The sequence below is a fragment of the Streptomyces sp. NPDC004134 genome, assembly GCF_042874195.1.
In the GTDB taxonomy this organism is placed as follows: Bacteria; Actinomycetota; Actinomycetes; order Streptomycetales; family Streptomycetaceae; genus Streptomyces.
In genome coordinates this window covers 53761-107738 of sequence record NZ_JBIAMS010000008.1, presented here as the reverse complement: position 1 = coordinate 107738, position 53978 = coordinate 53761, and the positions used below count along the sequence as shown (strand labels likewise).

At 74.3% G+C, this 53978-nt stretch carries 52 protein-coding genes, 3 tRNA genes, 1 pseudogene and 1 riboswitch (2 of these 57 only partly in view); of the genes and pseudogenes, 37 read left to right on the top strand and 19 right to left on the bottom strand.

Features of this window, described 5'->3' with window-relative positions; translation table 11 throughout:
* The 4 genes from ACFYVJ_RS13540 to ACFYVJ_RS13525 all read left to right on the top strand — a co-directional run.
* On the top strand, nt 1–1107 hold the 3' portion of the coding sequence (locus ACFYVJ_RS13540; RefSeq protein ID WP_388890435.1) for an extracellular solute-binding protein. It extends 66 nt beyond the left edge of the window; only the last 1107 of its 1173 coding nucleotides appear in the window; its start codon lies beyond the left edge, outside the window; its stop codon occupies nt 1105–1107.
* 10 nt (nt 1108–1117) lie between these two features.
* Nucleotides 1118–2113, top strand: a complete 996-nt coding sequence (locus ACFYVJ_RS13535) for a carbohydrate ABC transporter permease (RefSeq protein ID WP_388890157.1) — start codon at nt 1118–1120, stop codon at nt 2111–2113.
* Between the two features lie 10 nt (nt 2114–2123).
* Nucleotides 2124–3026, top strand: coding sequence for a carbohydrate ABC transporter permease (locus tag ACFYVJ_RS13530; protein WP_388890154.1), 903 nt, complete (start codon nt 2124–2126; stop codon nt 3024–3026).
* A 120-nt stretch (nt 3027–3146) separates the two neighbouring features.
* Nucleotides 3147–4565, top strand: a complete 1419-nt coding sequence (locus ACFYVJ_RS13525; protein ID WP_388890152.1) for a GH1 family beta-glucosidase — start codon at nt 3147–3149, stop codon at nt 4563–4565.
* 231 nt (nt 4566–4796) lie between these two features.
* Here the strand turns inward: ACFYVJ_RS13525 and ACFYVJ_RS13520 are convergent, their stop codons facing one another.
* Both ACFYVJ_RS13520 and ACFYVJ_RS13515 read right to left on the bottom strand, forming a co-directional pair.
* Nucleotides 4797–6443 (bottom strand): ATP-binding protein, encoded by a 1647-nt coding sequence (locus ACFYVJ_RS13520; protein WP_388890150.1) that lies wholly within the window; start codon nt 6441–6443, stop codon nt 4797–4799.
* Nucleotides 6440–7144 carry a response regulator transcription factor gene (locus ACFYVJ_RS13515; RefSeq protein WP_388890148.1) on the bottom strand — a complete coding sequence of 235 codons (705 nt, stop codon included), beginning with the start codon at nt 7142–7144 and terminating at the stop codon, nt 6440–6442. Before ACFYVJ_RS13515 ends, ACFYVJ_RS13520 begins: the two co-directional genes overlap by 4 nt.
* Nucleotides 7145–7270: 126 nt before the next feature.
* On the opposite strand from ACFYVJ_RS13515, the gene ACFYVJ_RS13510 reads away from it, so the two are divergent.
* Nucleotides 7271–7870, top strand: coding sequence for a hypothetical protein (locus tag ACFYVJ_RS13510; RefSeq protein ID WP_388890145.1), 600 nt, complete (start codon nt 7271–7273; stop codon nt 7868–7870).
* A gap of 21 nt (nt 7871–7891) precedes the next feature.
* Here ACFYVJ_RS13510 and ACFYVJ_RS13505 read toward each other — a convergent pair whose 3' ends face one another.
* Both ACFYVJ_RS13505 and ACFYVJ_RS13500 read right to left on the bottom strand, forming a co-directional pair.
* Nucleotides 7892–8749 (bottom strand): spermidine synthase, encoded by an 858-nt coding sequence (locus tag ACFYVJ_RS13505; protein ID WP_388890143.1) that lies wholly within the window; start codon nt 8747–8749, stop codon nt 7892–7894.
* A gap of 66 nt (nt 8750–8815) precedes the next feature.
* A complete protein-coding gene (locus ACFYVJ_RS13500; protein WP_388890140.1) occupies nt 8816–9190 on the bottom strand; it encodes a hypothetical protein in 375 nt (124 codons plus the stop codon).
* 303 nt (nt 9191–9493) lie between these two features.
* Here ACFYVJ_RS13500 and ACFYVJ_RS13495 point away from each other — a divergent pair, with 303 nt between their 5' ends.
* From ACFYVJ_RS13495 to ACFYVJ_RS13460, 8 genes are all read left to right on the top strand, one after another.
* The gene (locus tag ACFYVJ_RS13495) at nt 9494–10792 is read left to right on the top strand and encodes a tetratricopeptide repeat protein (RefSeq protein ID WP_388890433.1); all 1299 of its coding nucleotides are present in this window, start codon (nt 9494–9496) and stop codon (nt 10790–10792) included.
* A 191-nt stretch (nt 10793–10983) separates the two neighbouring features.
* Nucleotides 10984–12030, top strand: a complete 1047-nt coding sequence (locus ACFYVJ_RS13490; RefSeq protein ID WP_388890137.1) for a phosphatase PAP2 family protein — start codon at nt 10984–10986, stop codon at nt 12028–12030.
* A gap of 241 nt (nt 12031–12271) precedes the next feature.
* On the top strand, nt 12272–13495 hold the full coding sequence (locus ACFYVJ_RS13485) for a hypothetical protein (RefSeq protein WP_388890431.1): 1224 nt from the start codon (nt 12272–12274) through the stop codon (nt 13493–13495).
* Nucleotides 13492–15033, top strand: coding sequence for a hypothetical protein (locus ACFYVJ_RS13480; RefSeq protein WP_388890135.1), 1542 nt, complete (start codon nt 13492–13494; stop codon nt 15031–15033). The genes ACFYVJ_RS13485 and ACFYVJ_RS13480 overlap by 4 nt, the downstream gene beginning before the upstream one ends.
* Nucleotides 15034–15053: 20 nt before the next feature.
* Nucleotides 15054–16583, top strand: coding sequence for an AAA domain-containing protein (locus ACFYVJ_RS13475; RefSeq protein WP_388890428.1), 1530 nt, complete (start codon nt 15054–15056; stop codon nt 16581–16583).
* A gap of 109 nt (nt 16584–16692) precedes the next feature.
* The gene (locus ACFYVJ_RS13470; RefSeq protein WP_388890132.1) at nt 16693–17073 is read left to right on the top strand and encodes a hypothetical protein; all 381 of its coding nucleotides are present in this window, start codon (nt 16693–16695) and stop codon (nt 17071–17073) included.
* A gap of 123 nt (nt 17074–17196) precedes the next feature.
* Nucleotides 17197–17784 (top strand): bifunctional DNA primase/polymerase, encoded by a 588-nt coding sequence (locus ACFYVJ_RS13465; protein ID WP_388890129.1) that lies wholly within the window; start codon nt 17197–17199, stop codon nt 17782–17784.
* Nucleotides 17762–17835 (top strand) — tRNA-Lys (locus ACFYVJ_RS13460). The genes ACFYVJ_RS13465 and ACFYVJ_RS13460 overlap by 23 nt, the downstream gene beginning before the upstream one ends.
* Nucleotides 17836–17985: 150 nt before the next feature.
* Here ACFYVJ_RS13460 and ACFYVJ_RS13455 read toward each other — a convergent pair.
* On the bottom strand, nt 17986–19428 hold the full coding sequence (locus ACFYVJ_RS13455; protein WP_388890126.1) for a M6 family metalloprotease domain-containing protein: 1443 nt from the start codon (nt 19426–19428) through the stop codon (nt 17986–17988).
* Between the two features lie 446 nt (nt 19429–19874).
* Here ACFYVJ_RS13455 and ACFYVJ_RS13450 point away from each other — a divergent pair, with 446 nt between their 5' ends.
* On the top strand, nt 19875–21644 hold the full coding sequence (locus ACFYVJ_RS13450) for a putative bifunctional diguanylate cyclase/phosphodiesterase (RefSeq protein WP_388890425.1): 1770 nt from the start codon (nt 19875–19877) through the stop codon (nt 21642–21644).
* A 92-nt stretch (nt 21645–21736) separates the two neighbouring features.
* On the opposite strand, the gene ACFYVJ_RS13445 is transcribed toward ACFYVJ_RS13450, so the two are convergent.
* Together ACFYVJ_RS13445 and ACFYVJ_RS13440 are read right to left on the bottom strand one after the other, a co-directional pair.
* Complete coding sequence (locus ACFYVJ_RS13445; protein ID WP_388890123.1) at nt 21737–22477, bottom strand: decarboxylase; 741 nt, start codon at nt 22475–22477, stop codon at nt 21737–21739.
* 100 nt (nt 22478–22577) lie between these two features.
* Nucleotides 22578–23558 carry an aspartate/glutamate racemase family protein gene (locus ACFYVJ_RS13440; protein ID WP_388890121.1) on the bottom strand — a complete coding sequence of 327 codons (981 nt, stop codon included), beginning with the start codon at nt 23556–23558 and terminating at the stop codon, nt 22578–22580.
* A gap of 248 nt (nt 23559–23806) precedes the next feature.
* Here ACFYVJ_RS13440 and ACFYVJ_RS13435 point away from each other — a divergent pair, with 248 nt between their 5' ends.
* Entirely contained in the window at nt 23807–24748 is a 942-nt protein-coding gene (locus tag ACFYVJ_RS13435) for a D-2-hydroxyacid dehydrogenase (protein ID WP_388890118.1), read from the top strand.
* A 43-nt stretch (nt 24749–24791) separates the two neighbouring features.
* A complete protein-coding gene (locus tag ACFYVJ_RS13430) occupies nt 24792–26237 on the top strand; it encodes an amidase (RefSeq protein ID WP_388890115.1) in 1446 nt (481 codons plus the stop codon).
* A gap of 52 nt (nt 26238–26289) precedes the next feature.
* Here ACFYVJ_RS13430 and ACFYVJ_RS13425 read toward each other — a convergent pair whose 3' ends face one another.
* Nucleotides 26290–26790, bottom strand: coding sequence for a DUF3830 family protein (locus tag ACFYVJ_RS13425; RefSeq protein WP_388890112.1), 501 nt, complete (start codon nt 26788–26790; stop codon nt 26290–26292).
* A 97-nt stretch (nt 26791–26887) separates the two neighbouring features.
* On the opposite strand from ACFYVJ_RS13425, the gene ehuB reads away from it, so the two are divergent.
* The 5 genes from ehuB (at nt 26888) to ACFYVJ_RS13400 (ending at nt 30972) form a co-directional block, all read left to right on the top strand.
* Nucleotides 26888–27805: an ectoine/hydroxyectoine ABC transporter substrate-binding protein EhuB gene (ehuB, locus tag ACFYVJ_RS13420; protein ID WP_388890109.1), complete on the top strand. Its 918-nt coding sequence runs from the start codon at nt 26888–26890 to the stop codon at nt 27803–27805.
* Nucleotides 27805–28551: an ectoine/hydroxyectoine ABC transporter permease subunit EhuC gene (ehuC, locus tag ACFYVJ_RS13415; RefSeq protein WP_388890107.1), complete on the top strand. Its 747-nt coding sequence runs from the start codon at nt 27805–27807 to the stop codon at nt 28549–28551. Before ehuB ends, ehuC begins: the two co-directional genes overlap by 1 nt.
* A complete protein-coding gene (ehuD, locus tag ACFYVJ_RS13410; RefSeq protein WP_388890105.1) occupies nt 28548–29201 on the top strand; it encodes an ectoine/hydroxyectoine ABC transporter permease subunit EhuD in 654 nt (217 codons plus the stop codon). The genes ehuC and ehuD overlap by 4 nt, the downstream gene beginning before the upstream one ends.
* 22 nt (nt 29202–29223) lie before the next feature.
* Complete coding sequence (gene ehuA / locus ACFYVJ_RS13405) at nt 29224–29994, top strand: ectoine/hydroxyectoine ABC transporter ATP-binding protein EhuA (protein ID WP_101424364.1); 771 nt, start codon at nt 29224–29226, stop codon at nt 29992–29994.
* Between the two features lie 177 nt (nt 29995–30171).
* Nucleotides 30172–30972 carry an IclR family transcriptional regulator gene (locus tag ACFYVJ_RS13400; RefSeq protein ID WP_388890422.1) on the top strand — a complete coding sequence of 267 codons (801 nt, stop codon included), beginning with the start codon at nt 30172–30174 and terminating at the stop codon, nt 30970–30972.
* 252 nt (nt 30973–31224) lie between these two features.
* Here ACFYVJ_RS13400 and ACFYVJ_RS13395 read toward each other — a convergent pair.
* Nucleotides 31225–31309, bottom strand: a tRNA-Leu gene (locus tag ACFYVJ_RS13395).
* Nucleotides 31310–31385: 76 nt separating this feature from the next.
* Here ACFYVJ_RS13395 and ACFYVJ_RS13390 point away from each other — a divergent pair.
* Nucleotides 31386–32588, top strand: coding sequence for a nucleoside/nucleotide kinase family protein (locus ACFYVJ_RS13390; RefSeq protein WP_388890102.1), 1203 nt, complete (start codon nt 31386–31388; stop codon nt 32586–32588).
* A gap of 56 nt (nt 32589–32644) precedes the next feature.
* Here the strand turns inward: ACFYVJ_RS13390 and ACFYVJ_RS13385 are convergent.
* Nucleotides 32645–32718 (bottom strand) — tRNA-Lys (locus ACFYVJ_RS13385).
* Nucleotides 32719–32766: 48 nt separating this feature from the next.
* Entirely contained in the window at nt 32767–33864 is a 1098-nt protein-coding gene (locus ACFYVJ_RS13380) for a Gfo/Idh/MocA family oxidoreductase (protein WP_388890100.1), read from the bottom strand.
* A 173-nt stretch (nt 33865–34037) separates the two neighbouring features.
* Between ACFYVJ_RS13380 and ACFYVJ_RS13375 the strand changes: the two genes are divergently transcribed.
* The 4 genes from ACFYVJ_RS13375 to ACFYVJ_RS13360 all read left to right on the top strand — a co-directional run bounded on the left by ACFYVJ_RS13375 (nt 34038) and on the right by ACFYVJ_RS13360 (nt 37684).
* A complete protein-coding gene (locus ACFYVJ_RS13375; protein ID WP_388890097.1) occupies nt 34038–35318 on the top strand; it encodes a hypothetical protein in 1281 nt (426 codons plus the stop codon).
* A 213-nt stretch (nt 35319–35531) separates the two neighbouring features.
* Nucleotides 35532–36311, top strand: a complete 780-nt coding sequence (locus tag ACFYVJ_RS13370; RefSeq protein WP_101424360.1) for an HAD-IIA family hydrolase — start codon at nt 35532–35534, stop codon at nt 36309–36311.
* Nucleotides 36312–36450: 139 nt separating this feature from the next.
* Entirely contained in the window at nt 36451–37050 is a 600-nt protein-coding gene (locus ACFYVJ_RS13365) for a hypothetical protein (RefSeq protein WP_388890094.1), read from the top strand.
* The gene (locus ACFYVJ_RS13360; protein ID WP_388890092.1) at nt 37040–37684 is read left to right on the top strand and encodes a class F sortase; all 645 of its coding nucleotides are present in this window, start codon (nt 37040–37042) and stop codon (nt 37682–37684) included. The genes ACFYVJ_RS13365 and ACFYVJ_RS13360 overlap by 11 nt, the downstream gene beginning before the upstream one ends.
* Here the strand turns inward: ACFYVJ_RS13360 and bcp are convergent.
* Nucleotides 37668–38147, bottom strand: a complete 480-nt coding sequence (gene bcp, locus ACFYVJ_RS13355; protein WP_388890090.1) for a thioredoxin-dependent thiol peroxidase — start codon at nt 38145–38147, stop codon at nt 37668–37670. The two genes, ACFYVJ_RS13360 and bcp, sit on opposite strands and share 17 nt — an antisense overlap.
* A 102-nt stretch (nt 38148–38249) precedes the next feature.
* Here bcp and ACFYVJ_RS13350 point away from each other — a divergent pair, with 102 nt between their 5' ends.
* The 3 genes from ACFYVJ_RS13350 (at nt 38250) to ACFYVJ_RS13340 (ending at nt 39466) form a co-directional block, all read left to right on the top strand.
* On the top strand, nt 38250–38594 hold the full coding sequence (locus ACFYVJ_RS13350; RefSeq protein ID WP_388890087.1) for a DUF3618 domain-containing protein: 345 nt from the start codon (nt 38250–38252) through the stop codon (nt 38592–38594).
* A gap of 55 nt (nt 38595–38649) precedes the next feature.
* Nucleotides 38650–38952, top strand: coding sequence for a co-chaperone GroES (locus tag ACFYVJ_RS13345; protein WP_101426562.1), 303 nt, complete (start codon nt 38650–38652; stop codon nt 38950–38952).
* 98 nt (nt 38953–39050) lie between these two features.
* Nucleotides 39051–39115, top strand: a riboswitch (guanidine-III (ykkC-III) riboswitch).
* A gap of 30 nt (nt 39116–39145) precedes the next feature.
* A complete protein-coding gene (locus ACFYVJ_RS13340; RefSeq protein WP_388890084.1) occupies nt 39146–39466 on the top strand; it encodes a DMT family transporter in 321 nt (106 codons plus the stop codon).
* A 42-nt stretch (nt 39467–39508) separates the two neighbouring features.
* Here the strand turns inward: ACFYVJ_RS13340 and ACFYVJ_RS13335 are convergent, their stop codons facing one another.
* Nucleotides 39509–41710 carry a transglycosylase domain-containing protein gene (locus ACFYVJ_RS13335; protein ID WP_388890082.1) on the bottom strand — a complete coding sequence of 734 codons (2202 nt, stop codon included), beginning with the start codon at nt 41708–41710 and terminating at the stop codon, nt 39509–39511.
* A 184-nt stretch (nt 41711–41894) separates the two neighbouring features.
* On the opposite strand from ACFYVJ_RS13335, the gene ACFYVJ_RS13330 reads away from it, so the two are divergent.
* The 4 genes and pseudogenes from ACFYVJ_RS13330 to ACFYVJ_RS13315 all read left to right on the top strand — a co-directional run.
* The gene (locus ACFYVJ_RS13330) at nt 41895–42740 is read left to right on the top strand and encodes an ABC transporter permease (protein WP_388890080.1); all 846 of its coding nucleotides are present in this window, start codon (nt 41895–41897) and stop codon (nt 42738–42740) included.
* On the top strand, nt 42733–43548 hold the full coding sequence (locus ACFYVJ_RS13325; RefSeq protein ID WP_388890078.1) for an ABC transporter permease: 816 nt from the start codon (nt 42733–42735) through the stop codon (nt 43546–43548). The genes ACFYVJ_RS13330 and ACFYVJ_RS13325 overlap by 8 nt, the downstream gene beginning before the upstream one ends.
* Before the next feature lie 32 nt (nt 43549–43580).
* Nucleotides 43581–44519, top strand: a complete 939-nt coding sequence (locus ACFYVJ_RS13320; RefSeq protein WP_388890075.1) for an ATP-binding cassette domain-containing protein — start codon at nt 43581–43583, stop codon at nt 44517–44519.
* A 10-nt stretch (nt 44520–44529) separates the two neighbouring features.
* Nucleotides 44530–44655: pseudogene (locus tag ACFYVJ_RS13315) on the top strand (DUF1707 domain-containing protein); the annotation flags it as partial.
* A gap of 641 nt (nt 44656–45296) precedes the next feature.
* Here the strand turns inward: ACFYVJ_RS13315 and ACFYVJ_RS13310 are convergent.
* The 3 genes from ACFYVJ_RS13310 to ACFYVJ_RS13300 form a co-directional block, all read right to left on the bottom strand.
* Nucleotides 45297–46607, bottom strand: a complete 1311-nt coding sequence (locus ACFYVJ_RS13310) for an SGNH/GDSL hydrolase family protein (RefSeq protein ID WP_388890072.1) — start codon at nt 46605–46607, stop codon at nt 45297–45299.
* Nucleotides 46608–46663: 56 nt separating this feature from the next.
* Nucleotides 46664–48247 (bottom strand): MFS transporter, encoded by a 1584-nt coding sequence (locus ACFYVJ_RS13305; protein ID WP_388890070.1) that lies wholly within the window; start codon nt 48245–48247, stop codon nt 46664–46666.
* Between the two features lie 72 nt (nt 48248–48319).
* The gene (locus ACFYVJ_RS13300; protein WP_388890068.1) at nt 48320–48862 is read right to left on the bottom strand and encodes a TetR/AcrR family transcriptional regulator; all 543 of its coding nucleotides are present in this window, start codon (nt 48860–48862) and stop codon (nt 48320–48322) included.
* Nucleotides 48863–49018: 156 nt separating this feature from the next.
* On the opposite strand from ACFYVJ_RS13300, the gene ACFYVJ_RS13295 reads away from it, so the two are divergent.
* From ACFYVJ_RS13295 to ACFYVJ_RS13280, 4 genes are all read left to right on the top strand, one after another.
* Entirely contained in the window at nt 49019–50311 is a 1293-nt protein-coding gene (locus ACFYVJ_RS13295; protein ID WP_388890065.1) for a DUF445 domain-containing protein, read from the top strand.
* Between the two features lie 108 nt (nt 50312–50419).
* Nucleotides 50420–50743, top strand: a complete 324-nt coding sequence (locus ACFYVJ_RS13290) for a DUF6412 domain-containing protein (RefSeq protein ID WP_388890063.1) — start codon at nt 50420–50422, stop codon at nt 50741–50743.
* A gap of 141 nt (nt 50744–50884) precedes the next feature.
* Nucleotides 50885–51721, top strand: coding sequence for a YidC/Oxa1 family membrane protein insertase (locus tag ACFYVJ_RS13285; protein WP_388890061.1), 837 nt, complete (start codon nt 50885–50887; stop codon nt 51719–51721).
* 48 nt (nt 51722–51769) lie between these two features.
* Nucleotides 51770–52627, top strand: coding sequence for a fumarylacetoacetate hydrolase family protein (locus ACFYVJ_RS13280; protein ID WP_388890059.1), 858 nt, complete (start codon nt 51770–51772; stop codon nt 52625–52627).
* Between the two features lie 103 nt (nt 52628–52730).
* Here ACFYVJ_RS13280 and rdgB read toward each other — a convergent pair whose 3' ends face one another.
* The 3 genes in view from rdgB to rph are tightly spaced (each overlapping or abutting the next) and all read right to left on the bottom strand, a layout consistent with a single transcriptional unit that may run on beyond the window.
* On the bottom strand, nt 52731–53342 hold the full coding sequence (rdgB, locus tag ACFYVJ_RS13275) for an RdgB/HAM1 family non-canonical purine NTP pyrophosphatase (RefSeq protein ID WP_388890056.1): 612 nt from the start codon (nt 53340–53342) through the stop codon (nt 52731–52733).
* A complete protein-coding gene (locus ACFYVJ_RS13270) occupies nt 53339–53725 on the bottom strand; it encodes a hypothetical protein (RefSeq protein WP_388890054.1) in 387 nt (128 codons plus the stop codon). The genes rdgB and ACFYVJ_RS13270 overlap by 4 nt, the downstream gene beginning before the upstream one ends.
* On the bottom strand, nt 53725–53978 hold the 3' end of the coding sequence (gene rph, locus ACFYVJ_RS13265) for a ribonuclease PH (RefSeq protein ID WP_388890051.1). Its footprint extends 505 nt past the window's final position; 254 of the gene's 759 nt are visible here — the last part of the coding sequence; the start codon falls outside the window, past its right edge; it ends in the stop codon at nt 53725–53727. The genes ACFYVJ_RS13270 and rph overlap by 1 nt, the downstream gene beginning before the upstream one ends.

Genomic DNA, 53978 nt, shown 5'->3' with positions numbered 1-53978 from the left:
CCGGACATCACCATCAAGCAGGACGTCATCGAGCGGAACGAGAACTACTACCCCGCCCTCCTCAACCACCTGACCAGCAACAGCGGTCTGGCCGACGTCCAGGCCATCGAGGTCGCCAACATCGCCGAGGTCGTCGACACCCAGGCCGACCGCTTCATGGACCTCGGCAAGGCCGAAGGGGTCTCCGAGGACGCCTTCCTGGACTGGAAGTGGCAGCAGGCCACCGCCGACGACGGCAAGACCATCGGTCTCGGCACCGACGTCGGCCCCATGGCCGTCTGCTACCGCAAGGACCACTTCGAGGCCGCAGGACTGCCCACCGACCGCGAAGAGGTCGCGAAGCTCTGGGAGGGCGACTGGGAGAAGTTCCTCGACGCCGGCCGGGACTTCAAGAAGAACGGCCCCGAGGGCGTCGCCTGGGTGGACTCCGCCGACGCCGTGTACGACGGCGCCATCGCGTCCAGCGAGGGCAAGTACTACGACGAGTCCGGCGAGGTCATCTACAAGGACAGCCCGGACGTCGAGGCCGCCTGGGGCATCGCCTCCACCGCCGCCGAGGAGAAGCTCACCGGCAACCTGGAGCAGTTCACCAAGCAGTGGGACCAGGCGATGAGCAACGGCGACTTCGCCACCATCTCCTGCCCGGCGTGGATGCTCGGCTACATCCAGGAGAAGGGCGGCACCAAGGCCGAGGGCAAGTGGGACGTGGCCATGTCGCCCAGGCCCGGCAACTGGGGCGGCTCGTTCCTCGGTGTGCCCGAGTCCGGCGAGCACAAGGAGGAGGCCGCCAAGCTCGTGGCCTGGCTGACCGCGCCCGAGCAGCAGGCCAAGCTCTTCGCCGAGCGCGGCAACTTCCCCAGCGCCCCGCCCGCGTACGACATGGAGGCGGTCAAGACCGCCACCAACCCGTACTTCGGCGACGCCCCGATCGGTGAGCTGTTCTCGGCCGCCGCCGAGGAGATCCCGGTGCAGACGATCGGCCCGAAGGACCAGGTCATCGACGACAACATCGGCAACGGCCTGCAGTTGATCGAGCAGGGCAAGCAGGACCCCGACGGCGCCTGGGACGAAGCCGTCAAGGCCGTGGACAACGCCCTGGACCAGTGAGCGCCCGGCCATGACGCAGACTGGTACGGCCGTGGACGCGCCCCCCTCCGCCGAGGGGGGCGCGGCCCCGAAACGGCCCGCGACCGAGGACCGGCGGCAGAAGTGGCGCAGCCGCCGCTACCGGTGGGACGCCAAGCTCAGCCCGTACGCCTTCATCTCGCCGTTCTTCCTCTTCTTCGCCGCCTTCGGCCTCTTCCCGCTGCTCTACACCGCGTGGGCCTCGCTGCACCGGGTGGAGCTGACCGCGCCCACCGACATGGAGTGGGCCGGACTGCACAACTACACCCGGCTGTTCGAGGACCACTTCTTCTGGAACTCGCTGTGGGTCACCTTCACCCTCGCGGTGCTCTCCACGGTCCCGCAGTTGCTCATGGCGATGGGCCTCGCGCACCTGCTCAACTACAAGATGCGCGCCGCCTCCTTCTTCCGGGTGGCGATGCTCGCGCCGTACGCCACCAGCGTGGCGGCGGCGACGCTGGTGTTCGCGATGCTCTACGGCCGCGACTACGGGCTCATCAACTGGTTCTTCGGCCTGTTCGGCGTGGACGAGATCGACTGGAAGAGCGGCGACTGGACCTCGAAGATCGCCATCTCCACCATCGTGATCTGGCGCTGGACCGGCTACAACACCCTGATCTACCTGGCCGCCATGCAGGCCGTGCCGCACGACCTCTACGAGTCCGCGGCGCTGGACGGCGCGTCCCGCTGGAAGCAGTTCCGCTACGTCACCATCCCCTCCCTGCGGCCCACGATCCTCTTCACGGTCGTCGTCTCCACGATCGGTTCGGTCCAGCTCTTCGGCGAGCCGCTGCTCTTCGAGGAGGGCGCGGGCGCGTCCGGCGGCCCCGACCACCAGTTCCAGACCCTGGGCCTCTACCTGTACGAGCAGGGCTGGCGCAACCTGCACCTCGGCCGGGCCGCGGCCATCGCCTGGGTGATGTTCCTGATCCTCGTGGTGATCGGCATCGTCTTCGGCCTGATCTCGCGCCGGCTGCGGAAGAGCTGAAGGGAAGCTCATGGCAACGCTGACAGAGACCGCCCCCGAGACCGCGGCCCCGGCCCGCCGCCGGCGGCGCGCGCCGAAGGCCGGGGAGGCCGGCGGCCAGCAGCGGGCGGGCAAACTGACGTACGCCGTCCTGCTGCTCTTCACCGCGATCTCGCTCTTCCCGCTGATCTGGACCGCGATCGCCGCCTCCCGCACCAACGAGCGGCTGGCGGAGACCCCGCCGCCGCTGTGGTTCGGCGGCAACCTCTTCGCGAACATGGAGACCGCCTGGTCCGACGCGAACATGGGCCTGGCGCTCTTCAACACCACCCTCGTGGCCGGGGCGATCGCCGCGGGCACCGTGCTCTTCGGCACGCTGGCCGGCTTCGCCTTCGCCAAGCTGCGGTTCCGCTTCAAGAACCTGCTGATGCTGCTGGTGATCGGCACGATGATGGTGCCGCCGCAGCTCAGCGTCGTACCGCTGTACATGGCGATCGCGAAGCTGGAGTGGATCGACCAACTGCAGTCGGTGATCCTGCCGTTCATCGTGAGCGCCTTCGGGGTGTTCTTCATGCGGCAGTACCTGATCCAGGCGCTGCCCACCGAGCTGATCGAAGCCGCCCGGGTGGACGGCGCGAGCAGCGTGCGGGTCATCTGGCACGTGGTCTTCCCCGCGGCCAGGCCCGCGATGGCCGTGCTGGGGATGCTGACGTTCGTGATGGCCTGGAACGAGTTCTTCTGGCCGATCATCGCGCTCACCCAGGAGAACCCGACCGTGCAGGTGGCACTCACCAGCCTGGGCCGCGGCTATATCCCCGACCAGTCGGTGATCATGGCGGGCGCGCTGCTGGGCACGCTGCCGCTGCTGCTGCTCCTGCTGCTGTTCGGCAGGCAGATCGTCGGCGGGATCATGCACGGCGCGGTCAAGGGCTGACCGGCCGTGGCCCGTTCGCCCCGCGGCGGTACGACCCGCGCTCCGCCCGGGGGTCGTCGAGCTACGACCGGCCCCGTTGTCCACGACGTTCGTCACCGCCGAGATTGGGAGCGCTCCCAGATGTCCGACACCACCGCCACCTTCCCCGAGGACTTCCTGTGGGGCACGGCCACCGCCGCGTACCAGATCGAAGGCGCCGCGCGGGAGCACGGCCGCACCCCCTCCATCTGGGACACCTTCTCGCACACCCCGGGGAAGACCGCGGGCGGCGACACCGGGGACGTCGCCGTCGACCACTACCACCGGCGCACCGAGGACGTCGGGCTGATGGCCGGGCTCGGCGTCGGGGCGTACCGCTTCTCCGTGTCCTGGCCGCGCGTCCAGCCCACCGGACGCGGGCCCGCCGTGCAGCGCGGGCTCGACTTCTACCGGCAGCTCGCCGACGAGCTGCTGGCGGCCGGCATCAAGCCGGTGCTCACGCTCTACCACTGGGACCTGCCGCAGGAGCTGGAGACCGCGGGCGGCTGGCCGGAGCGCGACACGGCACACCGGTTCGCCGACTACGCCCGCCTCGTCGGCGACGCCCTCGGCGACCGCGTCGAGCTGTGGACCACGCTCAACGAGCCCTGGTGCAGCGCGTTCCTCGGCTACGCCGCCGGGGTGCACGCCCCCGGCCGCACCGACCCGGTCGCCGCCCTGCGCGCCGCGCACCACCTCAACCTCGCGCACGGGCTCGCCACCGACGCGCTGCGCACCGCGCTGCCGGCCCGCGCCCAGATCTCCGTCAGCCTCAACCCCGCGGTCGTACGGCCGCGTACGGACTCCGAGGCGGACCGCGACGCCGCCCGCCAGATCGACGCGCTGGCCACCCGCATCTTCACCGGGCCGATGCTCGACGGCGCGTACCCGCCCGACCTGCTGGACGACACCGCGCGGCTGACGGACTGGTCCTTCGTACGGGACGGCGACCTGCCGCTCATCAGCCGGCCGCTGGACTCGATCGGCCTCAACTACTACACGCCCACCGTGGTCTCCGCCGTCTCCGGCGACGCGAGGCCCGAGCGCGCCGACGGCCACGGCGGCGGCGCGCAGTCCCCCTGGCCGGCCGCGGACCACATCGCCTTCCACCAGCCGCCGGGCGAGCGCACCGCGATGGGGTGGACCGTCGATCCGACGGGGCTGACGGAGCTGCTGCTGCGGTTCACCGCCGACGCGCCGGACCTGCCGCTGTACATCACCGAGAACGGCGCGGCGTACGACGACAAGCCGGAGCCGGACGGCTCGGTCCACGACCCGGACCGCATCGCGTACCTGCACGGGCACATCGGCGCCGTGCACCGCGCGATGGCGGAAGGCGCGGACGTGCGGGGCTACTTCCTGTGGTCGCTGCTGGACAACTTCGAGTGGGCGTACGGCTACGCCAAGCGGTTCGGCGCGGTGCACGTGGACTACACGACGCAGCAGCGCACCCCGAAGTCCAGCGCCCACTGGTACGCGGACGTGATCCGCGCCGGGGCGCTGCCGCCGCCCGGCGTCTGACGGACGGCGCGACGCCGCCCGGCGGGCCGGGGCACAGCGGAGCCGCGCACAGCAGACCGGCGCCCGGCCACGGGCGGAGAGACGGGCGTCCGCCGGACCGGCAACCGGCGGGCGCCACATGGGGAGGGCGAGGGCCGTCGCGGCCCGGGCGCAGGCCGCCGCGTGACGGGCGGGGGCCCGCGGCCGGCGCGGCGGGCCGGCGCCTTTCAGGGGCGGGGGCCGCCGCCCGCGCTACGCGCGCCGCGCACCCGCGCCCGCGCCCGCGGCGGCCCCCGGCCCCGCACCCGCGGCTCCGCTGCCCGCACCGCCGCCCCGGCCCGTACCGGCACCCCGGCCCGTACCACCGCCCTTGCCGCCACCGCCCCCTTTGCCCGTACGGCTTCCGCCGCCCTTTCCCGTCCCCCTGCCTGCGCCCGTGGCCGCCGTCCCGTCCCCGTCCCCCGCGCCGTTTCCCGAGCCGTTTCCCGCCGGGCGCTCCGCAGCCCGGCCGCGCCGCCGCCGTACGACCCGGTGCCGCTGCCGGCCCCGCTCGCCGTCCGCCGCGGCGGGGCCGGTGCGAAGCGCCAGCCAGAGCCGTATCTCCGCGCCGCCCAGCACCGACCGGCCGATCCGCACGTCCCCGCCCGTCGACTCCGCGACCCGCCGCACGATGTCCAGACCCAGCCCCGTCGACCCGGGACCGCCCTGCCCCTGGCCGCGGGCGAGCGCCGCCTCCGGGTCGCGGATGCCCGGCCCCGCGTCCGAGGCGAGCACGATCACGGCGTCGCCGGCGTGGTGCACGTCGACGGAGAAGTCCGTGCCCTCCGGGGTGTGCCGGAAGACGTTGCCTATGAGCGCGTCGATCGCGGCGACCAACTCGGCGCGCGCCACCGGCACCTGCGCCGGCCTGTCGACCCCCGCCAGCCGCGCGGACCTGCGCTCGTCCTCCGCCAGCGCCGACCAGAACTCCATCCGCTCCCTGATCACCGCCGAGACGTCGCAGCCGACCACCGCCGCCGCCTGCTGCCCCGCGGGCCGGCCGCGCTGCTCGCGCACAGTGGCGATGATCTGGTCGATCTCGCGCTCCAGTTGGGCCACCGCCTGCCGGGTCTGCTCGGCGGCGCCGCTCTCGCCCAGGGAGGCGGCGTTGAGCCGGAGCACGGTCAGCGGGGTGCGCAGCCGGTGGGAGAGGTCGGCGGCCAGCTCGCGCTCGTTGGCCAGCAGCAGCGCGACCTGGTCGGCCATCGAGTTGAACGCCACGGCCGCCGAGCGCAGTTCTGAGGGCCCGGACTCCTCGACCCGGACGCCGAGCCTGCCCTCCCCCAGGTCGTGCGCGGCGCCCGCGAGCCGGCGCGCGGGCCGCACCATCCGGGTGCCGAGCCGGTCCGCCACGGCGACGGAGCCCGCGATCAGCGCCAGGCCGACGCCCGCCAGCACGAGCCACGCCAGCGCCACGCCCTCGGTCAGCTCCCCCGCCGGCACGAACACCTCGACGACAGCGACCCGGTCGCCCTCGACGGCGATGGGCTGGAGCAGCGTGTGCCCGCCGGCGACGGCCACCAGCAGCGACGTGCCCGCGCCGGAGGCGCGCTCCACGTCGGCCGCGCCGGCGCGCGGCTCCCCGATCCGTACCGCCGACATGCCCTCCGCGCTGCCGCGCGGCACGTGCACGGCGATCCGCCCGCCCGCGCCGGCCTCGGTGCTGCCGACCGCGCGCTCCAACTGCTCGGCGTCGGTGGTGATCGCCAGCGCCGGGCCGATGCCGGCGGCGATCCGCTCGGCGTTGGTCAGCGCCCGGTCCCGGGCCATCTCCTTGACGACCAGCCCGAGCGGCACGGCGAAGGCGACCACGACCATCACCGTGACCGCCAGGCACACCTTGACCAGCGCCCACCTCATGCGGGCGGGATCCCGGCCGGCGGGTCGAGCTTCACGCCGACGCCGCGCAGGGTGTGCAGATAGCGGGGGCGCGCGGCGGTCTCGCCGAGCTTGCGGCGCAGCCAGGACAGATGGACGTCGATGGTCTGGTCGTCGCCGTACGACTGCCGCCACACCTCGGACAGCAGCTCCCGCCGCGGCACGACGACGCCGGGCCGCTCGGCGAGGAACGCCAGCATGTCGAACTCGCGCCTGGTCAGGTCCAGCTCGCGGCCGTCCAGCTCCGCGCTGCGCCGCCGCAGGTCGATGGCGAGGCCGCCGACGCGCAGTTGCCGCGGCGGCGGTACGGCGGCGGTGCGGCCCCCGGCGCGGCGCAGCACGGCACCGAGGCGGGCCTGCAGATGCTCGACGGAGAAGGGCTTGACGAGGTAGTCGTCGGCGCCGTCGTTGAGGATGCGGACGATCTCGGACTCGTCGTCCCGCGCGGTGGCGACGATGACCGGCACGTCGGTGAGGCCGCGGAGCATCTTCAGCGCCTCGGCGCCGTCGAGGTCGGGCAGCCCGAGATCGAGGATCACGACGTCGAACCCGTGGTGCGCGACCTCGCGGAGCGCCTCCAGCGCCGTGCCCACGCTGCGCACGGTGTGGGCGGCGTCCGTGAGATGCCTGATCAGCGCGGAGCGCACGAACTGGTCGTCCTCCACCAGCAGCACACATGCCATGTCCGGCAACGTACGCCAAAAGCGCGGTGTGCGCCGCCCCGCCTCCGCCCGCCTGTGGACAACCCGCGGCAAGCGGTTCCCGCCGGGGTGCGGCACCGCGGGGGCGGGTGCGGCAGGATAGGGCCGATGCGTCGAAGGCTTGTGCACGCGCTCGCGTGGACCCTGGCGACACTGGCGGCCGTGACCGTGTCGTGGTTCGGGGTCAGGCTGGTGCTGGACAGCACGTCCGACCGGCCGCACACGGTGCCGCTGTCGGGCCGGGCGCCGTCGTCGCCGCCTCCTTTAGTCGGCACGGCGACGGAGCGGCCCGCGCCGCCCTCGCCGACTCCGGAGCCGGAGACCCCGTCGGCGCCGGAGCGTTCGCAGGGCCCGCCGGAGCGCGAGCGGCCCACGGAGAGCCCCGAGGGCACGGACGCGGCGGAAGAGGGTCCGGGGGAAAGCCCGGGGGACGGCGCCGCGGACGCGGGGCAGCAGGACCTGCCGGCGGCGAGCGCGACGGGGGACGTGCAGACGTATCCGGTGGCCGGCGGGCGGGTGACGTTCGAGATGGCCGCCGACGCCGCGGAGTTGGTGTCGGCGACGCCGGACGCCGGGTGGCAGATGCAGACGTGGGAGCAGACGACGTGGATACGCGTCGACTTCGTCGCCGACGGCCGGCGGACGTCGGTGATCTGCACGTGGCACGACGGCCCGCCGCGGGTGGAGACGAACGAGTACGCGACCTGAAGGACCCCGGGCCCGCCGCCGCTACGTGAACACCCCGGGCGGCGGCGCCGGCGACTCGGTCGCCGTGGCGTCGGTCACCGGCCGGGCGCCGGCGGCGAAGTCCCGGAGCGCGCGGCCGTGTTCGACGCGGCCGGGCTGCGGGTCGGTGGCCGCCCTGCGGGTCAGCTCGCCGACCGGCAGCGGGACGGCGGAGGCGAGGAGCACGGCGTTGCCGAAGCGCCGGCCGCGCCAGACGGCGGGGGCGGCGACGACGCACAGTTCGGGGAAGACGGCGGCGGCGGTGGCGGTCTGCGCCCGCAGATACGCGAGCGGCGGCCCGTCGGCGAGGTTGGCGGCGTAGACGCCGCCGGGGCGCAGCACGCGGCGTACGTCGGCCAGGAACTCCGTGGTGGTCAGGTGCGCGGGGGTGCGTGCGACGTGGAAGACGTCGCCGATGATCAGGTCCGCCCAGTCGTCCGGCATCCTGGCGAGCACCGCGCGGGCGTCCCCCTGCCGCACCCGGATCCGCGCCCGCTCGGGCAGCGGCAGTTCGGCGCGTATCAGCGCGGTGAGCCTGCCGTCGATCTCGACGGCCTGCTGGACGGAGCGGGGGCGGGTGGCGGCGACGTAGCGCGGGAGGGTCAGCGCGCCGCCGCCGAGGTGCAGGACCTGCACGGGGCGGCCGGCGGGGGCGACGAGGTCGGCGGCGTGGCCGAGGCGGCGCTGGTACTCGAACTCCAGGTGCGCCGGGTCGTCGAGGTCGACGTGCGACTGCGGGGCGCCGTCGAGGAGCAGCATCCAGGCGCGCGGGCGGTCGGGGTCGGGACGCAGTTCCGCGGTGCCGCCGTCCACGTCCACCACGACGGGGCTGCGCCCGCCGCGCGACCTCTGCCTGGCCACGCGCCCAGTATCCCCCGCCCGCGGCCGGGGCGCGCCCCGCGGGGGTGCGGGGCGGCGGGCAGGGGCTCAGAAGCGGTCGGCGGCCTCGATCGTACGGGCCGCCTCGCACAGCGCCGCCGCCAGCAGCACCGGGTCGGTCACCGGCGCCGCCTCCTCCGGCGGCACCAGCCAGTACGCCCCCGCCACCGGCGGCGCCACGGGCCCGCGGCGCAGCGCCGGGGTGCACGCGCTGCCGGGCAGGTCCCAGCGCGCGGCCGTGCCCGGCGGCACCAGGAAGCCGAGGGTGTCGACGCCGCCGTCGTGCAGCACGGGCCCGACGGCCGTGCGCAGCCGGAGGATGTCGACCGCTTCGAGGCCGTGCCTTGCCGGGACGGTGACCAGGTCACACGGGTCCGCGGCGGCTCTCGTACCGACAGTGGTCTCCCCGCCGGTGTCCGGCACAGGAACCCCTCCTCATCCAGTCCCCGTCGTGGTTCCCCCGGTCTCCTGCCCATCCAACGCCAGGACCGCGTCAACGGCACGGCATGAAGTCGCCGCAAAGGATGGCGTTTTATAGCGGATCGGGGGCAAGGGGCACCGCGGGTCGGCAGACTCTGCGTGGCGGCGCGCGCACCGCGGGTGCGAGCGGGCCGCCGTGCGGCGCCGGCCGTGGCGCACATCAGTTGCCGATCGGCGGGTCGCGGCACAGTAGTTGCCGGGCAGCACCAGGGAGGAACAGCGGACGTGGCCGCCCCACCCGACCGATTGCGTCCCAACGCCGCCTTCCGCGCGCTGCGCGGCATCCGGTCACCGGGCGAGTTCGCCGCCTCGGTGCGGCGGGCCGCGCGGGAGATCGGCGAACAGGTCTCGTGTGACGCGCGCTACGTGGGCCGCGTCGAGTCCGGCGAGATCCGGTGCCCGAACTACGCGTACGAGCGCGTGTTCCTGCACATGTTCCCGGGCCGCTCGCTGGGCGATCTGGGCTTCGAGCCGCGGGCGGAGGTACGGGGCCGAAGGGCGCGCGGAAGCAAAGATGCGCCCCCGCGCACGTCCGTACGCCCCACCCCCGCGGAGGGGCCGGCGGAGCCCTCCCCCGCCGCCCCGGCGGCCGGACCGCCGCAGCCGCTCCCGCCCTTCCCCGCGCTGCCGCCCGCCCGGGCCCGTACGCCCGAGTTCCCCGAGGCGGCCGTGGCGGAGGCGGTACGCCTCATCCGGCTGCACGACGACCGGCACGGCGCCGACGACCTCTACGCCCGCGCCGGATGCACCCTGCGCACCGCCCGCGCCCTGCTCCCCGAGACCGCCCCGCGCCCCGGCTCCGACGCCGAGCGGCTGCACGCCGCCGCCGGTGAGCTGGCCCTCTCCGTCGGCTGGCTGGCCCACGACTCCGGCCGCTACGCCGACGCCCGCTCGCACTACGCCGAGGCCCTCGCCACCGCCCGGCTCGCCGACGACCCCGCCCTGGAGGCGCACGCCTTCTCCAACACCGCGTTCCTGGCCCGCGACACCGGCCGCGCCCACGAGGCCGTACGCGCGGCCCAGGCCGGCCGCCGCGCCGCCGCCGCGGCCGGCTGCGACCGGCTGCGCTCGCTGCTCGCCGCCCGCGAGGCCGGCGGCTGGGCGCTCCTCGGCGACCCCGACGCGACCCGCGAGGCGCTGGTCACGGCAGGCGACCTCTTCGCGCGGGGCGGGGCGGACAGGTGCCCGGAGTGGATGTCCTTCTACGGCGAGGCCGAGCTGACCGGCCTGGAGGCGCAGTGCTGGGCGGCGCTCGGGGACCACGCGCGCGCCGCCGAGTGCGCCCGCCGCGCGGTGGCTCTGCAGGAACCGCACTTCGCCCGCAACACCGCCCTCTTCACCGCGGAGCTGGCCGCCGACCTCGCCGCCGCGGGCCGCCCGGACGAGGCCGCCGCCGCGGCCGGCAGCGCGCTCGCGCTCCTGGAGGAGGTGCGTTCCGCGCGCGTACGCGCCATGCTCGACGCCGCCGCGGAGAGGCTGCGGCGCTGGTCAGGCAGCTCCGAGGTGGACGCGTTCCTGACGAACCTGGGGCTGATTTCCGCCTGATCCGCGAACCCCGGGCAACCTTTCCGGATCATTCCGCGTCTTTCTGGCTCCCTCCACTGTTCGGTGGAGGCTGCATCCACCAACCGGTGGAGGGATATACATCGTGCGGTGGGCTGACGTACACCGTACGGTTGTCCGTGGGCCACGTGGGGCGGCCCGTAGCGGGGAAGCGGAGACGGAGTGCCTGGACCATGCGACTGAGGCAGCGTTGGTGGACGGAGCTGTTGCTCGTCGTCGTGGTGTACATGGCGTACTCGGCGGGCCGGCTGCTCGCCCGCGGCGACGTGACCATGGCGGTCGACAACGGCCTCGCGCTGCTCGACATCGAGAAGACCCTCCACATCAACTTCGAGGACCCGCTCAACAGACTCTTCACCGCGCACGCGGTGCTCGGCGTCCCCGCCGACTTCATCTACGCGTCCCTGCACTACGTCGTCACGCCCGTGGTCCTGGTGTGGGTCTGGCTCCGCCACCGCGCCCACTACCGGCGCTACCGCACCTGGCTGCTGCTCTCCACCGTCGTCGCGCTCGTCGGCTTCATCCTCATGCCGACCTGCCCGCCGCGGCTGCTGGACCCGGCGTACGGGTTCGTCGACACGATGGCGCAGTACTCGTCGTACGGCTGGTGGGGCGGTGAGGCGAGCGCGCCCCGCGGACTCGGCGGGCTGACCAACCAGTACGCGGCGATGCCCAGCCTGCACGTCGGCTGGGCGCTGTGGTGCGCGGTGGTGCTGTGGCGGCACGCCCCGCACACGCCGGTCCGGCTGCTGGGCGTCGCGTACCCGCTCGTCACCACCATCGTGGTCATGGGCACCGCCAACCACTACTTCCTCGACGCGGTCGCGGGCGCCGCCGTCATGGGCCTCGGCTGGCTGCTGCTGCGCCCGTCGCTGCGCGTCGCCGACGGCATCCGCCGCCGGGTGTACCGGCTCGCCTCCCGCCTCGGCGGCCGGGGCACGCCCGCGGGCGGCGGTGTGGTCGCGGCGGGCGGGCCGCGGCCCGACGACCCGGACGGCAGCGACGTGCCGGCGGACGACCGCGCGCCGGAGAAGGTCCGCACGGGCGGGGGTGGCGGCCCCCCAGGGGACGCACCGGAAGCGCCGCATATCCCGAGCCCGCGCACCACCCACGAGAACCCGGCCCCTGGCGACCCGCCGGCGCCGTCGGGCGGCAGACGGGCGCCGGTGGAGCAGCGCGGGGGCGCGGCACAGGTGATGTGCCGGAGACTCGCGTACTGACGCGCGGCGGGCGCGGCGGGCGCGGCGGCTGACGGTGCCGCGCCCCGGGACCGGCCCGTACGCGAAGACCCGCCGGCTGCGCGGCGTGCGCGCCTGACGGCGGCGGCGACTCAGCGGGCATGACGGCACGACGGGCCACGCGGCGGACCGCCGCGACGCCGCTCCCGCCCCGTGGGCACCCCCGGTGTCGGTGGGCCGTGCCAGACTGCGGCGCGTGGAACGTACGACCGCTACGGGCGACTTGACCCCCGCCCACGCCGACGCCCGCACCGCCGGGCACGGGACCGACCCGGCGCCGGGAGCCTCGCTGCGCCACCGGCTCGACGCGCTGCGCGGCGCGGACGTCGCCGCGCGCGCCCTGGACGCACGGGCGCTCGCCGCGCTGGCGGCCAACCCGGGGTGCCGCCGCCGGACGCTGCTGGACGGCGCCGGGATCGACAAGGGTGCGCTCGCCGAGGCGCTGGGCAGACCGGCGCCGTTCGGCCAGTCGCAGTTCGCGTTCGCCCGCGGCAACGCCTTCGAGGCCCGCATCACCGCCGACGGCGGCGCCGAGTTGCTGAGCCTGCTGGCCGAGCGGACCGGCGAGACCCCGCCGGAGCCCGCCGCGGTGCACATCCCCGACCTGGCCGCCCCCGGCCCCCGCGGGCGTACGGAGCGCACCCGGCTGGCCATCGCCGAGGCGGTGGCGGCGGGCGGCTGGACGCTGCTGCGGCACCCGATGGTCAGCCTGGAGGTCGCGGGCGCGCCGGTGTACCTGGAGCCGGACGCGGCGGTCGTCGGCCCCGACGGGCGCTGCACGGTGGTCGAGATCAAGTCCTTCCCGATCCTCGACGGGTCCGCGGACCCGGCGAAGGTGGGCGCGGCGGCCCGGCAGGCGGCGGTGTACGTGCTGGCGCTGCAGCCGCACTGCGAGGTGCACCACGACGTGCTGCTGGTGTGCCCCAAGGACTTCTCCAACCAGCCGGTCGCGGAGCCCGTCGACGTGCGCAGGCAACTGGCCGCCACCCGCCGCCAACTGGCCCGCCTCACCCGCCTCGAGGCGATCGCCGCCGCCCTGCCCGCGGACCTCACCCTGGACGTCCGCCAGCCCCCGCCCCTGCTGGTGACGGCAGTGGAGTCGGTGCCCGCCGCGTACGCCCCGGAGTGCCTGGCGGCCTGCGAACTGGCCTTCCACTGCCGCGCGCACGCCCGCGAGCGGGGCGACGTGACTGCCCTGGGCCGCGGCGTACGCAGCGACCTGGGCGGCCTGCGCACGGTCGAGGAGGTCATGGCGGCGGCGTCCGGCGGGGCGGAACCGCGGCGGATCGCCACGGGTCCCGCCGCTGCCGCGCACGACGCGGCGGCGGAAGGGGAGGCGGACCGCCCCGGTCCGTCCCCGGAGGACCCCGCCGTGGCCGCCCTGCGGCGCGCCGCCGCGCTGCGCGCGGAGGCGCTGGCCGCCGCCGGCGGGGGCGGCGGCCGATGAGTCTCATGGTCACCCTCGCGCGCGCGGAGGCCGTGGTCGCCGGGCGGGCCACCCCGCTCGCGACCGTGCGGCACCGGCATCTGTCCGACCGGCCGCTCGTCCTCGTACCGATGACCGCCGCCGGCGAGGCCGCCGCCCCGCTCGGCGCGCTCGTCGGCTGCGATCGCGACCGGCCGCGCCTGCTGGCCGTACCGCAGCCGCGCGACCGCGACCTGCGGTTCGCGTTCCTGGCGGAACTGGCGGCGGAAGTCTTGCCGTACGTCGAGTCCTACGCGGAGGACCCCGGAGACACCGGCGGCGCCGGCGACAGCCAGGCACCCGCCGACGACCCCGCGGAGCCCGCCCAGGAGCCCTGTGCCGAGGCCGCGCAGCTCCTCGTGCCCAGTCGCGCCGGCGTCGAGTACGTGCGCCTCCTCGGCCGCTCCATGCGCTTCCGCAGGACCGCCGAGGACGACCCGGACACCCCGCACCCCGCGCCCCCGCGCGTGCCGCTCCTCGGCCGCTGGCTGTCGCACTACGGCGAACGCGCCCGCGTGCCCGGCGCCGCGCTGCTGCTGTCGGCCACCGAACTGCTCGCCCGGCACTGGGCCACCGGCCAGAGCACCGTCGAGGACCAGCACCTCGGCGCCCTGCTCGCCTGGATCACGGACGGCGCGGCGGCCGCGGAGCGCGCGGAGACCGGCCGCGACGCCGACGGCCAACTGCTCGTGCCCCCGGCGGGACCCGCCACCGACCCCGCGTTCGACAACAGGCTCCTCGCCCCCGCCATGGCCCGCTTCGACCGCGCCCGCGCCGAGGGCGACCCGGCCGCGACGCGGGCGGCGGAAGAGACCGTCGCCCGGCTCGTGGAGAGCCGGCTGCGGCCCACGTGGGACGCGGTCTGGCGGTCGTACGACCTGCTGCGCGCCCTGCCCGAGGGCGCGCACGTACCCGGCCGGTGGCTCGCCGACAGGTGGTCGTTCACCGCCCACCGCGACCGGGTGCGCGCCGGCGAGCCCCCGCAGCCGCGCCGCGACGACGCGGTGACCGCCGCCCGCAAGCTGGCCCAGCGCGAGCGCGCGCTGGCCGAGCTGGACGCCCAGGAGGCGCTGGACGACCCGCTGACGATGGCGGAGCGGCGGCTCGCGGGGCAGGCGTTCGTGTGCCGTACGGAGTCGGTGGAGATGGCGTACTCGGAGGGCCGCCGCCCGATGCCCAGGCCGCTGGTCACCGTCGCCACCGACGACGAACCGCACCTGGAGGACGGCGGCAAGGTCTACCGCGAACTGCCCGGCGGACGCACGCAGCGCGCGCTGGTCGCCGGGTACGGGGACGGGCGCGTCACCGTGCAGTTGCAGGACGGCATGGGCCGCTCGCGCACCCCCGCGGAGGGCTCGGTGCCGGAGCCGGGCGACCGGGTGGTGTGGACGCTCTTCGAGCACACGGCCCGCCGCGGTCCCGCGCTGCCGGAGCCGGAGGACACCCCGTGGACGCACGGCAGCCCGGCGGCGCGGGCCGCGGAGGAGCCGGACCGGGTGACGGCGGAGGACTTCCTGTGACGGCGGAGCGGAGGAAGGACGTGTACGGGCGCGAAGGCACCGCGCCCAGCGCGGCGGACACCCGCGCACCCGCGGGCCCGGCCGCCGGAGCCGCGGGCCCCGCGGAGGCGGCCGGAGCCGCGCAGCGCTCCCGCGCGCACGCCCCCGGGCCCCGCACCGCGGCCACGCGCCCCCCGCGCCCGGCCGGACCCCGGCCCCACGACGCCGACCCCGCCACCGCCGCCAGGACCGCCACCGAGGCCATCCTCCGCGACACCCTCGACGGTCACTCCCGAGGCGTCCTCGTCGACTCCCCGCCCGGCGCCGGGAAGTCCACCCTCGTCGTCCGCGCCGCCCGCGAGCTGGCCGCCGCCGGCCGCAGGCTCCTCCTCGTCGCCCAGACCAACGCGCAGGTCGACGACCTCGTCGACCGGCTCGCCCGGGAGCAGCCCGACCTGCCCGTCGGCCGGCTGCACAGCAGCGACCCCCGCCCCTACGACCCCGTGCTCGACGGCCACGAGCACGTGCGCACCGCCACGAGCATCGCCGATCTCACGGGGCTCGGCGTCATCGCCTCCACCGCCGCGAAGTGGGCCTACGTCGCCGCTGCCCGCGCGAAGGAGGGCGAGGGCGCCGAGCGCTGGGAGCACGCCATCGTGGACGAGGCGTACCAGATGCGCTCCGACGCGCTCCTCTCCGTCGCCGGGCTCTTCGAGCGCGCGCTGTTCGTGGGCGACCCCGGGCAGCTCGACCCCTTCAGCGCGGTCGGCGCCGAGCAGTGGTCGGGGCTGGCCTGGGACCCGGCGGCCAGCGCCGTGACGACGCTGCTGGCGCACCATCCGGGGCTGCCGCAGCACCGGTTGCCGGTGTCCTGGCGGCTGCCGGCGTCGGCCGCGCCACTGGTGTCGCGGGCGTTCTACCCCTTCACGCCGTTCCGCAGCGGTACGGGCCCGGGTGAGCGGCGGCTGGCGTTCGCGGAGCGGTCGGACGGGTCGGGCGCCGACCGGGTGCTGGACGAGGCGGCGGCGAGCGGCTGGGGCCTGCTGGAGCTGCCCGCGGCGCACACGCCGCGGACCGACCCGGCGGCGGTGGCGGCGGTGGCGCAGGTGGTGCGGCGGCTGCTGGAGCGGCGCGGCACGACGGCCTCGGAGCGCGGCGAGGGCGAGCTGACGGCGGACCGGATCGCGGTGGGCACGGCGCACCGGGACCAGGCCGCGGCGGTACGGGCCGCGCTCGCGCGGACGCTGCCCGCCCGGGCGGCGGACGCGGTGACGGTGGACACGGCGAACCGGCTGCAGGGCATGGAGTTCGACGTCACGGTGGTGCTGCACCCGCTGTCGGGACGCCCGGACGCGACGGCGTTCCACCTGGAGACCGGGCGCCTGTGCGTGCTCGCCTCGCGGCACCGGCACGCGTGCGTCGTCGTCTGCCGGGCGGGCGTGCCCGAGCTGCTGGACGAGCACCCGTCGACGGAGCCGGTGCAGCTCGGCGCGGCGGTCAAGTTCCCGGACGGCTGGGAGGCCCACCAGGCGGTGCTGGCGCACCTGGCGGACCATCGCGTACGGGCGTGAGCGCCGGCCCGGCACGCGCCCGTACGGGCGGTCCCGCGGCGCCGCACGGGGGCGGGGTTGCGCGGCGGGGGACAATGGTCGGTGGCACAGAGGCAAGTGGAGGACCCCTATGACGGAGCCGGACCCGGCTCGGCCAGGCCGGACGGAGCAGCCGCGCACCCCGCGGCGGCCCGCCGCGCTGCTCTTCGAGCCGCCGCTCGCGGAGCCCGACGCCGAGCACTTCTTCGGCCTGGAGTCGATCGAGGACCCCCGCGAGCTGCTGGCCCGCGCCACCGACCTCACGCTGGCCTTCCGGGCGGCGACCGACCGGGCCATCGAGTACCAGGCGATCGCGGCGGCGCAGCTCGCCGACCCCAAGCGGTTCGACCGGCTGACGCCGGCGGCGATCGCGGAGCGGGCGGACTGGACCGAGGACTACGCGAAGCGGATGGTCGAGTACGGCCGCGACCTCCTCGCGGGCGGCGGCACGGGGTCCCCTTCGGAGACGTAGCACGCGCGCGGGGGCACGTCACACGCGCGCAAACGCCGCAGAGTACTCGCCTCCCCGCCGTTCTGTCCCCGGTTCCGGGGATCTGTACGGGGGCGTGCGGCAGCGCGCGTAGATGTGGTTTCCATGAACCGTCACGCATCGGACACTCCCGCCAGCGACGTGACCCCCGCGGGCGCCGACTGGCTCGCCTCCGCCAGCCCCTTCCCGCGCAGCGTGCACGCGCTGTGGTCGCAGCGCCCCGCGGCGCCCGCCGTGCTGCCGTGCGGCGGCGCGTTCGACGTGGTCAGCTTCCCCGCGCTGCCGGGACGCCGGGTGCTGGAGCTGCTGTGGGCGCAGGGCGCGGGCAGCGGCCCCGCCGCGGCCGTACGGGACCGGACGCTGCTCTTCGCCGCACCCGGCACCGCCGCCCGGCTGCCCGCCCTGCTGTCCTGGGAGGAGTGGCGCCCCGGGCTGCCCCCGGCGCTCTGCCACGGGCCGGGCGACGCGGTCACGCTGCCGCCGGTGTACGGGCGGCGCGAGGGCGCCGGCGCGGGGGCGGCGCGCTGGCTGGTCGCGCCGGAGGTGCGGTTCCCGTGGCTGCCGGGCCCGAAGGAGCTGCTGTGGGGGTGCGTACGGGCCGCGGTGGCCGCACCCGAATACCGATTTTCGATCTCCGGGGGCCGGGTGCTAAGGTCGTCCACGTCGACAGGCGCCGTTAGCTCAGTTGGTTAGAGCAGCTGACTCTTAATCAGCGGGTCCGGGGTTCGAGTCCCTGACGGCGTACAGCACGCAAGACCGTCGACCCGGGCGCCTTCGGATCTCCGAAGGCGCCCGGTCCGCGTTCCGGGCCGGATCCCGCCGCGGCACGGCACCCATGGCACCGGCACTGCGGCACCGGCACATGCGGCGCCGGCGCCGCAGTGCCGGTGCCGGTCAGCCCTGCTTCGCGGCGCCCCGTACGATCCGTACGCCCCAGCCCCCGTCCGCCGTACGTCCGGTGACCTCCACGTGTACGCCCTCGCGCTTCAGCTCCAGGCTCTCGCCCTCGCCCAGCGGGGCGTCGGCGAGCGGCGGGTAGACGGAGGTGTCGTGGCAGGCGGCGGTGCGGGGGTGGCCGTCGACGACCTCGACGGGGCCGCCGCCGGAGTCGGTGCCGGTGTGGACGCGGTAGACGAGGACGCCCTCGGTGCAGGCGTGCCGGTCGTTGGCGTAGCGGCCGCGGGCCTCGACGGCGATGGCGGTGGTGGCGCCGGTGGGCACGACGACGAGGCGGGTGTCGCGCCGCAGGACCGCCGTCCCCTTGCCGTTCCCGCCCCGCTCCCCGCGCTCGGCCGGCTCGCCCTGCCCGGCTCGCCCGCCCGGCTCGCCCCGGCCCTCCGGGCCTCCCGCATCCCCCGCGCCCCCGGTGGCACCCGCGCCTCCGGCGTCCCGTCGCCCCCGGACCTCCCCCGCCCCGTTCTCCGCTTGCGTCTCCGCGGTCCCGCGCGGGGGCGTCCGCGGGCTCGTGGGGGCGGACAGCGCGTGCAGCGTGAAGCGGTCAGACCCGGGGTTCGCGGCGCAGCCGACCTGGTCGTCTCCCAGCCAGCCGAGTTTCCACTTGTGCCAGCCGAAGGGGTCGGGTGCCAGCCCGAACTGGCTGCCCATGAGGTCCCAGTCGCCGACGTGGGTGTCCCAGTCGGCCCTGCCGTCGAGCGGGCGGTGGTAGAGGTCGGGGAGGTCGAAGACGTGGCCGGTCTCGTGGGCGAGGACGTTGCGGTCGGGCGGGTGCTGCTCGAAGACGGTGACGATGCGGTGCAGGTCGGTGCCGTCGGCGCGCATCGGGCTTTCGAAGTTGACCACCTTGGTGGCGTCGGAATCCACGCCGGGGGCATCCGGGTCGGCGACGAAATAGACCACGTCGTAATCACCGAAGTCCACTTTCCGATCGGCCGCGGACACCGCGTCGTTCAGAAAACGGCTGCGTGCCGCCGGGTCCCAGTCACGGGCGATGCCGTACGACAGGGAGTCCGACGGCATGCGTATCCACCGCTCGCGCGCGTCGACCTTCAGCCGGAACTGCCCGTACGAGGCCCGCTCGAAGAACTCGGCGGTGGCCGGGAAGTGGTCCCCGGTCAGCTCGTCCGGGGAGGTCAGCGGCTCCGAATCGGGGAAGGAGAGATACACCATCACCGCGTCGAGGGTCTTCTTCGGCCGCGGGTACGCCGGGTCCCAGCCGGCGATCCCCTCGGAGTGGTGGGCGGCGGTCCGCTCCAGCACGCAGGGGTGTCCCGGCTGGGCGCCGACCGGGTCGGCGATGAGGGAGGTGGCCATGACGGCGGAGAGCGAGGTCGCCACGGCGGCGGCCCGGTGCAACGCGCGCGACTGGTCCTGTTCCACAGGGGGTATGGATGGGTGGGCCACATCGACCTCATCGGCTCGGAAGAGTAGGGAACACAGCCCACTTTGTTCGTGTTTGTTCCCGCCCGTCCTGTTCCAGTGCCCCACACGGGTGACTCCGGGGCGGGACGAGAGGGGAGATCAGGAGCATGTGCGGGTAACACAAAGTCACATCTGGTCATTCGCCCGGCAGGAGGCGGCCATGTGCGATCACTCCCGGCCCCATCCGGCTCAGCGCTTTCCGCGCCGTAGCGGCGTCACTGGATCGACACAGCCGGTAGCCCTATGATCGGGCACATTTCCAGCGCTGTGGCTCTGCAGCGGCGGAGCCGAGCGGTCCCCACGGGCGGGAGCGAGCGGTGAGCGTATCTCTCGAAGGGCCGGGCTGCGGGCCCGGGACCTCACTCCAGGCGGTCACGGAACGTCACCTTCCCGCGGGCGCGCCCGTGGACGACTTCCGCGCCGCCTTCGACGGGGCCCAGCTCGCGATGGCCGTCGTGGGCGGCGACGGCCTCGTACGGGCCGCGAACAGCCGGATGCAGGAGCTGGTCGGCGCCGGTGAGAGCGGTCTCGCCGGCGCCTCGGCGGCGGAGCTGACCGGGCTGCGCGACGAGCCGTGGAGCTGGGCCGGCTTCGTCGACGTACTCCAGGGCAGGCGCGCCTCCCTGCGCTGCACCCGGCGGATGAAGGACGCGGGCGGCCGGTCGCTGTCGGTCGAGATGACCCTCACCCCGCTCTCCGGCGGCCGGGCACTGCTGTCGCTGTCGGACGTCACCGAGCAGCGCGAGCTGCGCGCGAAGCTGCGCCATCTGAAGATGCACGACCCGGTGACCCGGCTGCCGAACCGGGAGCTGTTCTTCGAGCGGCTCACCGGCGCGCTCCAGGAGGCCAGGCAGGCGGAGGAGCCCGCGGCCGAGCACGGCGGCGCCGGCCGGGGCCGCGGGCAGGGCGGATCCCGTACGCGCACGAGGGCCGCGGCGCCGGCGCCGGGGGCGGCGGGCCGCGTCGGGCTCGCGTACCTCGACCTCGACGGCTTCAAAGCCGTCAACGACACCCTCGGCCACCGCGTGGGCGACCGGCTGCTCGCCGCCGTCGCCCGCCGGCTGGTGGCCTGCACCGCGGAGGCGGGCAAGGCCGAGAAGCACGGCATCACGGTCGCCCGGCTCGGCGGCGACGAGTTCGCGGTGCTGGTGGCCCGCTCCGCCGGTACGGAGCAGCTCGCCGAGCTGGCGCAGCGGCTGCTCGACGCGCTCCAGGAGCCGTTCGACCTCGCCGGGCAGCGGCTCGCGGTCTCGGCGAGCATCGGCGTCGTCGAGCGCGCGGCCAGCGGGCAGACGGCCACGGCCCTGATGCAGGCCGCCGACACCACGCTGTACTGGGCGAAGGCCGACGGCAAGGCCCGCTGGACCCTCTTCGACCCCGAGCGCAACGCCCACCGGATGACCCGGCAGGCGCTCTCCTCCACGCTGCGCCCGGCCATCGAGCGCGGCGAGTTCACGCTCGACTACCAGCCGCTCATCGACCTCGGCGACGGCAGCGTGCGCGGCGTGGAGGCGCTGGTGCGCTGGCAGCACCCGAAGCTCGGCACGCTGACGCCGAATCGGTTCATCGGACTGGCCGAGGAGAACGGCGCGATCGTGCCGCTCGGCCGCTGGGTGCTCGCCACCGCCTGCCGCCGCGCGGCCGGCTGGCGCCGGCTGCGCCCCGCGGACCCGGTGTTCGTCAGCGTCAACGTCGCCGTGCGCCAGGTGTGGGACTCCGACCTGGTCGCCGACGTCGCCCAGATCCTGGAGGAGACGGGCCTGCCGCCGCGGCTGCTGCAACTGGAGCTGACGGAGTCGGCGGTCATGGGCTCGGCGGGCCGGCCGCTGCAGGCGCTCCAGGAGCTGAGCGAGATGGGCGTCGGCATCGCCATCGACGACTTCGGTACGGGCTACTCCAACCTCGCGTACCTCAGCAGGCTGCCGGTGTCCGCGCTGAAGCTCGACGGATCGTTCGTCCGCGGCTTCAGCTCCGCGGAGCACCCGAGCCCGGCGGACGAGACGATCGTCGAGGCCCTGGTCGACCTGGCGCACCGGCTGGGCATCAGCGTCACCGCGGAGTGCGTGGAGAGCGGCGAGCAGGCCGAGCGGCTGCGCCGGATCGGGTGCGACACGGCGCAGGGCTGGTTCTACTCCCGGGCCGTGCCGGCCGAGCGGGTGGAACGGCTGCTGTAGGACGGCCGGGGCGTCGCCTCCGGCCGTCGCGTACGTCCCGCGCCCGGCTCGTACGCCCGCCGTACCGGCGCGTACGCCCCCGGGCGCCCGCCTCAGTCCCGGGCGGTGAAGAGCCGCCCCAGCGCCGGCTCCGCCGCCCGGCGGCCCAGGAGGCGCAGGCCCTCCCAGACCGTGACCTGGTTCGCCGTGAGCACCGGCTTGCCGAGCGCCGCCTCCACCTCGGCGACGTACGCCGCCGTATGCAGCGCGGTGTCCGGCAGCAGCACCGCCTGCGCGTCCGGGTGGTCGCCCGCCCGGGCCAGCTCCAGCACCTCGTCCCTGGCCCAGGTGCCGACCTCGGCGGCGGTGATGATCCCGCTGCCGCGGGTCGACGTGACCTCGGCGCCGCCCGCCTTCAGGAACACGGCGAACAGCTCCGCCACGTCCTCCGGGTACGTCGCGGCCACCGCGACCCGGCGCACGCCCAGCTCCGCCACCGCGCGCGCGAAGGCGAAGGACGTGCTGGAGGCCGGCAGCCCCGCGGTCTCGGACAGCTCGGCCACCTGCCGCGCCGCACCCTCGGGGCCGTAGACGAAGCTGGCGCTGGTGCACGCCCAGACCACCGCCTGCGCCCCCTGGGCCTTGAGCTGGTCCACGCCCGCGGCCAGCCGCGCGGCGGAGCCCATCTCCAGCAGGGCGTCCACGCGGTGGGCATCCTCGCCGATGTCGGTGTGGAAGAGCGGCAGCGCCGTCTCGCCGCCGAGCATGTCCTGGATGCGCGGGTAGTCGTCCTCGGCCGAGTACCCGGGGTAGAGGAACCCGACGGTCGCGGTCGCCTTCGCGGTCTGCTGCACACTGCCTCCCTACGTGAACGTGCCAATGCCGGCGTGGGCACTCCCCCACGCCGGGTCTCCGGTGTTCTTCGTGCGCCGGCCTACGCCGGCCGGGGCGGCCCTACGCCGGCCACTGCCCCGGATCGTCCGGCCACAGCGGCTCCGCCGCGTCGGCCGCGTCGGCGTCCTGTGCCTGCGCCTGTGCGGAGCCCGCCAGCGCCGCCTCCGGCGGGGGCGGCGGGGCGGCCATGTCCGCGGGCGGCGCGGGGACCTCGGGCGGCCCTCCCTGCTGCTCCGCCGACAGCACCGTCACGTCCGGGAGCACCGTGGCGTCCGGCGGCGCCATGGACGCCCAGCCGAGCCGCGCTGCCGGGTCCAGCAGCGCCTGGTAAGGGCCCACGGCCTCCTTGCCGATGCGCTGCAGGGCTTCCCAGACCGTGACCTGGTTCGCGGAGAGCACCGGCATCCGCAGTTCCGCTTCGAGCTGCGGGATGACGTCGTACGTGGGCAGGTTGGTGCAACTGATGAACAGCGCGTCCGGGGAGCCCTGCGCGACCGCGATCCGCGCCATCTCGACGACCTGCCGGTACGGCACCCGCCAGATGTGCCGGGTCAGGCCGAGGCTGGCGCGCCCCGTCACCTCGATGCCGCCTTCTTCGAGGAAGTCCTCCAGGGCTCCGGTGACGGACGGTGTATACGGTGTGACGATGGCGGTGCGACGGGCACCGATCTCGTTCAGCGCGGCGAGCATGGCTCCGGACGTCGTCAGCGCCGGCACGGCGGCGGCGGACGACATGGCGGCGGTCATGGCGCGCTCGCCCATGCGGCCGTCGGCGAAGCTGCCGGAGGCGCACGCGTAGGCGATCACCTCGGGCGAGACGGCGGTCAGGGCCCGTACCGCCTCGCGCAGGGTCTGGTGCTCACTCACGAGTCTGGCCAGGTCGAGGCTGACCTCGACGGGGACGTAGGGGGTGCGCGTCAGATGCAGGGACACATCGTCCGGCACCCATCGCCAGAGCTCGCGGTCGAGCGCGAAGTCAAAAGGGGCTACGACACCCACACCACGCTGTGGCTGTGGTCCGCCCAGAAAAGAGACGTCCATGAGGATGCCCCATTCGTACGGAGGGCTGGGGGAAGGTAAATCATCTGGAGCAGCCGGTGAGCGACCGGGACGCAGTGACAGATGCGGTTATTGACGAAGGTAGAGGCACACCCCTAGCGTGGTCAATCCTCGCATCTCCGACGTTTTTCCGCCTTCTCTTTCAGGCTACATCCGGTGATGGATGCAGTACTGCCCCCGCCACCGGACCCCATTGCAGCAGTGCCACATTGCGGGACGGTTTCCTTCCTATGTCCGATATCTGCGTGCTCGTCCTCGACGACGATCCGCCGCCCGACCTGGACCGACTCCGCGGCCGGGCCCAAGTGATCAGCACGGGCGAGGAAGAGCTCGCCGAGCTGCTGCCCTCCGCCGACGTGGTGCTGGTGTGGGACTTCACCTCGCCCGCGGTGCGCAGAGCCTGGCCGGGGCCAGGACCGCGGCCCGGATGGGTGCACACCCCGAGCGCCGGGGTCGACCATGTGCTCTCCCCCGAGTTCGCCGCCTCGGACACCGTACTGACCAACGCCCGCGGGGTCTTCGACCGGCCCATCGCGGAGTACGTCGCCGGTCTCGTGCTGGCGATGGCCAAGGACCTGCCGGGCACCTGGGAGCGGCAGCGGCAGCGCCGCTGGCAGCACCGCGAGACCCTGCGGCTCGCGGGGACCCGGGCGGTGGTGGTGGGCGCCGGGCCGATCGGGCGGGCCATCGCGGAGACGCTGGGCTGCCTGGACGTGCGTACGGAGCTGGTGGGCAGGACCGCGCGCGAGGGCGTACGCGGGCAGGCGGAGCTGCCGGCGCTGCTGGTGGAGGCCGACTGGGTGGTCTGCGCGGCGCCGCTGACGGAGGAGACCCGCGGGATGTTCGGCAGCGACGCGTTCGCGGCGATGCCGGACCGGGCCCGGTTCATCAACGTCGGCCGCGGCCCGCTGGTCGACACCACGGCGCTGGTGGCGGCGCTGGAGCAGCAGGAGATCGCGGCGGCAGCCCTGGACGTCTTCGAGAACGAGCCGCTGGCGCCCGAGGACCCGCTGTGGCAGGTCCCGGGGCTGTTCGTCTCGCCGCACATGAGCGGCGACATCGTGGGGTGGCGCGGGGCGCTGTCCGACCAGTTCCTGGAGCTGTTCGACCTCTGGGAGGCGGGCCGGCCGCTCTTCAACGTCGTGGACAAGCAGCTCGGGTACGTACGGTGACGCACAATGCGGAGAAGGTGACGGCAACCGAGGAGGCGGCGGGATGACGGGGAGTACGGATCCGGCGGATCTCACGGCGGTGGAGCTGCTGCGCGGCTACCGCTCGGGCGAGCTGTCGCCCGTCGAGGCCACCCGCGCGGCCCTCGCGCGCGCGGACCGGGCGCAGGAGCTGACCAACGCCTTCGTCACCCTCGGCGACGCGGTACGGGACGCGGCGCTCGCCCGCGCCGAGGCGTCCGCGCGCCGCTGGCAGCGCGGCGAGCCCGCCGGGCTGCTCGACGGCGTGCCGGTGACCGTCAAGGACATGATCCTGGAGCGCGGCGCGCCCACGCTGCGCGGCTCCAGGCTGGTCGACCCGGACCGGGAGTGGGACGAGGACGGCCCCTCGGTGGCGCGGCTGCGCGAGCACGGGGCGGTGTTCCTGGGCAAGACCACGACGCCGGAGTTCGGCTGGAAGGGCACCACGGACAGCCCGCTGAGCGGGGTCACCGTCAATCCGTACGACGCGGGCCGCACCACCGGCGGCTCCAGCGGCGGCAGCGCGGCGGCGGTGGCGCTGGGCGCGGGGCCGCTGAGCCTGGGCACGGACGGCGGCGGCTCGGTGCGGATCCCGGCGGCGTTCTGCGGGATCGTGGCGCTGAAGGCCACGTACGGGCGGGTGCCGCTGTATCCGGCGAGCCCCTTCGGCACGCTGGCGCACGTCGGGCCGATGACGCGGGACGTCCGGGACACGGCGCTGATGATGGACGTGATCAGCGGCGCGGACCCGCGGGACTGGTCGCAGCTCGGCCCGCCCGCGGGCGGCTTCGTCGACGCCCTGGACGGGGCCGCCGACGGCGTGCGGGGGCTGCGGGTGGCGTACAGCCCGTCCTTCGGCGGGCAGGTGCCCGTCGACCGGCAGGTGGCCGCGGTGGTACGGGGCGCGGTGGAGCGGCTCTCCGATCTGGGCGCGTACGTGGAGGAGGCCGACCCGCGGCTGTGCGAGGGGCTCGCGGCCTGCCAGGAGGCGTTCCACACGCTGTGGTTCAGCGGCGCCGCGCGGGTGGTGCAGCCGTACGGTCCGGGGGCGCGAGAGCTGCTGGATCCGGGGCTGAAGGAGATCGTGGAGCTGGGCGAGCGGTACAGCGCGCTGGACTACCTGGCCGCGGTGGACGTGCGGATGGCGCTCGGGCAGTCGATGGGGCGCTTCCACCAGACGTACGACGTGCTGGTGACGCCGACCGTGCCGATCACGGCGTTCGAGGCGGGGGCGGAGGTGCCGAAGGACTCGGGGTTCACCCGGTGGACGGGGTGGACCCCGTTCACGTACCCCTTCAACCTCACGCAGCAGCCGGCCGTCAGCCTGCCCTGCGGGGTGGACGGGGCGGGTCTGCCCGTGGGGCTGCAGCTCGTCGGGGCACGGCACCGGGACGCGCTGGTGCTGCGCACGGCGCAGGCGCTGTACGAGTCGGGGATCGCGGACGGCATCCGGCCGCCGGCCCTGGGCTGAGCCGTGCGGACGCTACGGGGCCGCGGACCGCGGCCCCGTACCGCCGTCCGGGTCAGAGCCGGCGGAAGTTGAGGGTCTCGCCGAGCGCGCCGGCGCGCCAGAGGTCCTGGCAGGCGGCGGTCATCTCGTCCAGCCCCTCCACGACCGAGCCCCACACGATGCCGGGGACCCAGCCGGTGTCGCCGTTGATGAGCAGGTTGTTCCGCTCGTAGAAGAGCGCGAGGTCGACGACGCTGGCGCGGCCCTGGTGCTTGGCCTCGGTCTCGTAGCCGTAGCTGGCGGTGCCGAGCACGGTGTCGGTGAAGCTGAAGTAGCACAGGTCCCCGGGGATGGGGGTGACCGTGGGGTTCTCCAGCGGCGGCTCGGCGGGCGCGAACGCGGGGAGCAGGGCGTAGATCTCGTTGCGGGCGTATTTCGCGTGGTAGACGTCGCCGCCGAGCGGTAGCGCGTTCCAGACCGCGGCGCAGGTCATGGGGGCTCTGTCGTCGAGCAGTTTCGCCGTGCAGCGGACGTCCCGCTTGGCCAGAGAGACTTCGACAAATCGTGCAGACATGCACCACTCCCTCGTTCGGTGTATCCCACGATAACGGGAGGATCACCGGCCGGAACCGACCCGCATAACTTCGGCGGGGACGGGTAGCCGCGCGCCCATGGTTCTACGTGGTGAGAACGAGACGAGAAGCGGGCCGGGCGGGCTGAGGCGCCGCACGCTGCTCGCATCAGCCGCCGCCGTCGGCGCGGCCGGCGCGATCGGCGGAGCCGCCGGTTGCAGCCGGACGGCCGAGGCGGACGGCACCGTCGAAGGGGGTGACCTGCTCGAAGAGCTGCGGGACCGCGGCGTCGTCAAGGTCGGCATCGCCGGCGAGGTGCCCTTCGGCTATATCAACGAGGACGGCGACGCCGTCGGGGAGGCACCGGCCATCGCCGAGGTGGTCTTCAAGCGCCTGGGGATTCCGAAGATCGAACCCGTGCCGGTGGAGTTCGGTGCGCTGATCCCGGGACTCAAGGTGGCGCTGTTCGACGTGGTGTCCGCGGGAATGTACATCAACCCGGACAGGTGTGCCCAGGTGCTCTTCGCCGACCCCGATTACCTGATGCTGGACGCCTTCATCGTGAAGAAGGGCAACCCGCACGGCATCGGGGATTACAAGGACATCGCCGAGAAGGGCCTGAAGCTGGCCAGCGGCACCGCGTACGCCGAGATCGACTACGCGAAGGCCAACGGCGTCAAGGAGGTCCTGGTCCTGCCGGACCAGGTGGCCGGCCTGGAGGCCGTCGAGCAGGGCCGCGTGGACGCCTTCGCCGGCACGAGCGTCACCGTGAACAACGCGGTCAGGGGCTCCAACCGGGCGGAGGGCACGAAGCCCTTCCAGCCGATCGTCGACGGCGAGCCCGCGTACGGCGCGGGCGGCTTCGCGTTCCGGCTCTCGGAGAAGAACCTGCGCGACGCCTTCAACACGGAGCTGCACAAGCTCAAGGACAGCGGCGAGCTCCTGCGTATCGTCAAGCCCTTCGGCTTCACCGAACGGGAGATGACGGACCTGACGGTGAAGGAGCTCTGTCCCTGATGATGAGCTGGGAGTTCTTCCGGGAGTGGTTCCTCCCGGGCATCTGGGTCACGGTCCAGGTGCTGGTCTACAGCGCGGTGCTGTCCGCCGTCGTGGCGTTCGTCATCGGTACGCTGCGGACCTCGCGGTTCTGGATCGTGCGGTTCCTGGCGGGCGCGTACTTCGAGATCTTCCGCGGCATGTCCGCGCTGATCTTCATGTTCTGGATGGCCTTCGCGGTGCCACTGATGCTCGGCTGGCAGTTCGTGCCGCTGTGGTCCGGCACCCTGGCCCTCGGCCTGACCTACGGCGCGTACGGCTCCGAGATCGTCCGCGGCGCGCTGGCGGCGGTGCCCGCGGCGCAGCGGGAGGCGGGCATCGCGCTCAGCTTCACCCGCTGGCAGCGGCTGCGGCGAATAGAGCTGCCGCAGGCGTGGCCCGAGATGATCCCGCCGTTCAACAACCTCCTGATCGAGCTGTTGAAGGGCACGTCGCTGGTGTCGGTCATCGCCGTCGCCGACATGACGTTCGCCGGGAACCTGCTGCGGCTGGCGAAGAACGAGAGCGCGCCGATCTACACGCTGCTGCTGGTCCTGTACTTCATTCTCGCGTTCATCCTCACCCGCCTCATGCGGATGCTGGAGCGCCGGGCCAAAGCGGGGGTGGGCCGGGCTCCGGAGAAGAGGAAGGGCTTGCTCTCCCGCAAGCTCAGCCCCAGCGGTGAGTCCATGCAGGCGAGCACTCAAGGCGCTGGAGGTCTGGGATGACGTTCGACTGGGAGGTCGTCGACGATTTCATGCCACGGTTCTGGGACGGCGTGCTCGTCACGCTCCAGGCCCTGGCGCTCGGCACGCTGATCGCCTTCGCGCTCGGCCTGGTCTGGGCCATGGCGCAGCGCGCGCCGCAGCGGTGGGTCCGCTGGCCGGTGACCGCGATCACCGAGTTCATACGGAACACGCCGCTGCTGGTGCAGTTGTTCTTCCTGTTCTACGTGGTGCCCCAGTGGGGTCCGTCCATGTCCCCGCTCACCACCGGCATCGTCGGCCTGGGCCTGCACTACTCGACGTACACCGCCGAGGTGTACCGCGCGGGCATCGACGGCGTGCCGGTCGGCCAGTGGGAGGCGGCGAAGGCGCTGAGCCTGTCGCGCGGCCGGACGTGGTCGTCCGTGATCCTGCCGCAGGCCATCCGCCGGGTGGTGCCCGCGCTGGGCAACTACGTGGTCGCGATGCTCAAGGACTCGCCGATGATCGCCGTCATCGGCGCGCTGGACATGCTCGGCGAGGCCCGGCAGTTCAGCAACGAGACCTTCACCACCGAGGCCATCACCGTCGTGGGCGTGGCGTTCATCGTGATCGCGTACCCCGCTTCCCTCTTGATCCGAGTCCTGGAGCGTCGCCTTGTCAACAACACCTGAGTCCGCCACCGAGAACCCGCCCGTGGACGGCAGCGAGCTGATCCGCTTCCACAACGTGACCAAGCGGTTCGGCGACAACGTCGTCCTGGACGACCTGTGCTTCGACGTCTCGTCGGGCAAGCACGTGACGCTCATCGGCCCCTCGGGATCCGGCAAGACGACGATCCTGCGGCTGCTGATGACCCTGGTGAAGCCGGACAGCGGCACCATCAAGGTCAACGACGACTACCTCTTCCACGAGGAGCGCAACGGCAAGCTGGAGCCGGCGGGCGAGAACCACATCCGCGAGGTGCGCAAGAACATCGGCATGGTGTTCCAGCAGTTCAACCTCTTCCCGAACATGAAGGTGATGCGGAACATCACCGAGGCCCCGGTGCACGTGCTGGGGATGGGGAAGGACGAGGCGGAGACCCGCGCGCGGGAGCTGCTGGAGCTGGTGGGCCTCACCGAGCACATCGACAAGTACCCCACCCAGCTCTCCGGCGGCCAGCAGCAGCGCGTGGCGATCGCCCGCGCGCTGGCGATGCGGCCGCAGGTGCTGCTGCTGGACGAGGTCACCTCGGCGCTGGACCCGGAGCTGGTGGCGGGCGTGCTCGACCTGCTGCGGGACATCGCGCAGACGACGGACATCACGATGCTGTGCGTCACCCACGAGATGAACTTCGCCCGGGACATCTCCGACGACGTGCTGATGTTCGACGCCGGAAAGATCATCGAGTCCGGGCCGCCGGAGAAGATCTTCAGCGAGCCGGAGAACGAGCGTACGCAGCAGTTCCTGAACGCGATCCTCTGAGACGCGGCGGACGCCATCCGGCGGGCGCCCTCCGGTCACGGAGGACGCCCGCCGGCGTGCTTCCCGGGAGAGCAGTGAGATACGGACAACTACGGGGAGGAGGGGGCTTCCGGGGCCTGACGGCGGGGAAAGCGGGGAACACCTGAGGAGACACTTCAGGGAGACCACGTGGCGGTCCTGCACCCGCCTCCCGGGGACCAGCCCCCGGGCCGGCGGTCCGAGCCGACGGACGAACCCGCGGCGTCCTTCCCCTCCGTAGGGCACGCTCTCCGCGTGCTGGAGTCCGCGGCCCGGCACGGCGGCGAGGGGGTGCCAGTCGCCCGGCTCGCCCGCGAGACCGGCCTGCCGCCCGGGCCCCTGGCGCATCTGCTGCTGACGCTGCGCAGGCAGCGCTACCTGGAGCGGCTGGAGGACGGCTCGTACACCATCGGCGAGGCGGTGGCGCTGCTCGGCGCGGGCGGGAGCAGGACGCGGGCGGTGCACGACAAGCTGCAGCGGGAGATGAACGAGCTGCGGAAGGCGACGCGGGCGGCGATATACCTCGGCCGGTACGAGGACGGGGAGGTCCGCGTCACGCAGATCGCGGACGCGCCGGGGACGCCGCGGGTGAACGAGTGGGTGGACTTCCGCTCGGCGGCGCACGCGACGGCGATAGGCAAGTGCCTCCTGACCCAACTGGACCACGACGCCCGCCGCGACCACCTCTCCCGCCACCGCGCGGCGCGGCTGACGTCCCGCACGATCACGAGCGAGGCGGCGGTCCTGGCCGCCCTGGACCGCCAGGTGGCCACGGTCCCGACCCTGGACCTCCAGGAGTACGCGGTCGGCACGGTCTGCGCGGCGGTCCCCCTCACGGCGGGCCTGGACATAGGCTGCGTGGCCCTGTCCCTCCCGGTGGCCCAGACCCACCGCCTGCGCGCGGCGGCGGAAAGGCTGAACAGGGAGGCGGCGAACCTGCTGCTGGCCCTGTCGCTGTAGCACTGGATGCGGCGGACGGGCAGCCCCGGCCGGACAGAGCAGGTGGCGGGCGAACCGAGCGGCCCGCCGGGATCCGGGCCCGCACACCGGCACCCAGGTGCCGGGCGCACGGGCGGGTGCTGTCCTGGTCCGTAGGCCCTGCGCCGCAGGCGCGGTGCGTCCCGCCCCCGCCCCGGCCGCCGGGCTTCGAATCCCGCGCACGCGCGGCGAGACCGCGCCGCCGTCGCCGCCGTGCCCGCGCAGCGGGTCGCGTGCGGCGGGAGGGATTCGAACCCTCAAGCCCTGTCAGGGGCCACAGATCCTAAGTCTGCTGCGTCAGCCATTGCGCCACCGCCGCTCCGCCCGGAATGTTACCCGTCCCCCGATCGCGGCCCGGATACGGCGGGTTGGGCCCGGCGTCGTAGGGTGCGGCCATGCGTAGCGAACTGCTGGCCGACGATGCGTGGGCGCTTCTCGGCGGGGGGCCGAGGGCCGTGCTGGGGCTCGCGGGGGCGCCCGGGGCCGGGAAGTCGACGCTGGCCCGCGCGCTCGTCGCCGCGCTGCGCGCGCGGCACGGAGCCGGCGCCGCCGCGTACGTGCCGCTCGACGGCTTCCACCTCTCCAACGCCCAGCTCGACCGCCTCGGCCTGCGCGACCGCAAGGGCTCCGAGCCGAGCTTCGACGCCGCCGGCTACGCCGCCCTCCTGCGCCGGCTCGCGGAGGAGCCCGGAGCCGAGGTGTACGTACCGGACTTCGACCGCGCCCTCGACGAGCCCGTCGCCGCCCGGCACCACGTCCCGCCCGGCACCCGGCTGATCGTCACCGAGGGCAACTACCTCGCCTGCGACCTCCCCGGCTGGCGCGAGGCGCGGGAGCTGATGGCCGGGGTCTGGTACGTCGACGCCCCGGACGCCGTACGCGACGCGCGGCTGATGGCGCGGCACGTGGGCTTCGGCCGTACCGCGGCCGCCTCCCGCGCCTGGATCGACGCGAACGACGCACCCAACGCCGACCTGGTGAAGGCGTCCCGCGGGCGGGCCGACCGCGTGGTGGTGGCAGACGACCCGGGCGAAGCCGGGGACGCCGCCGCCGGCCACCCGCTCGGCGACATCCTCGTCGTCAGCGGGCCGCCCGGGGCCGGCAAGACCACCGTGGCCCGGCTCCTCGCCGGCGAGGCCGAACCCAGCGTCCACCTCCACACCGACGACTTCTGGGCGTTCATCGCCCGCGGCGGCATCGCCCCCTACCTGCCCGCCGCCCGGCACCAGAACGAGACCGTCGTCGCCGTCGCCGCGGGCGCCGCGGCCCGGTACGCCGCCGGCGGCTTCCGCGTCGTGCTCGACGGCGTCGTAGGACCCTGGTTCGTCGACGCCTACCGCGCCGCCGCCCGCGCCGCCGGCGTCCCCCTGCACTACGTCGTCCTGCGCCCCGACGAGCGCACGACGCTGGCCCGCGCCACCGCCCGCACCGGACCCGACGCGCTGACCGACCCCGAGCCCGTACGGGCGATGCACCGGGAGTTCGCCGACCTCGGCCCGTACGAGGCACACGCGCTGGACACCGGCGGCCAGCCGCCCGAGGCGACCGCCGCCGCCGTGCGCGACGCCGTCGCGGCGGGGGCGTACCGCCTCGGCTGAGGGCCCGCGGACACGCGAAGAGCCCGGGCCTTCCGGCCCGGGCTCTTCGGGGTGCGTACGCCGCCAGGGACTCGAACCCCGGACCCGCTGATTAAGAGTCAGCTGCTCTAACCAACTGAGCTAGCGGCGCAGGTCGTCTTGCACGACGCCGTCAAGCATACCGGCTCTGCGGGGGTGCTCAGGCACCGTCCGGGAGCCGTACGACCCGGCCCTCCGCCGCCGAGCGGCGGGCCGCCTCCAGCACCCGCAGCGTCGCCACGGCCTCCGCGGCGGTGACCGGCGGAGGCGTGCCGGTGCGCAGGGCCTCGACGATGCCCGCGTAGTACGCGGGGTAGGCGCCCGGCAGGGTGGGCACGGGTTCGCCGCCGCCGGTGAGCGGGGACTCCCCCGCGCCGAGGCGGCCCCACGCGGACTCCGCTTCCGCGCCCCAGGTCCCGTCCCCGTCCCCCGGGCGGCGGCCGTCGCGCAGCGCCGCCTCCTGCGGGTCGAGCCCGTACTTCACGTAGCCGGCGCGGCTGCCCAGCACCCGGAAGCGCGGCCCGAGCTGCGGGGCCATCGCGGTCATCCACAGGTGCGTACGGACGCCTCCGGCGTGCACCAGCGCGACGAAGTCGTCGTCGTCCACCACCGAGCCCGCCCGGCGGGCGTCGGACTCGGCGTAGACGGAGGTCACCGGGCCGAAGAGGGTCAGCGCCTGGTCGACGAGGTGGCTGCCCAGGTCGTACAGCAGCCCGCCGACGTCCGCCGGGTCGGCGGAGTCGCGCCAGCCGCCGCGCAGCGCGGGGCGCCAGCGCTCGAAGCGGGACTCGAAGCGGTGGACGTCGCCGAGGGAGCCGTCGGCGAGGAGCGCGGCGAGAGTGCGGAAGTCGTTGTCCCAGCGGCGGTTGTGGAAGGCGGAGAGGAGCAGCCCGCGAGCGTCGGCGAGGGTGGCCAGTTCGCCGGCCTCGGCGGCGGTGGCGGCCAGCGGCTTGTCCACGACGACCGGCAGACCGGCCTCCAGCGCGGCGGTGGCCAGCGGCACGTGGGTGCGGTTGGGAGAGGCGACGACGGCGAGGTCGAGGCGGTCGGCGCGGGCGAGGAGGTCGTCCGCGGTGGCGACGGTGGTGGCGTCCGGGTACGCGGCGCGCACCTGCTTCTGCCGCTCGGGGTCGCCGGTGACGACGGTGTCGAGCACCAGCCCGTCCGTGGCCGCGACGAGCGGGGCGTGGAAGACGGACCCGGCGAGTCCGTAACCGAAGAGACCGACGCGCAGGGGGGTGCCAGGGGTGCCATCCATGGCCGTCACTCAACCACACGGCCCGCGGCGCGCCAGGGGCGGGCGGGGGTTGGCGCAGCGCTGTCCTCACGGGCCGGGGGGTTGCCCCGGACGGGCGTCATGAGGGCGGGCGTTGAGCCGTTCGGAGTCGCCTCGCCGATCGCCGGTGCGGGGACCGTGGCACGGTCGCGAGCATGGGACCGCGCTCTGCCTTCGCCGTCACGGCCGCCGCCGCAGCCCTCTTCCTCTGCCCCGTCACCCCCGCCGGGGCCGTCGGGGGCGGCGCGGCGGCGGCCCAGGAGCCGCCGCCGGGACGGGCGTTCGCGCCGCGCTGCGGCGACCCCGGGGCCGGCCGCTTCCCCGTGCGGACGGCGCTGCACGGCGACGGCGCCGCGCTCCGGGCCGGCGGCTCCCGGGGCGGGCTGACGCTCCGGCTGCACAACGCCTCCGCCGGGGCCTGCCGCGACGTCCACCCCGTGGTCGTGGTCGGCCACGAGGCCGGCGGGCGGCTGCGCCCTGCCGACATCCGGCTGGAGTTCCACGACGAGGAAGCACGGCGCTGGCGGCCGGTGGCCTTCGAGCGGACGGGCGCGGACGAGAGCGCGGGGGTGTTCGCGGGCGGCTCCCGCGGCTTCGTGCTGCGGGCGGGCGAGAGCCGGGAGGTGCGGCTACGGGTCGGCTTCGCGCAGGGCGCTCCGCCGGGGCGGGTGACGCTGAACGTGACGACGGTGCAGCGGCGCGGGGACGACGGCGAGTGGGTGGGGCAGTCGAAGGACTACGAGACGGGCATCGAGCCGGGGCGGCGGTGCTGCGGCGGGACGGGGGAACCGGAGGACGCGACGAAGCGCCCCGCGGAGCCGGAGGAGGGAGCGACACCGCAGCGCCCACGACGCCACCGGGAACCGCCCGGGCCGCGGGAGAGCGGGGGCCCGGAGAGACGGGAGCCCCGGGCGGAGAGCGGCCCGCCGGAAGCGCGGAGCACGCCGGAGGCGCCGGGTTCGCCCAGAGCGCCGGGGAGGGGAACGCCGGGGACGCCGGGGACGCCGCGGGCGCGGGGAGGATCGGAAGCGCCGGGGACACCGGGGTCCACGGGAGCGCCGGGAACGCCCGGGAGCCCGGGGGCACCTGACGTACCGGCGGCACCGGAAGCGCCGGGGAGCCCGGCAGCCCCTGGCCTTCCGGCGGCACCGGGAGCGCCGGACGTACCGCCGGCACCTGGCCCACGGGGTACGCCGGCCACGCCCCCGGCGCCGAAGGGCGCCCCCGTACCGCAGTGGCCCGGCGACGCAACGCCCGCCCCGCCCCGGCTCCCCGGTACCGCCCCCATGCCGGAGAGCCTCGCGGCCACGGGCGGGTCGGCAACAGCCGCGGCCGCCGCGGCAACCGGCTCCCTCCTCCTCGGCGCCGCCCTCCTCCGCACCGCCCACCGCCGACGCCGCACCCCCCGAAACCCACCCGACCCACCCCACCCCTGACCCGGTCCTCCAGAGCTGACCCCGTGCCCCCTCGATCCCGCCACTCCCGCATCCAGCCCGGCGACCCCGTCCCCGAAGCACCGCACCAACCCACCCCCGAACCACCCGACCCCACCCCCTCCCCCACTCTTCTCCCTCCGCCCCCCTCAGTCCCGCCGCTCCTGCGTCTAGGCTGGTGACCCCGTTCCCGAAGGCACCGGTTGGAGAGAGCAGATGGCGGAGCGCATGCCGGTCGAGTCCTGGCTGACGGACATGGACGGGGTGCTCATGCACGAAGGCATCCCGATCCCCGGCGCCGACGCCTTCATCAAGCGGCTGCGCGACTCCGGCAAGCCCTTCCTCGTGCTCACCAACAACTCCATCTACACCCCCGGCGACCTGCACGCCCGCCTCTCCCGCATCGGCCTCGACGTGCCCGTGCAGAACATCTGGACCTCCGCCCTCGCCACCGCCAAGTTCCTCGACGACCAGCGCCCCGGCGGCACCGCGTACGTCATCGGCGAGGCCGGGCTCACCACCGCGCTGCACGACCACGGCTACGTGCTCAGCGACCACCGACCCGACTACGTCGTCCTCGGCGAGACCCGCACGTACAGCTTCGAGGCGCTGACGAAGGCCATCCGGCTGATCGAGAACGGTGCCCGCTTCATCGCCACCAACCCGGACCAGACCGGCCCGTCCACCGAGGGCCCGCTGCCCGCCACCGGCGCCGTCGCCGCGCTCATCACCAAGGCGACCGGCAAGGAGCCGTACTTCGTCGGCAAGCCGAACCCGCTGATGATGCGCGCCGGGCTCAACCAGATCGGCGCCCACTCCGAGTCGACCGCGATGATCGGCGACCGGATGGACACCGACGTGCTGGCCGGGCTCGAGGCGGGCATGGAGACGTATCTGGTGCTGACCGGGCTCACCCGGGCGGACCAGGTGGAGCGCTTCCCGTACCGGCCCTCGCACATCGTCGACTCGATCGCCGACCTGGTCGAGCTGATCTGACCCCGCGCGCGGCGGGCCGCGGGCAAGCCCGCACCCGCCGTTCGGGTGGGCGGCGACCGGATCGGCGTAGCGCCGCCGCCCTGCGGATGCGCCGGCCGCCCGCCTCGCGACCCTGGGAGTGAGAGCTCCCGGAGGTCCCATGCGCCCGGTCCGTGTCTGCCTCGCCGCCGTGCTTCTGCTGACGGGCGGCGGCGCCGTCTCCTGTGCCACCGACGCGTTCGCGCAGGGCGAGGTGACGGTGACGCCGTACCGCGTGCAGCGCGGCGATCCGGTCCAGGTGAGCACCGGCGCCTGCCGGGGCGACTTCGCGTCGGCGGCCTCGGAGGCGTTCGAGGCGCCGGTGAACCTGCGGCCGGAGAACTTCGGCGGGCTCACCGGCCGCGGGAAGATCAAGTGGACCGCGCAGGCCGGTACGTACCCGGTGTGGGTCGACTGCGACGGCGGCAAGCGGGTGGCGCGCGGCCGGGTGGTGGTGGAGGAGCGGCACCAGCGTCCGGACCACTGGAAGAACAACTGGCACCACCAGCCCTGGTCGCCGGTGACCGCGGGCGGCGGCGGCACGGCGAAGAAGACGGACACGATCCGGGCGCAGGCCCGGGAGAAGAAGGGCACGGTGCCCGTCCTGCCCCTCGCCCTCGTCGGCGGCGGCGCGGCGGTCCTGGCCGTCACCTTCGTACGCCGCCGGACGCGCACCACCGCGTCCGGCACCCCGGACGGCGGCACCCCCGATGGCCGATAAGCCCGCCCGCCGCCCCGGTCTCGTCACGGCGGCCGCCTGGGGCGTGCTCCTGCTCGGCCTGGCGCTCTGGGGCCGCGACCTGGGCGAAGGGGACGGCGGCGGCGCGGTCTCCGACGGCGCCGCCGCCGCGCAGGTGCTACGCGACGGGCCCCCGGCGGCCCGGCCGTTGCCCGGCTCGGTGCCCGCGGGCGTCGCGGTGCCGTCGGTCGGGGTCGAGGGCCCGGTGATCAGCCGCGGGCTCGACGGGGACGGCGCGGTGGCGGCGCCGCCGTTCGGCAACGCGAACGAGATCGGCTGGTACCGCGGCGGCGCCCGGCCCGGCGCGGCCGGCGTCGCGGTCTTCGTCGGGCACATGGACACCCGCGCCAGGCCGGCGGTGTTCTACCGCCTCGGCGACGTGCGCCCCGGCGAGGAGGTCACGGTGTCGCGCGCGGACGGCAGGACCGCGGTGTTCACGGTGGAGCGGGTGGAGACCGTCGCCAAGGACGGCTTCGACGCCCAGCGCGTCTACGGGCAGCACAAGCGCGGCCGGGCCGAGATCCGCCTGCTCACCTGCGGCGGCGCGTACGAGTCGATGGCCAGGAGCTACACCGGAAACCTGGTGGTCTCCGGCTATCTCACGCAGGCGAAGTGACGTCGAGATCCTTGAGGAGCTTTGCGACATGACCGGTGGCCTTGACGTTGTACAGCGCCCGCTCGACCTTGCCGTCCTCGTCGACGACGACGGTGGAGCGGATGACGCCGGTCACCGTCTTTCCGTAGAGCTTCTTCTCGCCGAAGGCGCCGTACGCCTCCAGCACCGCCTTGTCGGGGTCGCCCACGAGCGTCACCCTCAGCGACTCCTTCTCCCGGAACTTCGCCAGCTTCGCCGGCTTGTCGGGCGAGACGCCGATGACGTCGTAGCCGGCGCCGGCGAGCAGGTCGAGGTTGTCGGTGAAGTCGCACGCCTGCTTGGTGCAGCCCGGGGTGAGCGCGGCCGGGTAGAAGTAGACGATGACCTTGCGGCCGCGGTGGCCGGCGAGGGACACATCCTTGCCATCCGCGTCGGGCAGGGTGAAGTCGGGGGCGGTGTCGCCGGGCTGCAGTCGCTCGCTCATGGTGCTTTCCCTACTCCTCGGTGCGGGGCGGATGTCGCACCCGAGCGTAACGGCTGACAGACTGTCGAAAAGCAGACGGACGGCGAGGACGGAGGCACCGCGGTGTCGGACGGCAGGACTCCCGCGCAGATCGAGGCGGACATCGCCCGCCGGCGGCAGGATCTCGCCGCGACACTCGACGAGATCTCGCTGCGGGTGAGCCCCAAGAACCTGGTGGACGAGGCCAGGGCCCGGACGAAGGGTGCGGTGGACCGCACCGCGGGGCAGGCGTTCGTGGTCGCGAACCGCGCCGTCGACAGCGCCCGCGGCGTGCTCGTCTCGCCCGACGGCGGCCCCCGGATGGAGCGCATCGTGCCGGTCGCGGTGACCCTTGTGGCGGTGGCCGGGCTGCTGGCGCTGGGCTCGCGGCGGCCGGGGAAGACCCGGGGCAGGCGACGGCGCCGCTAGCGGCGCGGGTACCGTCGGGTCCGTGAATACGCCCCACGACAAGCTGCCCATCCGGATGCTCCACGACCGGGTGCTCGTCCGCACCGACACCGCGGAGGGCGAGCGCCGGTCGAGCGGCGGCATCGTCATCCCCGCGACCGCGGCCGTGGGCCGCCGGCTGACCTGGGCAGAAGTGGTGGCCACGGGGCAGAACGTGCGGACGGTCGAGCCGGGCGACCGGGTGCTGTTCGACCCGGAGGACCGCGGCGAGGTCGAGGTGCGGGGCGTGGGCTACGTGCTGCTGCGCGAGCGCGACCTGCACGCGGTTGCCTCGGAGCGGCTGGAGGGCACGGAGGACTCGACCGGCCTGTACCTGTAACGGCCGCCGTCCCTCACGGCCGCCGTCCGTCACGGCCGCGTTCCGTGACGGCCGCCTCCGCCGGCTCCGGCAGAGGCACCCCGGCGGTCTTCTCCCGCGGCTTGCTACGGTTGGAGTAACCCGACGAGACGCGCCGTACCGGGTCACGCAAAGACGACGCACCCCCGTCAGTCCGACTACGGAGGTCCGTCTCATGGCCTGGATTCTGCTGCTCGTCGCCGGTCTGCTCGAAGTGGGCTGGGCGATAGGCATGAAGTACACCGAAGGCTTCACCCGCCTGTGGCCGAGCGTGTTCACCATCGCCGGCATCGCCGCGAGCATGATGCTGCTCGCGCAGGCCGCGAAGACCCTGCCCATCGGCACCGCGTACGGCGTGTGGGTGGGCATCGGCGCCGGCGGCGCGGCGCTGCTCGGCATGGCGGTGCTGGGCGAGCCCGCGACGGTGGCGCGGGTGTTCTTCGTCGCCCTGCTGCTGGTCGCGGTGGTCGGGCTGAAGGCGACGTCGGGGCACTGATCCCGGTACGTCCCCTGCCTGCCCCGCTCCGCCGACCGCTCCCTACTGCGGCACCGGCGGTGCCGCGCCCGCGGGTGCCGCGGGGACCGGCGGCGCGGCCGGCACCGGCGGTGCCGGGAGCGCCGCCGGGGCGGGCGCGGGCAGCGGCAGGGGGGCCGGGTCCGGCGCCGGGGGCGGCACGTACGGCATCCGCTGCCGGTGGCTGACCTCCAGGTCGAAGTCGCTCGCGGGCACGTCCCACAGCGCGTCCCGCGTGTACGCGCCCCAGATCTTCGCCGGCACCCCGCCGCCGCTGATCCGGTCCTCCCCCAGCACCCCGTGCAGCGACTTCTGCGCGCCCGTCTCCGGGTCCTGCCCCATCACGCCGACCACCGTCGCCAGCTCCGGGGTGTAGCCCGCGAACCACGCCGAGCGGTCGTGCTCGCCGGTGCCGGTCTTGCCGGCCGCGGGGCGTTCGGCGATCTGCGCCTCCTCGCCTGAGCCGTTCTCGACGACGTTCTGCAGCATCGCCGTCGTCGCGTCCGCCGCGTCGCGGGAGACCACGGGGTGCGGGCGCCGCGGCGGGAGCTGGAAGATCTCGCCGTTGCGGCTGAGTTCGTTCACGAGCCGGTAGCCGCCGTGGTCGCCGTGGCCGGCGAGGGTGGCGTACGCCTGCGCGAGGTCGAGCGCGCTGGGGGTGGCGGTGCCGAGGCCGATGGAGGGGTGGGCCTTCAGCTCCGGGGTGGCGGACGGCAGGCCGAGGCGGACGGCGGTGCCGCGGACCTTCTTGGGGCCGACGTCCTGGGCCATCTGCGCGTAGACGGAGTTGACCGACTCGTTGGTGGCGTCGGCGACGTTGAGGCGGCCGTACGAGACCTCGTCCTGGTTGCTCGGCGCGTAGCGGAGCGCCTTGCCCTTCTTGCCGATCACCCGGCGGTCGGTGTCGCCGTCGTACATCGTCCGCGGCGTGATCCGCTTGCCCTCCCAGTTCTTCGCCTTCTCCTGCACGGCGGCGGCGAAGACGAACGGCTTGAAGGTGGAGCCGGCCTGGTAGTCGCGGCGGGTGGCGTTGCTGACGTACTGCTGGGTGTAGTCGGTGCCGCCGTAGAGCGCGACGACCTTGCCGCTGGCGACGTCGATGGAGGCGCCGCCGACGCGCACGTAGGCGTCGGCGGGGTTGGACTCCGGGTCGAGCTGGTACGTCAGTTGCTCCTCCACGGCGCCGACGAAGGCGTCCTGCTTCTCGGGCTGGAGCGTGGTGACGATCCGGAAGCCGCCGGCGGCGAGGGTCTTCTCGTCGATGATGCGGTGCTCGGTGAGGTAGCTGTTGATGGCCTCGACGAGGTAGCCGCGCTGCCCGGACAGGCCGGGGTCGAGCCGGGACGGCTCGGGCACGGGGAACTCGAGGCTGCCGCGGCTGCCGGGCGCGAGCCAGCCCTCCTTGACCATGCCGTCCAGGACGTAGTTCCAGCGGGCCTCGGCGGCGGGCCGGTTGTCGGGGTGCACGGCCACGTCGTACGTGCTCGGGGCCTGGAGCAGCGTCGCGAGGAACGCGCCCTCGGCGACGGTCAGTTCCTCGACGTCCTTGTCGTAGTACGCCTGGGCGGCGGCCTGCACGCCGTAGGCGTTGCGGCCGAAGTAGCTGGTGTTGAGGTAGCCCTCCAGGACGTCGTCCTTGGTGACCTCGCGGTCCAGCTTGATGGCGATGAACGCCTCGCGGAGCTTGCGGCTGATCGTCTGCTCCTGGTCGAGGTAGTAGTTCTTCACGTACTGCTGGGTGATGGTCGAGCCCGACTGGGTGCCCTTGCCGGTCAGGGTGTTGAAGCCGGCCCTGACCATGGCCATCGGGTTGACCGCGGAGTCGGAGTAGAACTCGCGGTCCTCGGCGGCCAGGACGGCCATCCGCACGTGGTCGGGGATGCGCCGCAACTCCACGCTCTCGCGGTCGACCTCGCCCTTGTCGGCGAGCTTGGTGCCGTCGGCGTAGAAGTAGTGGTTGCTCTGCGCGGTCGCCATGTCGTTGGGCCGCGGGATGTCGACGGTCAGATAGCCGACGGCGAACGCGCCCGAGGCCAGCGCCACCGTCAGCATCGCGGCGCCCAGCAGCACCTTCCACCAGGTCCTGCGGTACGTGCGCCGCCGGCGGGGCTGCGCGGGGCGGCCGGTAGGCGGGGGCGCCGGTTCGAGGTCCGTACGCTCGGCGTCCTCCGGCTCCGCCTGAGGGCCGAAGCTCCGGGTGCCCTGTCGCATCTCCGTGTGGCTCATCTGCCGTCCGTGGCTCGATCCGTCATCCGATATGACACTTGCGAGCAGTTTGTCATTAAGAATGCAGATATCCAGTAGGTGTGGATAATCGGTCGCAGTCCTCAACCCGACTGGACTAGAGTCGGGCTCTTTGTGCGTGGGGCTCATCGGCGGAGCCCCCGGGGAGAGCGGGGGTGGCGGGAGCATGCGCGGGTCCGAGGCCCTGCGGGACGCACCCGCCGTGCAGGCACTGCGGCTCTACGGGCTGGTGGCCGCCGGCGGCTTCCGCCGGTTCTCGACGTACCGCGCGGCCACCGCCGCCGGCGTCTTCACCAACACCGTCTTCGGCTTCATCCTGGCGTACACCTTCATCGCGCTCTGGCACGAGCGCCCGCAGCTCGGCGGCTACGACCAGGCGCAGGCGCTCACCTTCGTCTGGATCGGCCAGGCGCTGCTGGCGCCCGCCGCCCTCCTCGGCTACGGCTTCCAGGAGGACCTCCAGGAGCGCATCCGCTCCGGCGACGTGGCCGTGGACCTCTACCGGCCCGCGGACCTGCAGCTCTGGTGGTGCGCCCACGACATGGGCCGGGCCGCGTTCCAACTGCTCGGCCGCGGCGTCGTGCCGATGGCGGTGGGCGCGCTGGCGTTCGAGCTGGCGCTGCCCACGGCGGCGCACACCTGGCTGCTCTTCCTGCTCTCCGTGACGCTGGGCTGCGTGGTGAGCTTCGCCATCCGCTACCTGGTCGGCCTCGCCGCGTTCTGGCTGCTCGACGGCCAGGGGATCAACCTGATGAACTCGCTGGTGGCGATGCTCCTGTCCGGCACCCTGCTGCCGCTGACCGTCTTCCCCGGCGCCGCCGGCGACATCGCGCAGGCGCTGCCGTGGGCGGCGATGCTCCAGGTCCCCGCCGACGTGCTGCTCGGCCGGCACACCGGCGCGGGCCTCGCCGGGGCGCTGGCGTTCCAGACGGCGTGGGCGGTGGCGCTGCTGGCCGCCGGGCGGGCGATGCAGGCGCTCGCCACCCGCAAGGTGGTGGTGCAGGGTGGCTGACCTGGCCGGTGGGGTGCGGGGGTACGGGCTGATCGTCGCCATGTGGGTGCGTACGACGATGACGTACCGCATGTCGTTCGCCATCACCGCGCTCGGCAACCTGCTGATGACCGCCGCCGACTTCGCCGCGATCGCGATCATGTTCTCGCACACCGACGTGCTCGGCGGCTTCACCTTCGCCGAGGTCGCGCTCCTCTATGGCACCACCTCCACCTCCCTGGGCCTGGCCGACCTGCTGCTGGGCAACCTGGACCGGGTCGGCAGCCGGATCCGCGACGGCACGATGGACACGCTGCTGGTCCGGCCGGTGCCGGTGTTCGCGCAGATAGCCGCCGACCGCTTCGCGCTGCGCCGGATCGGCCGGGTGCTGCAGGGGCTGATCGTGCTGGTCTGGTCGCTGACGGCGCTGGAAGGCGTGGCGTGGACGCCGGTCTCGGTGCTGCTGGTCCCGGTGATGGTGCTGTCGGGGACGGCGATCTACGGGGCGGTGTTCGCGTGCGGCGCGGCCTTCCAGTTCTGGGCCACGGACGCGGCCGAGGTGCAGAACTCCTTCACGTACGGCGGCAACACGCTGACCCAGTACCCGCCGACGATCTTCAGCAAGGAGCTGGTGCGCGGCGTGACGTTCGCCGTGCCGCTGGCCTTCGTCAACTGGCTGCCCGCCCTGCACATCCTCGGCCGGGACGACCCGCTGGGCCTGCCGGGCTGGGTGGACTTCGCCTCGCCGCTGGTGGCCGCCGCGTGCTGCGCGCTGGCCGGGCTGGCGTGGCGCACGGGGCTGCGCGGCTACCGCAGCACGGGGAGCTGACGCGAGGTGCACACGACGCGAAGGAGGGGCACGTGATCGAGGTCGAGGACCTGGAGAAGGTCTTCGTCGTACGCCGCCGGGCGGGCCGGCTGCGCCGTGCGCGGCACGAGGTGCGCGCCGTCGGCGGCATCAGCTTCTCCGTGCCCCGCGGCGAGATGGTCGGCTACATCGGCCCCAACGGCGCGGGCAAGTCCACCACCATCAAGATGCTCACCGGCATCCTCACCCCCAGCGGCGGCCGGCTGCGCGTCGCGGGCATCGACCCGGCGCGCGAGCGGACGAGGCTGGCCCGGCGCATCGGCGTCGTCTTCGGCCAGCGCACCACCCTGTGGTGGGACCTGCCGCTGCTCGACTCGTACCGGGTGATGCACCGCATGTACCGCATACCCGACGACCGCTACCGCGAGAACCTGGAGCGCTGCACCGAACTGCTGGGCCTCGGCGACCTGCTGGAGGTGCCGGTGCGGCAGCTCTCGCTCGGCCAGCGGATGCGCGGCGACATCGCCGCCGCCCTGCTGCACGACCCCGAGGTGCTGTACCTGGACGAGCCGACGATCGGCCTTGACGTGCTGAGCAAGGCGAAGGTGCGGGAGTTCCTGCGCGAGCTGAACGCGGAGCGCGGCACGACCGTGCTGCTCACCACGCACGACCTGTCCGACATCGAGCAGCTCTGCAAGCGGGTCATGGTCATCGACCACGGCCGGCTGATGTACGACGGCGGCCTCGACGGGCTGCACGCGGTCGGCGAGAGCGAGCGGATGCTCGTCGTCGACCTGGAGCGCGAGCTGCCGCCCATCGACCTCGACGGCTGCCGCACGGTGAAGGTGGAGGGCCCGCGGCAGTGGCTCGCGTTCCCGGCGGGGGCGAGCGCGGCGCCGCTCGTCGCGGAGGTGGCCGCGCGGTGGCCGCTGGTGGATCTCTCGGTGCGGGAGCCCGACATCGAAGACGTCATCGCCCGCATGTACGCATAAGCTCGATGCCATGACGAGCGATGAGCATCTGCCGGAGCTGCGCGCCTCGGACGCCGACCGGGAACGGGTCGCCGACATCCTGCGTGACGCGCTGGCGGAGGGCCGGCTCGCCATGGACGAGTTCGAGGAGCGGCTGGAGGAGACGTACCAGGCGAAGACGTACGCCCAGCTCGAACCGCTCACCCGCGACCTGCCCGCCGCGGGCACCGTGGCCGCGCCGCGCGAGGCGGCCCCCGCGCCCCGGCCCGCGTCCGGCTGGGCCGGCCGCGTCGGCGGCGAGGCGACGTCGCACCGGGGCATCGCGATCATGAGCGGCTTCCAGCGCAAGGGTGCCTGGACGGTGCCGCGGCGCTTCACGATGTTCTCGTTCTGGGGCGGCGGCGAACTGGACCTGCGCGAGGCGGACTTCGAGGCCGCCGAGGTGGAGATCCGCTGCATCTCCCTCATGGGCGGCGCCCACGTCATCCTGCCGCCCGACATGGCGCTCGAAGTGCGCGGCATCGGCATCATGGGCGGCTTCGACCACTCCCAGACCGGTGTCCCCCACACCCCCGGCGCCCCGCGGGTCACGCTCACCGGGTTCGCCTTCTGGGGCGGCGTGGGGACCAGCCGGAAGAAGACGAAGGCGGCCAGGCGCGCGGAGGCGGAGGCGGCCAGGCGCGCGGAGGCGGAGGCGGCCAGGCGCGCGGAGGCGGCTGGCCAGGGAGGAGCGGCGCCTCGCGCGCGAGGAGCGCCGCAAGCGGCTGGAGTAGCGCGGGACTTGCCCGGTCCGCCGGGTCAGAGCACGGCCTGGGCGCGGGGCTTGAGGTCCGCGGGGTCCAGGGTCAGGGCCATCTCGTGGAAGCCCAGGTCCGTCAGGTGCAGATGGTCGCCCGAGTCGTACGCCGGGTGCAGGCGCGCGGGCCGCTCGGGGTCGCGCAGGGCGGCGTCGAAGTCGAGGACCGCGTCGAAGACGCCGCCCGCCCGTATCACCTCGTTGACCTGCTGCCGTACGCGCTCCGCCCGCGGCGTGTACGCCGGGTGCCCCCGGAACGGCATCAGCGTCGCGCCGAGCACCCTGAGGCCCCGGTCGCGGGACTGCCGGGCGGTCTCGCGCAGCCCGGCGACGATGGCGTCCGCGTCGGCGGTCGCGGGGGACTTGAGGATGTCGTTGATGCCCAGTTCGACGACGACCGCCTTGACGCCGGTGCGGGAGAGCACGTCGCGGTCGAGGCGGTTGAGCCCGGAGGGGCCGTTGCCGGGGAACTCGGTGCCGCCGTCGGTGAGGATCCGGTTGCCGCTGAGGCCGAGGTTGAGCACCCCGTAGCGCGGGGCGCCGGGCTCCTCGCGCAGGCGGACGGCGAGGTAGTCGGTCCAGCGGCGGTTGGCGCCGGGGGTGGAGGTGGTGCCGTCGGTGAGCGAGTCGCCGAGGACGGCGACGGCGCCGGTGGCGTGCTCGCTCCAGACGTCGACGGCGGTGACGTAGCGCCAGGACCGGAACTCCCGGTCGTACACGGCCCCTTCGGCGTCCCGGGTGTGGTCGCCGGCGGCCAGGTAGGAGGTCTGCAGCGCGTGCGGGTGGTACGTGACCGGGCCGGCCGGCGCCGGCGCGTACGTCGTCACCAGCAGGTCGGAGTCGGCCGGCACCCGCAGCCGTACGGGGTCGCTGGTCGCGGTCCGGCCGGCGGGGATCGTCACCTCGCCGGCGCCGCCGAAGGTCAGCGGCCGCATCGTCTCCGGCTGCGCCGCCGGGGCGCCGGCCCCGGCGGCGACGGCGACGCTGGCGCGGGTGAGGGTCAGCGGCGTTTCGCCGTACTCGTTGGACAGTTGTATCCGCGCCCGGGCGCCGCCGATGGAGGTGTGCACCACGTTGCGTATGGACATGCCCGCGAAGCCGTCGCGGGTGCCCGGCTCGGCCGCGGCCTGCGCGGCGGCCCAGGTCCCGGCCCAGCCGCCGACGGACGCGGGGGCGGCGGCGTCCGCGCTGCCGCCGGCACCCGGGGGCGCGGGCGCGCCGGGGCGGTGGGTGAGGGCGTGGACGCCGGCGACGAGCAGCGCCACGACCGCCACCAGGGCGGCGAGCACGGCGTAGCCCGTCCTGTTCCTCACGTCAGCCTGCTCCCCCGGGAGTTCGTCGTACGCGCCGTCTTGGGCGGTCCGCCATCCTAGCGAGGGGAGGGAGGCGTTCCGGTCACAGCCCCGGCGTCGGCAGGGCCGCCGCCGGGGGGCTCGTCCTCCGGCGCGGCGGTGGCGGTGCGGTGGCCGAGGAGGAGCCGGGCGGCGACGCCGCCGGCGGCGAGCACGGCGATGGTGATGACCAGCGTGAGCGTATAGCCGTTGTCGAAGGCCGAGGCGGCGCTCTCCAGCAGCGACCGCGAGCCGTCCGGCGGGAGTTCACCGGCGACCGCGCGGGCCTCGTCGATGCTGTCGGAGGCCGCCTCGGGAGCGCCCGCGGGCAGGTCGACGGTGGCGGTGTAGACGGCGGTCAGGACGCTGCCCAGGACGGCCACGCCGGTGAGGCTGCCCAGTTCGAACGAGACCTCCTCCACCGACGACGCCATGCCCGCCCGGTGCGGCGGCGCCCCGCCGATGATCGCGGCCGAGGCCGCGGTCATGACCGCGCCGAGCCCCAGACCGGTCAGGATCACGCCGGGCACGACCCAGCCCGCGGCCCGCCCCGCGCCCAGCAGCGGGCCGATGCCCGGCGTGAGCAGCAGGGTCAGCACGACGCCGGCGGCGCCGGCGAGCAGGCCGCCGCCGATGAGGTGCCGCGCGGGCACGCGGTAGACCAGGCCGCCGACGACGACGCCCGCCGGGATCGCGCCGATGGCCGCGCTGGCGACGACCAGCCCGGCGTGCAGCGGGCTGAGGTCGAGCACGAGCTGGAGGCGCTGGGCGAGGATCAGCTCGACGCCCGCGGTGGCGAACATCGCGAGCCCGGCGCCGAGGACCCCGGCGAGCAACTGCCGGTTGCGGAAGAGCGCGAAGTCGATCAGCGGGTACGCGCGGGTGCGCTGGCGGCGTACGAAGACGGTGAACCCGGCGGCCGAGACGAGCAGCGCCGCGGCGATGTGCACCGGGTCGGGCTCCGGCCGGGCGCCCTCCTTGATCGCGTACACCAGGCCGACGAGCCCCGCCATCACCTGCACCGAGGCCACCGGGTCCCACGGCCGGTCCTTGCTGCCGGAGCCGCCGGGCGCCAGCACCGCGGTGGCGACGAGAGCCGCCAGCACCACGGGGACGTTCACGAGGAAGACCGAGCCCCACCAGAAGTGGGCGAGCAGCAGCCCGCCCGCGACCGGCCCGAGCGCCGCGCCGACGACGGCGATCGTGCCCCAGATGCCGATGGCGATGCCGCGCTCGCGCTCGTCGTCGAAGGTGAGCCTGACCAGCGCCAGCGTCGCGGGCATCATCGCCGCGGCACCGACCGCGAGGAACGCGCGGGCCCCGATCAGCACCGCCGCCGAGGGCGCGAACGCGGCCAGGGTGGACGCCGCGCCGAAGAGGACGAGCCCGATCAGGAACATCCGCTTGTGGCCTACGCGGTCGCCCAGCGTCCCGGCGCCCAGCAGCAGCCCGGCCATCACCAGCGGGTAGGCGTTGATGATCCAGAGCTTCGCGGACGCGTCGGCATCGAGGTCGGCGGTGAGGGTGGGCAGGGCCGTGTAGAGGATCGTCACGTCGAGCGAGATCAGCAGCAGTCCCGCCGAGACGGTCGCGAGCACCCACCAGCGTCGCGCCTTGACCATGGAGCACCTTGCTTTCTGCCTGTGTGTACGTGCGCGTGTGTACGTGCGCGTGTGTACGTGCGCGGGCGGGCGTCAGGACGCCGGGTCGGTCAGCGCGGCGAGCCGCCTGCGCACCGCCTCTTCCACCCCGGGGGCGAGCGTGGACTGCGCGGTGGCGTGGAACAGCCACAGCCCGTCCGCCGCCACCCGGGCCAGGAACAGGTCGACGGCCTCCGGATCCGGTTCTGGCCCCGGCGGCTCGGGCGCCCAGCGGTCCGCGAACTCGTCCCAGACCCGCGCCAGCTCCGGCCGGGTCGCGGACGCGACCATGAAGACGAAGTCCGCCGTCCCGCCGCTCTGCCCGCAGCACCGCACGTAGGCCGCGGCCCGCTCGCGGGCGGTGGCCTCCTCGAACGGCTTGCCCAGCTCGGCGCGGAGATGCTCGTCCAGCGTCTCGGTCAGATGCCGCTGGATCGCCAGCAGCAGCGCGTCGCGGTTGGGGAAGTGGTACATCAGCCCGGGCTTGGTCAGCCCGGCCTCGGCCGCGACGGCGTCGAGCGTGAGCGCGGTGATCCCCGCGCGTTCGACCACGCGGACGGCGGCTTCGAGGAGCTGGGTGCGGGAGCTGGGTCGCATGGAACGTAACTTTACCATCCGGAAGGTAAAGTTACGGGACGCGCCGCCCGGCCTCGCCCGGCACACCGGGAAGCCGCGATCCGTTCCTGAAGTGAAAGATGGTGCCGGGCCCGGGGACAATGGCCTTCGGGGAACGGCGTGAGCGGACGGAGCGCGATGGATCTGCCGGCAGCGGACGGACCGGGTGGCTTTGCCTACACGGACGCCGACGCGGAGAAGCGGCGCGGCGTGCGCCGGATGAAGACCATCGCCACCGGCCTGCTGCTGCTGGCCGCCGTGGTCTTCGCCCTCGCCCGCTGGGCGCAGCACAACGGGGCCGGCGCCTGGTCGGGCTATGTCGCCGCGGCGGCGGAGGCGGGCATGGTCGGCGCGCTGGCGGACTGGTTCGCGGTCACGGCGCTCTTCAAGCGGCCCCTCGGGCTGCCCATCCCGCACACCGCGATCATCCCCACCAAGAAGGACCAGCTCGGCCAGAGCCTCGGCGACTTCGTCGGCGAGAACTTCCTCTCGGCGGACGTCGTACGCGCCCGGCTGCACGCCCTCGGCCTCGGCAGCCGCGTCGGCGGCTGGCTCGCCGAGCCCGACAACGCCGACCGCGTCACCGCCGAGGCGTCGACCGTGCTGCGCGGCGCGCTGACCGTGCTGCGGGACAACGACGTGCAGGCCGTCGTCGGCGAGGCCATCAACCGCCGGGCCGCCGCCCTGGAGGTCGGCCCGGGGCTCGGCAAGCTGCTGGAGAAGATCGTCGCGGACGGCGGCCACCGCCGCGTCGTGGACCTGGTCTGCGAGCGCGCCGAGTCCTGGCTCATCCTCAACGGGCCCTCGGTCGTCGGCGCCGTCGCCGGCGGCGCGCCCGGCTGGACCCCGAGGTTCGTCGACCGCCGGGTCGGCGAGCGGGTCTACAAGGAACTGCTGCGGTTCATCGGCGAGATGCGCGACTCGCCCGAGCACCCGGCGCGCGGCGCGCTCGACCGGTTCCTCTCCGACTTCGCCGCCGACCTCCAGGGCGACACCCCGACCCGGGCGCGCGTCGAGCGGCTCAAGGGCGAGATCCTGGCCCGCGACGAGGTGCAGGACTTCATCGCCTCGGCGTGGACGTCGCTGCGCGGCATGATCGTCGGCGCCGCCGACGACGAGCGCAGCGAGCTGCGGCTGCGGGCCCGGGCGGCGCTGCTGTCGTTCGGGCAGCGGATGGCGGCGGACGAGCGGCTGCAGGCGAAGGCCGACGGCTGGGCGGAGGACGTCGCGACGCATGTGGTGACGACGTACCAGCACCAGATCACCTCGCTGATCTCGGACACGGTCGCGGGCTGGGACGCGGACCAGACGTCGCGCAAGATCGAGGCAAACATCGGCCGGGACCTGCAGTTCATCCGCATCAACGGCACGGTGGTGGGCTCGCTCGCGGGGCTGGTCATCTACACGGTGTACCGGGCGGTCGCGGGCTGAGCGGGGGCCGGTCCGCACCGGTGGCGCGTTAGGATGCGCGCAGACGTCGCGTACGCCTCATACGGGACGGCGAAATACGGGACGGCGAACGGAAGGGAGGACGGCCCGATGCTCCGCATCCTCGATGCCGCCACGCGCTGGCGCATGGTCGCCGTCGCCCTGCTCCTCCTCGCCGCCGACATCGTGCTCGACGAGACGGGCGTCGCCACCGGCCTCGCCGGTGCCGCGGCCTCCGCCGCGTCCGCCGCCCTGACGCTGCTCGCCGGCCTCGCGCTCTGCGCCGCCGCCGCGCCGCCCGCGTCCGCCGCCGGCATCCGCACCGCGCTGCGCGAACGCGCGCTGCGCACCGCGTTCCTGCCCCAGCGGGACCCCGATGCCGCGGGCCGCCCGCGGCCCCGGGCACCCGGCCGTCGCCTGCCGACGGCCGTGTAGGCGCCACCGGCGCAGCCCGCCCGCAGCCCGCAGCCCGTTCGCGCTGCCCGCTGCCCCCGCGACGCCGCGCCCCGCCGGGCGCCCCGCACGGCTCGTCACGCCGCCCCTCTTCCGGCACGACGAGATCTGTGGAGCCCTTCCATGTCCGTATTCGGCGCGCTCTCCTCCCTTCTGTCCAGCCTCGCCGACACCCTCGACCCCCTCTTCGGCGCCTCCGCCACCGGCGTCGCGATCATCGTCTTCACCCTGTGCGTACGCCTCGCCCTGCACCCCCTCGCGCGGGCCGCCGCGCGCGGCGACCGGGTGCGCAGGGATCTCGCGCCGCAGGTGGCGGAGATCCAGGCCAGGCACCGGCACGACCCCGAGCGGCTGCGCCGCGCGCTCACCGAGACGTACGCGGAGGCCGGCGCCTCGCCGCTGGCGGGCTGCGGCCCGATGGTGCTGCAGATCCCGGTGTTCATGGTGATGTACCGGCTCTTCACCGGCCACGACCACGACCTGCTCACCCACACCCTGCTCGGTGCCCCGCTGGGCGGGCGGTGGTCCGACGCGCTCGCCGACGGCGGGGTGTTCGGGGCGCACGGGATGGTCTACGCGGGGCTCTTCGCGGTGATCGCGGGGGTGGCCGCGTACACGTTCTGGCGCAGCCGCCGGATGATGGCCGAGCGCAAGGCGGAGGCGGAGGCCATACGGAAGGCGGCGGCCGCGAAGAACGCGAAAGCCGGGAAGAACGGGAAGAGCGGGCAGAAGGGCAGGAAGGCGCAGCCCGCCGCCCCGCCGCCGCTCGAACTCCCGGGCCCCGCCGCGGGGCTGACCCGCTGGCTCCCCCTGCTCTCCTTCGGCACCCTGGTGACGGCCGCGATCGTGCCGCTGGCCGCGGGACTCTACCTGGCGACCACCACCGCCTGGACCGCCGCGGAACGCACCCTCCTCTACCGCCACCCGGGTCCACGGGCTGAACAGGGTATTGCGGAATGAACAGCGGTCAACGGATGATCGATCGACCGCGGAGAGGGGAGTCATCACATGAAGCTGCTGCGTGTCGGACCGCCGGGGAGCGAGCGCCCGGCCCTGCTTGACGACGGAGGGACCCTGCGGGACCTCTCCGGAGTCGTGTCCGACGTGGACGGAGCGCTGCTGTCCGACGACGCGGCGCTCGCCCGCGTACGGGACGCCGCCGCGGCCGGCGAACTGCCGGTGCTCGACGCCGAAGGGCTGCGCACGGGCCCGCCGGTGGCCCGGATCGGCAAGATCGTGTGCATCGGGCTGAACTACCACGACCACGCGACCGAGACCGGCGCGGCCATCCCGGCCGAGCCGATCCTCTTCATGAAGGCCCCGGACACGGTGGTGGGCCCCGAGGACACGGTGCTCGTGCCGCGCGGCAGCGAGAAGACGGACTGGGAGGTGGAGCTGGCGGTGGTCATCGGCCGTACGGCCCGCTACCTGGAGTCGGACGCGGACGCGCTGGCCGCGATCGCGGGCTACGCCGTGGCGCACGACGTCTCCGAGCGCGAGTTCCAGTTGGAGCGCGGCGGGCAGTGGGACAAGGGCAAGAACTGCGAGACGTTCAACCCGCTGGGCCCGTGGCTGGTGACGGCCGACGAGGTGCCGGACCCGCAGGCCCTGGGGCTGCGGCTGTGGGTGAACGGCGAGAAGCGGCAGGACGGCACGACGGCGGACCAGATCTTCCCGGTGGCCCATGTGGTGCGGTACCTGAGCCAGTTCATGACGCTGTACCCGGGCGACGTGATCAACACCGGTACGCCGGCGGGGGTCGCGCTGGGCATGGCGGAGCCGAAGCCGTACCTGCGCGCGGGCGACGTCGTGGAACTGGAGGTCGACGGCCTCGGCCGGCAACGCCAGGAGATCAAGGGCGCGTAGGCGCAGCACACGCCGAGGGCGCCGCCGGAAGGATCCGGCGGCGCCCTCGGCGTCCGTACGGCGGCGTCCGTACGAGCCGCGCGGGGCGGCCCGTTCGCGGCACTCAGCCCTTGAGCAACTCCCGTACCGCGGGGGCCAGGGCGCGGAACGCCTTGCCGCGGTGGCTGATGGCGTTCTTCTCCTCGGGGGTCAGCTCGGCGCAGGTGCGGTCCTCGCCGAGCGGCTGGAGGATCGGGTCGTACCCGAATCCGCCGGTGCCCGCCGGCTCGTCCCGCAGGGTGCCCTCCAGCTTCCCCTCCGCGACGCGCTCCGTGCCGTCCGGCAGCGCGAGCGCCGCGGCGCAGGCGAAGTGCGCGGCGCGGTGCGCCGGGCCGACGTCGGAGAGCTGGGCGAGGAGCAGGGCGAGGTTCGCCGCGTCGTCGCCGTGCCGGCCCGCCCAGCGGGCGGAGAAGATGCCGGGGGCGCCGCCGAGGACGTCGACGCAGAGCCCGGAGTCGTCGGCGACCGCGGGCAGCCCGGTGGCGCGGGCCAGCGCGTGCGCCTTGAGGAGCGCGTTCTCGGCGAAGGTGACGCCGGTCTCGGGCACGTCCGGGACGTCGGGGAAGTCGGCGGCGCCGAGGAGTTCGGCGTCGATACCCGCCTCGCCGAGGATCGCGCGCAGCTCGGTGATCTTACCCGCGTTGCGGGTGGCGAGGACGAGGCGGTGCGCGGTCACGAGGTGCAGACGTTCGTCAGTTCGCCGGCGGCGTCGCCGACCGGCTGGAAGTCGGGTACGTCGCCGCGGTCGGTGGCCTGCTGGGCGTTGTCGACCGCCCGCTGGAGGTCGTCGACCGCCTTGCCGACGTCGGCGTTGTCGGCCTGGTCGCCGAAGTCGTCGAGGTTCTTGTCGATCTCGTTGAGGGCGTCCGCGGCGGCCTGCGGGCTCTCGCCCGCGCCGGAGACGGCCTCCTGCAACTGGTCGACGTCGGCCGCGATCCTGGTGGCGAGCTGGCCGCAGTCTATGGCCTTGCTCACCGCGTCACACGCGCCGGTGAGCGTCACCGCGGCGGCCCCCGCCGCCAGCGCGACGCCCGCGCGGGTCCAGAGCCTCTTCCCCATCACTGGTCTCCCTCCAGTGCCTTGCGCTGCAGCCCGTCGAGCTGCGCGCAGCCGCCGACCGCGAGGTCGAGCAGCGCGTCGAGTTCGGCGCGGGCGAACGGCTCGCCCTCGGCGGTGCCCTGCACCTCGACGAAGCGTCCGTCGCCGGTGCAGACGACGTTCATGTCGGTCTCCGCCCGCACGTCCTCCTCGTAGCAGAGGTCGAGCAGCGGCACGGAGCCCACGATGCCGACGCTGACGGCGGCCACGGTGC

What these genes read in the sequence shown, in the direction of transcription:
- ACFYVJ_RS13290 (WP_388890063.1), top strand. Translation starts at nt 50,420, where the DNA reads ATGCTCCGCATCCTCGATGCCGCCACGCGCTGGCGCATGGTCGCCGTC.
- ACFYVJ_RS13470 (WP_388890132.1), top strand. Translation starts at nt 16,693, where the DNA reads ATGACGGAGCCGGACCCGGCTCGGCCAGGCCGGACGGAGCAGCCGCGC.
- ACFYVJ_RS13270 (WP_388890054.1), bottom strand. Translation starts at nt 53,725, where the DNA reads ATGGGGAAGAGGCTCTGGACCCGCGCGGGCGTCGCGCTGGCGGCGGGG.
- ehuD (WP_388890105.1), top strand. Translation starts at nt 28,548, where the DNA reads ATGACGTTCGACTGGGAGGTCGTCGACGATTTCATGCCACGGTTCTGG.
- ACFYVJ_RS13305 (WP_388890070.1), bottom strand. Translation starts at nt 48,247, where the DNA reads ATGGTCAAGGCGCGACGCTGGTGGGTGCTCGCGACCGTCTCGGCGGGA.
- ACFYVJ_RS13510 (WP_388890145.1), top strand. Translation starts at nt 7,271, where the DNA reads ATGCGTCGAAGGCTTGTGCACGCGCTCGCGTGGACCCTGGCGACACTG.
- ACFYVJ_RS13330 (WP_388890080.1), top strand. Translation starts at nt 41,895, where the DNA reads ATGCGCGGGTCCGAGGCCCTGCGGGACGCACCCGCCGTGCAGGCACTG.
- ACFYVJ_RS13535 (WP_388890157.1), top strand. Translation starts at nt 1,118, where the DNA reads ATGACGCAGACTGGTACGGCCGTGGACGCGCCCCCCTCCGCCGAGGGG.
- ACFYVJ_RS13335 (WP_388890082.1), bottom strand. Translation starts at nt 41,710, where the DNA reads ATGAGCCACACGGAGATGCGACAGGGCACCCGGAGCTTCGGCCCTCAG.
- ACFYVJ_RS13440 (WP_388890121.1), bottom strand. Translation starts at nt 23,558, where the DNA reads ATGGACGTCTCTTTTCTGGGCGGACCACAGCCACAGCGTGGTGTGGGT.
- ACFYVJ_RS13525 (WP_388890152.1), top strand. Translation starts at nt 3,147, where the DNA reads ATGTCCGACACCACCGCCACCTTCCCCGAGGACTTCCTGTGGGGCACG.
- ACFYVJ_RS13465 (WP_388890129.1), top strand. Translation starts at nt 17,197, where the DNA reads ATGAACCGTCACGCATCGGACACTCCCGCCAGCGACGTGACCCCCGCG.
- ehuB (WP_388890109.1), top strand. Translation starts at nt 26,888, where the DNA reads ATGGTTCTACGTGGTGAGAACGAGACGAGAAGCGGGCCGGGCGGGCTG.
- ACFYVJ_RS13530 (WP_388890154.1), top strand. Translation starts at nt 2,124, where the DNA reads ATGGCAACGCTGACAGAGACCGCCCCCGAGACCGCGGCCCCGGCCCGC.
- ACFYVJ_RS13295 (WP_388890065.1), top strand. Translation starts at nt 49,019, where the DNA reads ATGGATCTGCCGGCAGCGGACGGACCGGGTGGCTTTGCCTACACGGAC.
- ACFYVJ_RS13285 (WP_388890061.1), top strand. Translation starts at nt 50,885, where the DNA reads ATGTCCGTATTCGGCGCGCTCTCCTCCCTTCTGTCCAGCCTCGCCGAC.
- ACFYVJ_RS13390 (WP_388890102.1), top strand. Translation starts at nt 31,386, where the DNA reads ATGCGTAGCGAACTGCTGGCCGACGATGCGTGGGCGCTTCTCGGCGGG.
- ACFYVJ_RS13435 (WP_388890118.1), top strand. Translation starts at nt 23,807, where the DNA reads ATGTCCGATATCTGCGTGCTCGTCCTCGACGACGATCCGCCGCCCGAC.
- ACFYVJ_RS13520 (WP_388890150.1), bottom strand. Translation starts at nt 6,443, where the DNA reads ATGAGGTGGGCGCTGGTCAAGGTGTGCCTGGCGGTCACGGTGATGGTC.
- ACFYVJ_RS13375 (WP_388890097.1), top strand. Translation starts at nt 34,038, where the DNA reads ATGGGACCGCGCTCTGCCTTCGCCGTCACGGCCGCCGCCGCAGCCCTC.
- ACFYVJ_RS13340 (WP_388890084.1), top strand. Translation starts at nt 39,146, where the DNA reads ATGGCCTGGATTCTGCTGCTCGTCGCCGGTCTGCTCGAAGTGGGCTGG.
- ACFYVJ_RS13280 (WP_388890059.1), top strand. Translation starts at nt 51,770, where the DNA reads ATGAAGCTGCTGCGTGTCGGACCGCCGGGGAGCGAGCGCCCGGCCCTG.
- ACFYVJ_RS13380 (WP_388890100.1), bottom strand. Translation starts at nt 33,864, where the DNA reads ATGGATGGCACCCCTGGCACCCCCCTGCGCGTCGGTCTCTTCGGTTAC.
- ACFYVJ_RS13480 (WP_388890135.1), top strand. Translation starts at nt 13,492, where the DNA reads ATGAGTCTCATGGTCACCCTCGCGCGCGCGGAGGCCGTGGTCGCCGGG.
- ACFYVJ_RS13345 (WP_101426562.1), top strand. Translation starts at nt 38,650, where the DNA reads ATGCTCCACGACCGGGTGCTCGTCCGCACCGACACCGCGGAGGGCGAG.
- bcp (WP_388890090.1), bottom strand. Translation starts at nt 38,147, where the DNA reads ATGAGCGAGCGACTGCAGCCCGGCGACACCGCCCCCGACTTCACCCTG.
- ACFYVJ_RS13430 (WP_388890115.1), top strand. Translation starts at nt 24,792, where the DNA reads ATGACGGGGAGTACGGATCCGGCGGATCTCACGGCGGTGGAGCTGCTG.
- ACFYVJ_RS13515 (WP_388890148.1), bottom strand. Translation starts at nt 7,144, where the DNA reads ATGGCATGTGTGCTGCTGGTGGAGGACGACCAGTTCGTGCGCTCCGCG.
- ACFYVJ_RS13300 (WP_388890068.1), bottom strand. Translation starts at nt 48,862, where the DNA reads ATGCGACCCAGCTCCCGCACCCAGCTCCTCGAAGCCGCCGTCCGCGTG.
- ACFYVJ_RS13490 (WP_388890137.1), top strand. Translation starts at nt 10,984, where the DNA reads ATGCGACTGAGGCAGCGTTGGTGGACGGAGCTGTTGCTCGTCGTCGTG.
- ACFYVJ_RS13360 (WP_388890092.1), top strand. Translation starts at nt 37,040, where the DNA reads ATGGCCGATAAGCCCGCCCGCCGCCCCGGTCTCGTCACGGCGGCCGCC.
- ACFYVJ_RS13370 (WP_101424360.1), top strand. Translation starts at nt 35,532, where the DNA reads ATGGCGGAGCGCATGCCGGTCGAGTCCTGGCTGACGGACATGGACGGG.
- ACFYVJ_RS13365 (WP_388890094.1), top strand. Translation starts at nt 36,451, where the DNA reads ATGCGCCCGGTCCGTGTCTGCCTCGCCGCCGTGCTTCTGCTGACGGGC.
- ACFYVJ_RS13425 (WP_388890112.1), bottom strand. Translation starts at nt 26,790, where the DNA reads ATGTCTGCACGATTTGTCGAAGTCTCTCTGGCCAAGCGGGACGTCCGC.
- ehuC (WP_388890107.1), top strand. Translation starts at nt 27,805, where the DNA reads ATGATGAGCTGGGAGTTCTTCCGGGAGTGGTTCCTCCCGGGCATCTGG.